Annotated in this window: 45 protein-coding genes and 1 tRNA gene (2 of these 46 cut by a window edge); 7 read left to right on the top strand and 39 right to left on the bottom strand. The window is 35.6% G+C overall.

Annotated features, from left to right (window positions below; translation table 11 throughout):
* The 13 genes from AAC084_RS06985 to cyoE all read right to left on the bottom strand — a co-directional run.
* Positions 1–358 carry the start of an ABC transporter permease gene (locus AAC084_RS06985; RefSeq protein WP_339838745.1) on the bottom strand. 872 nt of this gene lie to the left of the window's left edge, so the window shows 358 of its 1,230 coding nt (coding positions 1–358); the start codon lies at positions 356–358; its stop codon lies off the left edge, out of view.
* Positions 351–1,052 carry an ABC transporter ATP-binding protein gene (locus AAC084_RS06980; protein ID WP_339838743.1) on the bottom strand — a complete coding sequence of 234 codons (702 nt, stop codon included), beginning with the start codon at positions 1,050–1,052 and terminating at the stop codon, positions 351–353. Before AAC084_RS06980 ends, AAC084_RS06985 begins: the two co-directional genes overlap by 8 nt.
* Positions 1,053–1,147: 95 nt before the next feature.
* Positions 1,148–2,263 (bottom strand): efflux RND transporter periplasmic adaptor subunit, encoded by a 1,116-nt coding sequence (locus tag AAC084_RS06975; RefSeq protein ID WP_339838741.1) that lies wholly within the window; start codon positions 2,261–2,263, stop codon positions 1,148–1,150.
* Positions 2,264–2,296: 33 nt separating this feature from the next.
* Positions 2,297–3,556, bottom strand: coding sequence for an ABC transporter permease (locus AAC084_RS06970; RefSeq protein ID WP_339838739.1), 1,260 nt, complete (start codon positions 3,554–3,556; stop codon positions 2,297–2,299).
* Between the two features lie 74 nt (positions 3,557–3,630).
* The gene (locus tag AAC084_RS06965; protein ID WP_339838736.1) at positions 3,631–4,878 is read right to left on the bottom strand and encodes an ABC transporter permease; all 1,248 of its coding nucleotides are present in this window, start codon (positions 4,876–4,878) and stop codon (positions 3,631–3,633) included.
* 107 nt (positions 4,879–4,985) lie between these two features.
* Positions 4,986–5,204: a hypothetical protein gene (locus tag AAC084_RS06960; RefSeq protein WP_339838733.1), complete on the bottom strand. Its 219-nt coding sequence runs from the start codon at positions 5,202–5,204 to the stop codon at positions 4,986–4,988.
* On the bottom strand, positions 5,194–5,727 hold the full coding sequence (locus tag AAC084_RS06955) for a DUF420 domain-containing protein (protein ID WP_339838731.1): 534 nt from the start codon (positions 5,725–5,727) through the stop codon (positions 5,194–5,196). The genes AAC084_RS06960 and AAC084_RS06955 overlap by 11 nt, the downstream gene beginning before the upstream one ends.
* A gap of 7 nt (positions 5,728–5,734) precedes the next feature.
* Positions 5,735–6,463, bottom strand: a complete 729-nt coding sequence (locus AAC084_RS06950) for an SCO family protein (RefSeq protein ID WP_339838729.1) — start codon at positions 6,461–6,463, stop codon at positions 5,735–5,737.
* Positions 6,463–7,092 carry a hypothetical protein gene (locus tag AAC084_RS06945; protein WP_339838726.1) on the bottom strand — a complete coding sequence of 210 codons (630 nt, stop codon included), beginning with the start codon at positions 7,090–7,092 and terminating at the stop codon, positions 6,463–6,465. The genes AAC084_RS06950 and AAC084_RS06945 overlap by 1 nt, the downstream gene beginning before the upstream one ends.
* Before the next feature lie 123 nt (positions 7,093–7,215).
* Positions 7,216–7,599 carry a cytochrome C oxidase subunit IV family protein gene (locus tag AAC084_RS06940; RefSeq protein ID WP_339838724.1) on the bottom strand — a complete coding sequence of 128 codons (384 nt, stop codon included), beginning with the start codon at positions 7,597–7,599 and terminating at the stop codon, positions 7,216–7,218.
* A gap of 53 nt (positions 7,600–7,652) precedes the next feature.
* A complete protein-coding gene (locus AAC084_RS06935) occupies positions 7,653–8,627 on the bottom strand; it encodes a cytochrome c oxidase subunit 3 (RefSeq protein WP_339838721.1) in 975 nt (324 codons plus the stop codon).
* Between the two features lie 96 nt (positions 8,628–8,723).
* Positions 8,724–9,305 (bottom strand): cytochrome c oxidase subunit 3, encoded by a 582-nt coding sequence (locus tag AAC084_RS06930; RefSeq protein WP_339838720.1) that lies wholly within the window; start codon positions 9,303–9,305, stop codon positions 8,724–8,726.
* A gap of 1 nt (position 9,306) precedes the next feature.
* Positions 9,307–10,209 (bottom strand): heme o synthase, encoded by a 903-nt coding sequence (gene cyoE, locus AAC084_RS06925; protein WP_339838719.1) that lies wholly within the window; start codon positions 10,207–10,209, stop codon positions 9,307–9,309.
* Between the two features lie 112 nt (positions 10,210–10,321).
* Between cyoE and AAC084_RS06920 the strand changes: the two genes are divergently transcribed.
* Positions 10,322–11,200: an MBL fold metallo-hydrolase gene (locus AAC084_RS06920; protein WP_339838716.1), complete on the top strand. Its 879-nt coding sequence runs from the start codon at positions 10,322–10,324 to the stop codon at positions 11,198–11,200.
* Between the two features lie 94 nt (positions 11,201–11,294).
* Here AAC084_RS06920 and AAC084_RS06915 read toward each other — a convergent pair whose 3' ends face one another.
* The 9 genes from AAC084_RS06915 to ruvB all read right to left on the bottom strand — a co-directional run bounded on the left by AAC084_RS06915 (position 11,295) and on the right by ruvB (position 26,651).
* Positions 11,295–11,999, bottom strand: coding sequence for an energy transducer TonB (locus AAC084_RS06915; RefSeq protein ID WP_339838714.1), 705 nt, complete (start codon positions 11,997–11,999; stop codon positions 11,295–11,297).
* A 62-nt stretch (positions 12,000–12,061) separates the two neighbouring features.
* Entirely contained in the window at positions 12,062–12,454 is a 393-nt protein-coding gene (locus tag AAC084_RS06910; RefSeq protein WP_339838711.1) for a VanZ family protein, read from the bottom strand.
* The gene (gcvH, locus tag AAC084_RS06905) at positions 12,447–12,827 is read right to left on the bottom strand and encodes a glycine cleavage system protein GcvH (RefSeq protein WP_339838706.1); all 381 of its coding nucleotides are present in this window, start codon (positions 12,825–12,827) and stop codon (positions 12,447–12,449) included. The genes AAC084_RS06910 and gcvH overlap by 8 nt, the downstream gene beginning before the upstream one ends.
* A gap of 134 nt (positions 12,828–12,961) precedes the next feature.
* Entirely contained in the window at positions 12,962–20,083 is a 7,122-nt protein-coding gene (sprA, locus tag AAC084_RS06900; protein ID WP_339838704.1) for a cell surface protein SprA, read from the bottom strand.
* 67 nt (positions 20,084–20,150) lie between these two features.
* On the bottom strand, positions 20,151–20,732 hold the full coding sequence (ruvA, locus tag AAC084_RS06895) for a Holliday junction branch migration protein RuvA (RefSeq protein WP_339838702.1): 582 nt from the start codon (positions 20,730–20,732) through the stop codon (positions 20,151–20,153).
* 73 nt (positions 20,733–20,805) lie between these two features.
* Complete coding sequence (locus tag AAC084_RS06890; protein ID WP_339838699.1) at positions 20,806–23,100, bottom strand: NADP-dependent malic enzyme; 2,295 nt, start codon at positions 23,098–23,100, stop codon at positions 20,806–20,808.
* A 117-nt stretch (positions 23,101–23,217) separates the two neighbouring features.
* Positions 23,218–24,537, bottom strand: coding sequence for an MFS transporter (locus tag AAC084_RS06885; RefSeq protein ID WP_339838697.1), 1,320 nt, complete (start codon positions 24,535–24,537; stop codon positions 23,218–23,220).
* A 168-nt stretch (positions 24,538–24,705) separates the two neighbouring features.
* Positions 24,706–25,626: a tRNA epoxyqueuosine(34) reductase QueG gene (gene queG / locus AAC084_RS06880; protein ID WP_339838946.1), complete on the bottom strand. Its 921-nt coding sequence runs from the start codon at positions 25,624–25,626 to the stop codon at positions 24,706–24,708.
* Between the two features lie 2 nt (positions 25,627–25,628).
* Positions 25,629–26,651, bottom strand: a complete 1,023-nt coding sequence (ruvB, locus tag AAC084_RS06875) for a Holliday junction branch migration DNA helicase RuvB (protein ID WP_339838694.1) — start codon at positions 26,649–26,651, stop codon at positions 25,629–25,631.
* Positions 26,652–26,781: 130 nt separating this feature from the next.
* Here ruvB and AAC084_RS06870 point away from each other — a divergent pair, with 130 nt between their 5' ends.
* The gene (locus AAC084_RS06870) at positions 26,782–29,046 is read left to right on the top strand and encodes an acyl-CoA dehydrogenase (protein ID WP_339838692.1); all 2,265 of its coding nucleotides are present in this window, start codon (positions 26,782–26,784) and stop codon (positions 29,044–29,046) included.
* Here AAC084_RS06870 and AAC084_RS06865 read toward each other — a convergent pair.
* The 9 genes from AAC084_RS06865 to AAC084_RS06825 all read right to left on the bottom strand — a co-directional run bounded on the left by AAC084_RS06865 (position 29,043) and on the right by AAC084_RS06825 (position 41,780).
* Positions 29,043–29,870, bottom strand: a complete 828-nt coding sequence (locus AAC084_RS06865) for a DUF2807 domain-containing protein (protein ID WP_339838690.1) — start codon at positions 29,868–29,870, stop codon at positions 29,043–29,045. The two genes, AAC084_RS06870 and AAC084_RS06865, sit on opposite strands and share 4 nt — an antisense overlap.
* Before the next feature lie 130 nt (positions 29,871–30,000).
* Positions 30,001–31,830 carry a cbb3-type cytochrome c oxidase subunit I gene (locus AAC084_RS06860; protein ID WP_339838687.1) on the bottom strand — a complete coding sequence of 610 codons (1,830 nt, stop codon included), beginning with the start codon at positions 31,828–31,830 and terminating at the stop codon, positions 30,001–30,003.
* 64 nt (positions 31,831–31,894) lie between these two features.
* The gene (locus AAC084_RS06855) at positions 31,895–32,998 is read right to left on the bottom strand and encodes a cytochrome c oxidase subunit II (RefSeq protein ID WP_339838683.1); all 1,104 of its coding nucleotides are present in this window, start codon (positions 32,996–32,998) and stop codon (positions 31,895–31,897) included.
* Between the two features lie 32 nt (positions 32,999–33,030).
* Positions 33,031–34,365 carry a quinol:cytochrome C oxidoreductase gene (locus AAC084_RS06850; protein WP_339838680.1) on the bottom strand — a complete coding sequence of 445 codons (1,335 nt, stop codon included), beginning with the start codon at positions 34,363–34,365 and terminating at the stop codon, positions 33,031–33,033.
* 15 nt (positions 34,366–34,380) lie between these two features.
* Positions 34,381–34,941 (bottom strand): cytochrome c, encoded by a 561-nt coding sequence (locus tag AAC084_RS06845; protein WP_339838677.1) that lies wholly within the window; start codon positions 34,939–34,941, stop codon positions 34,381–34,383.
* A gap of 2 nt (positions 34,942–34,943) precedes the next feature.
* The gene (locus AAC084_RS06840) at positions 34,944–35,474 is read right to left on the bottom strand and encodes a DUF3341 domain-containing protein (RefSeq protein WP_339838675.1); all 531 of its coding nucleotides are present in this window, start codon (positions 35,472–35,474) and stop codon (positions 34,944–34,946) included.
* A gap of 2 nt (positions 35,475–35,476) precedes the next feature.
* Positions 35,477–37,222, bottom strand: coding sequence for an NrfD/PsrC family molybdoenzyme membrane anchor subunit (nrfD, locus tag AAC084_RS06835; RefSeq protein ID WP_339838673.1), 1,746 nt, complete (start codon positions 37,220–37,222; stop codon positions 35,477–35,479).
* A gap of 32 nt (positions 37,223–37,254) precedes the next feature.
* The gene (locus AAC084_RS06830; protein WP_339838670.1) at positions 37,255–40,374 is read right to left on the bottom strand and encodes a TAT-variant-translocated molybdopterin oxidoreductase; all 3,120 of its coding nucleotides are present in this window, start codon (positions 40,372–40,374) and stop codon (positions 37,255–37,257) included.
* Between the two features lie 35 nt (positions 40,375–40,409).
* The gene (locus AAC084_RS06825) at positions 40,410–41,780 is read right to left on the bottom strand and encodes a c-type cytochrome (RefSeq protein ID WP_339838667.1); all 1,371 of its coding nucleotides are present in this window, start codon (positions 41,778–41,780) and stop codon (positions 40,410–40,412) included.
* Positions 41,781–42,011: 231 nt separating this feature from the next.
* Here AAC084_RS06825 and AAC084_RS06820 point away from each other — a divergent pair, with 231 nt between their 5' ends.
* Complete coding sequence (locus AAC084_RS06820; RefSeq protein WP_339838664.1) at positions 42,012–42,383, top strand: SPOR domain-containing protein; 372 nt, start codon at positions 42,012–42,014, stop codon at positions 42,381–42,383.
* A 55-nt stretch (positions 42,384–42,438) separates the two neighbouring features.
* Here AAC084_RS06820 and infB read toward each other — a convergent pair whose 3' ends face one another.
* Genes infB through rimP form a run of 3 tightly spaced genes read right to left on the bottom strand, consistent with a single transcriptional unit; the run spans position 42,439 to position 47,036 of the window.
* A complete protein-coding gene (gene infB / locus AAC084_RS06815) occupies positions 42,439–45,288 on the bottom strand; it encodes a translation initiation factor IF-2 (protein WP_339838662.1) in 2,850 nt (949 codons plus the stop codon).
* A 41-nt stretch (positions 45,289–45,329) separates the two neighbouring features.
* Positions 45,330–46,562, bottom strand: a complete 1,233-nt coding sequence (gene nusA / locus AAC084_RS06810; RefSeq protein WP_339838659.1) for a transcription termination factor NusA — start codon at positions 46,560–46,562, stop codon at positions 45,330–45,332.
* 12 nt (positions 46,563–46,574) lie between these two features.
* A complete protein-coding gene (gene rimP / locus AAC084_RS06805; protein WP_339838656.1) occupies positions 46,575–47,036 on the bottom strand; it encodes a ribosome assembly cofactor RimP in 462 nt (153 codons plus the stop codon).
* Positions 47,037–47,258: 222 nt separating this feature from the next.
* On the opposite strand from rimP, the gene AAC084_RS06800 reads away from it, so the two are divergent.
* Positions 47,259–48,587 carry a cation:proton antiporter gene (locus tag AAC084_RS06800; RefSeq protein ID WP_339838653.1) on the top strand — a complete coding sequence of 443 codons (1,329 nt, stop codon included), beginning with the start codon at positions 47,259–47,261 and terminating at the stop codon, positions 48,585–48,587.
* A gap of 66 nt (positions 48,588–48,653) precedes the next feature.
* Here the strand turns inward: AAC084_RS06800 and AAC084_RS06795 are convergent, their stop codons facing one another.
* Both AAC084_RS06795 and AAC084_RS06790 read right to left on the bottom strand, forming a co-directional pair.
* Positions 48,654–48,986, bottom strand: coding sequence for a hypothetical protein (locus tag AAC084_RS06795; RefSeq protein ID WP_339838651.1), 333 nt, complete (start codon positions 48,984–48,986; stop codon positions 48,654–48,656).
* 251 nt (positions 48,987–49,237) lie between these two features.
* Positions 49,238–49,308, bottom strand: a tRNA-Gln gene (locus tag AAC084_RS06790).
* 166 nt (positions 49,309–49,474) lie between these two features.
* On the opposite strand from AAC084_RS06790, the gene AAC084_RS06785 reads away from it, so the two are divergent.
* Positions 49,475–52,825: a DUF2723 domain-containing protein gene (locus AAC084_RS06785; RefSeq protein ID WP_339838648.1), complete on the top strand. Its 3,351-nt coding sequence runs from the start codon at positions 49,475–49,477 to the stop codon at positions 52,823–52,825.
* 64 nt (positions 52,826–52,889) lie between these two features.
* On the opposite strand, the gene AAC084_RS06780 is transcribed toward AAC084_RS06785, so the two are convergent.
* The 3 genes from AAC084_RS06780 to AAC084_RS06770 form a co-directional block, all read right to left on the bottom strand.
* Positions 52,890–53,186 carry a thioredoxin family protein gene (locus tag AAC084_RS06780; protein ID WP_091623614.1) on the bottom strand — a complete coding sequence of 99 codons (297 nt, stop codon included), beginning with the start codon at positions 53,184–53,186 and terminating at the stop codon, positions 52,890–52,892.
* 92 nt (positions 53,187–53,278) lie between these two features.
* Positions 53,279–54,508 carry a metallophosphoesterase gene (locus AAC084_RS06775; RefSeq protein WP_339838646.1) on the bottom strand — a complete coding sequence of 410 codons (1,230 nt, stop codon included), beginning with the start codon at positions 54,506–54,508 and terminating at the stop codon, positions 53,279–53,281.
* Between the two features lie 57 nt (positions 54,509–54,565).
* Complete coding sequence (locus AAC084_RS06770; RefSeq protein WP_339838643.1) at positions 54,566–55,288, bottom strand: copper homeostasis protein CutC; 723 nt, start codon at positions 55,286–55,288, stop codon at positions 54,566–54,568.
* Between the two features lie 41 nt (positions 55,289–55,329).
* Between AAC084_RS06770 and AAC084_RS06765 the strand changes: the two genes are divergently transcribed.
* Entirely contained in the window at positions 55,330–56,316 is a 987-nt protein-coding gene (locus tag AAC084_RS06765) for a N(4)-(beta-N-acetylglucosaminyl)-L-asparaginase (protein WP_339838640.1), read from the top strand.
* 63 nt (positions 56,317–56,379) lie between these two features.
* A protein-coding gene (gene polA / locus AAC084_RS06760) for a DNA polymerase I (RefSeq protein WP_339838637.1) crosses the window boundary here: on the top strand, positions 56,380–57,671 show its start. The gene runs 1,543 nt beyond the window's last position; 1,292 of the gene's 2,835 nt are visible here — the first part of the coding sequence; the start codon lies at positions 56,380–56,382; the stop codon falls past the right edge of the window.

Here is a 57,671-nt window from a genome sequence, read left to right as displayed (position 1 = left end):
TACCTGTTTCACTCTTATAACGTGCCGATGTATTTCGATATACTCTAGGGCTTATATACTCGACATCATTTGGAAAACTTCTTTTGATATATTCGATATCATCATTGGTAAGCTGAATTCTTCTACCAGCTTCAAAACCACCATAGGCCAAAGAAGTTGTTCCTGTTCTGATGAAAATAGAATTGGTAGCATCATCACTAAACTGCATGGTAAAGCCATTCTGCATTCCGTTTACAGACGCCAAAAGCAATACTAATATGAAGATTCCCCATCCTACTGAAAAACCCGTAAGAAAAGTTCTTAGCTTATTATTGCTAATACTATGATATATCTCTTGCCAAATGTCTCTATCAAACATATTGCTCGGCTCTTACTTGTTTTATCTTTTTATCTTCAATAATGACCCCATCTTTTAAATGCACGATTCGTTTACACATATCGGCAATATCAGGTTCGTGTGTAACAATTAAGATTGTATTGCCTTGATCATTAATTTTCTGAATTAAATCCATCACCTCATAAGATGTTTTACTATCCAAGGCACCCGTTGGCTCATCGGCCAACAACACCTTAGGTTCAGCGGCCATAGCCCTTGCGATGGCAACACGTTGTTTTTGACCACCAGAAAGTTCACTGGGCAAATGTGTCGCCCATTCCTTTAGTCCTACCTGTTCTAAATATTTAAGCGCTTTTTCCTGACGTTCTTTTCGAGGTACTTTTTGATAGTATAACGGAAGTGCTACATTTTCCACAGCACTTTTGTAATTTATAAGATTGAATGATTGAAAAACAAAACCTAAAAACTTATTTCTGTATCGTGCAGCCTTCGTTTCGTTGAGATCTTTTATCGGCACATTGTCCAAAATATACTCTCCAGAATCAGAACTATCTAACATACCTAGAATGTTAAGTAAAGTAGATTTACCCGAACCAGAAGAGCCCATGATAGCTACCAATTCACCTTCCTCAACATTGAAATTAATACCTTTAAGTACGTGAAGTGAATTCTTGCCCATTTTATAGGACTTATGAAGATCTTTAATTTGAATCATGTTGGTTGTTGTTTTGAACAATTTTTTACACTGTCTATCCATTAGACTAATCAGTGTTTAATTTGTTACATCAATTGATTTATTTTTTTGCTTTATTAATTTTCAGCCAATTCATCTGGCTTAACTTCATTCCAAACCTTAATTTTCTCGCCCTCTTTTATTCCTGAATTTATTTGAACATGTATACCATCGCTGATACCTAACTCAATTTCTCTACGCTCAAACTCTTGGTCACCAGTTTCTATTTCTACAAATGGTTTTTTGGTTTTATCATCAAACTGCACTAAAGCTTCTTTAACCGCCAATACACTGTCTACACGTGCCAGTATAATAGATGCATTTGCACTTAACCCCGCACGAATAAATACAGAATCTTGCTTTGTAAGCGTTCCTTTTATTTCAAACTGTATCGCACCATTTTCTTCCTTTCCCTTTGGTGCTATGTAATCTAACACTGCATCGAACACTCTGTTCTCAATGGCTCCTACAGTTATTTCTAAAGGAAGGTCTTCTTTAATTTTACCGACTTCAGACTCATCTACCTTACCTTCAAATATCATTTTATCAACGTCTGCAATGGCAGCAATTGTGGTTCCTTCGTTAAAGGTATTACTTTCAATTACTTGATTACCTACTTCAACAGGGACTTCTAAAACCATACCACTAACGGTTGCTCTAATTTGAGTATTCGACGCATTTCCATAACCAGCAGTTGTACCAGTTTTAACAATATCATATCTTTTATTAGCAGCCGCATACGATTGTTTCGCCTGATTATAAGTAACCTCTGCCCGTTCTAAATCTACTTTTGATATAACACCTTTATCGAACAATCCTTTTTGACGTCCCAAATTTCGCACCTGATCATCTAGATTAATTTTAGTCTCATCGATTGTATTTCTTGCATCATTTAAAGCATTCAGATTTGGCACCACTTTTATTGTACATAATAGGTCTCCCGATTTCACGAAATCACCGCCTTCGACAAATATCTCCTCTATTACTCCTGATATGTTCGGCTTAATTAAAACCTCCTCCAAAGGTAGTATGCTTCCAGTGGCCATTGTTTTCTTTATAATTGTCTGTCTCGATGGTTCTTCCGTTATATAAACCACTGGGTCTTCCGCATTCTTTTGATACAAATAATACATAGATCCACCAAAAAGTAATACTATGATGATGAGAATAATAATTGTTGTTGACTTTTTCATTTTTGATTGGTTATCTATTTTTTAATCGATTAATTATTCTGCTCTTAACGCCTCTATAGGTCTTATTTTTATAGCACTTTGTGCAGGTATAAAGCCTGCTAATAATCCTGAGAAAACTAAGATGACCAAAGCACTGATTACTACTCCTAAACTAACACTTGGGTTTACAAACATATCTACAGGCCCCACAGAATCGAGTACCGCATTTACACCATAAATAAAAGCTGCACCGAAAACTATACCGACCATACCTGATATTATTGTCAAGAATATAGATTCCATTAAAATTTGTTTTTTAATAGACCAAGGTGCTTCACCTAATGCCCTTCTAATACCTATCTCTTTTGTTCTCTCTTTTATTACTATCAGCATTATATTACTTACCCCGATAATACCCGATAACAATACCAGAATACCTACAAAATAAGCAACCCAACGTAGCGCCCCAAACAAGCTTTCTACTCTATTGAACTGTTCGTACAAGTCAAAATAACCTACGGCACGTTTATCATCTGGATGAATTTTTCTTTTCTCTTTTACAACACTTACTATTTTCTCCTTTAAGTCAGAAATTGAGTTTCCATCTTGCGCAGTTATAGCCATCCAACCTACATCGTTCCCCATATTAAATGCTTGGGAAAAAGCTGTAAAAGGCACAAATAATTCCTTTTGACCTTCCTCACCATTACCATCATTACTTTTCTTTTTATAGGTGCCGACCACCAAGAAGTTAACACCTTGAATCTTAAGGTAAGTTCCTAGAATGTCTTCCTCTTTATCATACAATTCATTCTTAACCCCCTCACCAATAACTGCTACCTTTCGTTTATCTTCAATATCATTTTGATTTATAAACCTACCAGATGTTATGGTCATAGGTTCTTGTCGGATAATCTGCGGATAATCGCCATACACATTAAAAGCTCCTGTTTTCAGGCCACGTATAACATTATTTCCGCCACCAAAACCACCTAGTTGATTTCGCGGAGAAATAAATCTTAGGTTTGGCACATTGTCTTTAATGGCTTGCACATCTTCCAACTTAAAATGAAAGCTTCGTCCCTTCGGCAGTCCTTTAAATGGGATTGTGGTATTCTGTGTCCAAATAAACATAGTATTAGTGGCGATATCACCAAAATCTGCCCTTATACCATTCTCCATACCTTTACCTGCAGCAAGTAGAATAATAAGAATAAAAACACCCCAACCTACACCAAATGAAGTAGCCAGCGTTCTAAAAACATTACTGGACAATACTTCCAATATTTCTTCCCAACGGTCTTTGTTGAACATGGTTATAGTTTATTATTTTAAAGTATTTTACTAGAAGTGACACAAATTATTGTCATTTCATTATACTTTAATTGTCACTCATCCTTTAATGCCTCAATCACATGTATTTTAGCTGCTCGCCATGCCGGAAAAAACCCTGCAACGGCCCCTGCAAAAATTAAAACAAAAACAGTTGTAAGGGCTACCTTAAAATTAACAGAAGGATTAAGAATATAATCAACCTCTACATGCGGACCAACAATCTCCAATAATCCCATACTCAAAATGAGTCCGCTGAAACCTGCAATTGCAGTAATAAAAATAGCCTCGTGCAAAATCATTCCCACAATTGACCAAGGTTTTGCTCCTAAAGCTTTTCTAATACCAATTTCTCTCGTTCTTTCTTTTACTACGATGAGCATAATATTACTTACACCAACAATACCTGCAATAATTGTACACACACCCACGAACCAAAAGAAGAATTTGATTCCGCCCATTAGGGAATAAAAGCGCTTAACCTCTTCCATTGGATTATAGATTTGAATGGCACTCGTATCATCTGGTGCAACGGTATGTACTTTTTGGAGATAAGATTTAAGGTCGTTCTTAAACTTAATGGATTGTGCCACTGAAGCCTCAAAATTCTCCGCTGGCGGCAGTGTATAAGATAAATTATTCAACTTATCTGCTCCATTAAAAACTTGCTGTGCAGTACTAATAGGGATATAAATTCGGTCTTCTTCGCGTTCACCGCCAATATCACCATATACCCCAACTATTTTAAAAGAGATTCCAGATATATCTAAAAACTCTCCGATCGGACTTTCCAGATCTTTAAATACCTCACGATTAATCTTGTTACTTATAATGACAACTTTTGCCTTGGAATCCTCATCTTGTTGATTCAAAAACCTGCCTTGAGATATAAATTCGTTTTCAATAAATTGAAATTGATGAGATACTCCTTGCACATAATATGCTAAAGTTTCATTTTTATAATTGACGAATGTATTTCGAACAAATAATCTTGGGGACTTATTTTCGATTTGGTCCTCCAATAAAGTAGCTACAAAGTCGTAGTTATCATTTCGTAATTGAATAGGTCTACCAGGATTCATTCCCTTATACTCAATTGTAGTAACACCAGGCCAAACCCAGACACTAGTAGCTGCATCTTGTTCAAATTCTTTGGCAATACCATTTTGCATGCCCTGCCCAAAACCCAATAAAATAACCAAAATAAAAATTCCCGAAGCAACGGAAAGCCCGGTAAGAAAAGTTCGCAATTTATTTTTGCGAATAGTATCGAAGATTTCTTGCCAACGTTCTAGATCGAACATAAGATTGATTGATTTGATTGATGAATGCAATCCAAGTATCACACAATCATAAGACTAACCAATTGCCAAAATGTTACACTATTTACGTAAAAATTATAAAAACCCGGTTATGCCCGCATCTTTCTATATATAAAATAAAACAAGCCGGCTACCAAGACGTAGGGTACTGCCATTAAATATACAATACCGTTATTAATACCTTCGGCTGCTTTACCTGATGATTCACTTTCTAGCACTGCTCTACACATGGCACATTGCGCATCAACTTCAAAAGGAATGAATACAACTACCGCTATAAGTAAAAATAATGTCCGTTTAGTATACATAGTAAGGAGATATCATTAAGTAAACCACAACACCTGTAACGGCAACATACAACCATACTGGAAAAGTATATCTTGCCAAAGCCCTATGGTTATCAAATTTCTTTAAATATGCCATTGCATAGGTACGCAGCACAAGAGGAATCAAAGCAATGGACAGTACAATGTGCGTTATTAAAATGAAAAAATACACATAACGTATAACTCCTTCACCACCATAAGAAGTAGAATCTGAAGTCATATGATATGCAATATACATCACCAGAAATAACAAGGATAAAATAATGCTCGTTGTCATTAATTGTTGATGTAGTTTTTGATTACCACTTTTAATAGCCCACACTGCTATCAATAACAAAACAGCCGTAATACCATTTATGGTTGCGTAAATTGGAGGTAAAAACGACAACGGTTCCACATTTGGAATTTTAATCCCAAAAAGTATTGCAACTACTAAAGGAATAACAATTGAAACTACTGCTATTAATCGATTAAATTTTCGTTCGTCTGTAACGTTCGCTTCCATAACTAAACTATGATTCCTCTAATAATTTTTGAATATCAATTTTCAAAATACTTATTTCTTCTGTTTCGCCTTGATCATTTGTACCATCTTTCTCTAAAATAGCACCTCTATAGTACACTATCGGATTACCAAATTCATCTTTTCTAGACCTTAAATAGCCTTCCTTATCAACTAGTGCAAATAAACCTGAATGCTCAAAGCCACCAGGAACATCTGGCATTTCAGCAGCAAAAATATTGAATCCTGCATTTGCCAATTCATACACTGCATCTTTATTTCCTGTCATCAAATTCCAACCGTTATTTTGAATTTTATATTTCTCAGCATAGGTTCTTAACACATCTGGAGTATCAAACTCTGGGGTAATACTAAATGAAGCTATACCAAAATTTTTATCTCCCTTAAAATGCCTTTGTACATCCACAAGGTTTGTGGTCATAATAGGACATATACTAGGACATCTTGTAAAAAAGAAATCTACCACATACACTTTACCTAAATAGTCCTTATCGTTTATTAGAACACTATCTTGATTGATAAATTCAAAAGAAGGAACTTTTCTTTTTTTACCGTCTAATAAAATATAACCTAATGTGCCATTTTGACCAGAACCATTTAGGCGATCATTCTCAACAACGGTATTAGATGACAATCTTTCTACAATACGCGGAATAACAATTATCCCAAAAATTAGCACTATCAACGAAACCCAAACATATGTATATTTCTTATTCATTATTTAGTTCTATCAGCGTTATTTTTTTTTAATGCGAGGCGGTATTCAGCCAATACTATTTTGACATCATCTACCATTTTATTATTCAAATCAGCAACTGAGTTTGAATTGAAACCATATTTGGTCCCTTCTTCCTCATCCTCATTTCTACCTCTTAAATTAAGATCTTTATCAATTATAAAAACATAGGGAGTTCCCAATAAATCATCTAATTGAATATCTGTATTAAGACTAGAATACAACGCCTTTATGTTTTCTGGATTAGTATAAACAAAGTACCATTTATCTATTTCAGACAAAGTAGCAAGTTCTTTTTCAATTTCTACAATTACATCTTCAGTACCAAATGGAACTACCATTACGAACTGAAAATCTGTAAACTCATTAAAGCGTTTATAAATTTTCTGATTTAAATTGAAAGCATTTCCTTTTCTAGATTCTACATTAGAACCTAAAAAGCCCAGTACAGTAATTTTATCTTTAAATTTTGCTTCCTTTGAAAAATCTAATTCATTTACGTTCTGAGTAAGTTCTGGTAATTTACCAAAGTTATTTACCCCAGAGGCAAAGAATAAATAGGCTACAATGGGAAGAATAAATAAAACAATTAGAACAAAGGTTTTTTTCATAAATCAAGAAGAAAAGTTATCGATCAAATTAATTAACCATGATTGAATAACTATTAAAATAGAAACTATACAAAAATAAAAAAGACGGTTATAAAACCGTCTTTTAATTCTGTTAATTCTAGCTTAGAAATTCCAACTAACGAAGCCATCTTTATAAACATTGTAGATATAATCTGCCTCAACGAGCAGAATAAACACTAAATACAATACCAAGAATATTGGTGTCCAAATTATAGCTCTCCTTAACGCAGATTTTTCGTCGCGCAAGTGCATAAAGTCCCAAGCAATATAATATGCTTTCACCAAAGTTAATATTATAAATATCCAGTTTATCAACTTCATTCCTAATACATGGGTATCAGTCAATGATTCGGGCTTTATAATACCTAATACTACTTCAACCGCAGTTATTAAGGTTAAGAAAGCCAAAACTCCCCAGATTTTTTGCGTGTTAGATTTAAACTTTACAAGTCCTCTAAAAATTTCTAATTTATGTCCGTCTGCCATTTTACTTTAATCTATAAATAAATTTACCGTAATACTGATAATTCTTAAAAGGTTTAAACCAGGTAGAAGAAGGTAAATACAAATACCCATACTAAATCTACAAAGTGCCAGTACAACCCAACTTTTTCAACCATTTCATAATGCCCTCTACGCTCATAAGTACCGAGAATAACATTAAAGAATATAATGATATTAATTACTACCCCAGAAAAAACGTGAAAACCGTGAAAACCTGTTATAAAAAAGAAGAAATCTGCAAATAATCTAGTACCATATTCATTGTGAATTAAATTGGCCCCTTCAACAACTTGTGTTGCATCAGCTAATTTATTTAATGAATTCTGTCTATCTAAAAGAGTTTTTTCACCTTCTTCATTGATTAATTCAGTTCTAATCAAAATATTAGGATCCGCCTTAAAGCCTTCAATAACTTCATCTAGTGAAAATGTTGTTAATGCAGATTCTTGAAAGAACCAAAGTCCATTTTTTCTTTCATGTATTATTCTATCACCTGGTAGAGACACTGCAAAATCAGACAATGAAGCTCTTTCTCCACTATCTGCCTTTACAAACTGTAAAATTCTACCACCTTTAGTTTCTACAGCACCGTGATCACCTTTGATAAAAGTACCCCATTCCCATGCTTGAGAACCAACGAAGATTGCACCACCAATAATAGTAGCGAACATATACCAAATAACTGCATTCTGCTTCATCTTATGACCTGCATCTACAGCTAAAACCATCGTAACCGATGACATAATCAAAATAAAGGTCATGAAGGCAACATAAATCATGGGATAATTACCATGAAAAAATGGAACGTGGGTAAATACCTCGTCGGCAATAGGCCATGTTTCTATAAATTTAAATCTTGAAAAGCCGTAAGCTGCTAAAAATCCTGAGAAAGTTAACGCATCCGACACAAGGAAAAACCACATCATTAATTTACCGTAGCTTGCTCCTAAGGGTTGATTGCCTCCACCCCATACGCTTGTTTCCGTTCCCGTTGTCACCGTAGAATCCATATACTGATTATCGTTTTAATAAAACTTTAGCAAATTTACATTTTTTTGAACTATATAAAAGAGCAATTTGAGTCAAAAAGTATTTTGAAACACTTTTTATTTAACAAAGGTCATAAATAACACTAAATAGACCCATAACAAATCTAAAAAATGCCAAAAAGTAGCCCCTAAGGTAACTCCTAAATAATTCTCAGCACTATATTTTCCTTTACTTTGGTTATATAACACCACTAATAGTGAAATCATCCCAGCCACAACGTGTACTATATGCACCATAGCGATAAGAAAAACATAAGACATTTTTATGCTACTTGTTGGACCAGTGAAGTAATATCCTTCAGCTACCATTTCTGAAAAACCAGAAAATTGAAGCCCAATAAAAACAACTCCGAGTGCGAAGGTTATCCACAACCAAAGTGTACCCTTACTAGAATCTCCATGTTTAATGGCATTTTTTGCCAACATATAGGAAAAGCTACTTATAATAATAATAATGGTACTATATATAAAAAACTGCGGCAAGGCAACATCACTCGCCCAATCTTCTCGTGAACTACTTACTATATAGGCACTCGTCCATCCTGCGAAACCCATTAACAAACTCACGATACCAAACCAAAGCATCATCTTTTTTGCCCTAGCATTTTTCTCCTGCTCCGTTCCTTGTGTCAAATCCATATTAAACTAAAAATTTATCTATTACATATACTATTTGCATCAGAGTTATATAACTGACGCTAGCTAACATTAACTTTCTTGCAGAGGCATTATCCCGCTTTGAATACAACTTAAAGGCAAAACCAAGCATTACCGCTCCCATTAAAAATACTATTATAGCAGCCACAATTGACAAATGCAACCTACCGGTTATACCAAAAACTGGTATTACCGAAACGACCATCATCCAAATTGTATACATGATTATTTGAAGCACAGTAGCACCATCTTTCTTGCCGGTAGGCAACATTTTGAATCCACCACTTCGATAGTCGTCATCTAACATCCATCCTAAAGCCCAAAAATGAGGAAACTGCCAAAAAAACTGAATCATAAATAATGTTCCCGGTTCAATCCCAAAGTCATCGGTGGCAGCTACCCAACCCAACATAAATGGAATTGCCCCTGGTATAGCGCCAACAAAAACCGCTAATGGTGTTATTGTTTTCAATGGCGTATAAACACTTGTGTATAGAAAGATAGAAATTGCCCCGAACATTGCAGTTTTAGGATTCAATAGATATAATGCCAATACGCCAAGTAATGTCAAAACAATTGCCATAGTCATAGCTGACTTGACAGAAATTCGACCAGTAGGAATAGGTCTGTTTTTAGTACGCTTCATTAAAGCATCTAAATCTCTTTCTATAACCTGATTGTACGCATTACTTGCGCCAACCATACAATAACCGCCAAATGCCAGTAGCAATACTTGCGTCCATTGAATTTCATAAGCACCTAAAAAATAACCAGCAATCGAAGAAAAAACGACACTAATTGCCAATCTAGCTTTGGTAATCTCCTTAAAATCGGCAAAAATCAATGCAAGTGCATTACTTTTTGTCGAACTAACGGCCGTTTTCATATTTCATTTAAATAGATCTGCAAAGATAACCCCCTAGTCATATTTCTGCAACCTTAAACTTTTATTTCTAGTATATTTGAAAGTAAACGAATTAACTTCTTACCCCTTAAAAATGAAACAATTAAAATCTATTTTCAATCTGACCACTCTTATGTTCATCTCTATGATTTCTTGGAGTCAAGAAGAAGAGGTAACAATTACCATAGACTCCCTAACTAATGAAGTTTTTATGCTTACTGGTCAAGGTGGTAATATAGGACTCTTTGTAAATGCTACCAATACATTTATGATTGATGATCAATTCGCTCGACTAAGTCCAAAAATAAAGCAAGCGATAGCAACCATTACCAATCAACCTATAACCTATTTATTCAACACACACATGCATGGTGACCATACAGGTGGCAATGCAGAATTTAATTCAAAAACGACCACCTTAATTGCCCAAGATAATGTTCGAAAAAGCCTTGAGCAGCGGATTATTGAAAAACCCGAACTTAACAACGATATACTACCTGAGATAAGTTTCTCTGAAGAACTTACATTGTATCAGGATGACGAAACTATAATGGCATTTCATGTTCATAATGCACATACTAATGGAGATGCCATGATTTATTTTATAAAAAATAATGTCATACACATGGGTGATACTTATTTTTCAGGACGATACCCTTATATCGACATAAATAATGGTGGTAGCGTTAATGGTTATATCAACGCACAAAAGAAGGCCTTAATGCTAATTGACGACAATACCATTATAATTCCAGGTCATGGACGACCATCAAATAAACAAGAACTAACAACTTATATCACCATGTTAGAGGACATTAAAGACAACACCTTAAAAGCAATTGAATTAGGAAGAACATTGGAACAAATTACAACAGACACCACTATTTCTGGCGCATACGATACTGATTACGGAACTGGATTTATCAATCCTGAACGATTGAGAAGTACATTTTATACAAGTTTAAAAAAATAGGTTTTATTTACCGAAACAAGATTGATTATAAATAAAAAATCCCGAGCTATTCGCTCGGGATTTTTTATTAAATACTATTAAGTATTTATATATACTATTGTAACTTAAAGTTAATTGGAATACTAAAAGGAACACGCACGGCTCTACCTCTTTGCTTACCAGGAGTCATCTTAGGAAGCTTATTGATAATTCTCGCAGCTTCTGCTTCTAAGTTTTTATCAGGTCCTCTCATTCTTACGTTACCGATGCTACCATCTTTTTGGATAACGAACATAACGCTTACTCTACCTTGAACACCCATTTCCTGAGCAATTTCTGGATAACGGAAGTTTTTACCAATATGCTTTTGAATCATTGAGTTAAAACAAGCTCTCTTGTCTTTTTCATTCTCACAACCTGGAAAAATCGGCACATCTTCAATAACTGCGAAAGGTACATCTACATCTTCTTCAATTTCATCAACGATTACATCGTCAACCTCAACGATTTCTTCTTCTTGACTAGTTTCAGTAGATTCGATAACAGTCTCTTCAACCTCTTCTTCATCTTCTACAACCTCAATAATTTCAGGTGCAGCTGGTGGCGGTGGAGGTGGTGGAGTCTTAATCTGTTCGGTCATAGGAACCTCTTCATCTAAAAGATCATCCACATTCATAGAAATATCATAATCATTGACTTCATCATAAGTCTTCCACTCAAATGCCACGTAAGTAAATAGCATTACCGCGAACAATCCGATAACAAAATAAAGACTACTGTTCTTCGTTAAATCCGCCTTAGGATTCTTTTTAGGTTCCATATATATTCAATTTAGTGATTGCTAATTTAACTAAATAATCCATAAAAATGCAATTAAAATTTTCATTTTAACGACCGCTTTCGAAAAAACAGAAAACGTAAGAGCAACATTCCGACAATAGCACCGGTAGTATTGGCCATTGCATCGAGTGGATCGCCGTGTCTATCTTCGGTAGCTACATGTTGTAATACCTCAATAAGTATGCCATATAAAACTGCTAATAAAACAATGTACCACAACAACTTAACTGTTCCATTTACAAGCCACTCGCCCTTGGTTTTTGCCAAAAAAGCTAACAGGACCATTACAAAATAAAAGGTAAAATGAACAGCCTTATCCATATGAGGAATATTGAACCGAGAAGTACCTACTTCTGAAAAAGAAAATAAGCTGAAAAATGTTACAAACATCATCCAGCTTATGAATAGTACTTTATAAACAAGGTTTTTAACCACCTATTATCTCTTTATAAGCTGCGTCGCTCAACAAATCATCTAATTGACTGGCATCACTAAACTTTATTTTTACCATCCAACCATCACCATAGGGGTCAGAATTAACTTTTTCTGGCTCATCTTCAAGAGCTTCATTAAACTCCACTATTTCACCAGATAATGGGGAAAACAAATCAGAAACTGTTTTTACAGCTTCAACAGTTCCAAAAATAGCTTCACGGTCTAAAGTTTCATCTAATGTGTCTACTTCTACATAAACAATATCACCTAGTTCACCTTGAGCAAAATCTGTGATTCCAACGGTTGCCATATCACCGTCAATCTTAATCCATTCATGGTCTTTTGTATATTTTAATTCTGCTGGTATATTCATTATAAACGTTTATTATTTTTTTACTTGGGCAAATGTATAGTATTCCAATTAGCTAATCAAAAAATTAGCACATGTTATAGTTTGAATTAAATTGTTGATAAATAGAATATTCCTAAAGTTTAATAGAAATCTTTTTAATTACCAAAATTATAGCGAATTGTAAATCCGGTATTGATTGTTGTTTGTGGAAATGCTGTTGATACCGCGAATTTCGAGAACGAATGATCGTAAAAGAACAAAGCATTTAAGTTTTTACTAAGGGCATAATCGGCTGTAAATTTAAGTGACATTAAATTCTGACCAGAGGTTATTTGGTTGTTATTAATATCAAGATTTCTAATAATTGTAATATTATCACGTAAAGTAACATCGGCCTTCAAGTTCAAATCACCTTTTAATCTCGTTTTATTACCTCCAATATTAGTTACGAATTTCACGTCTTTAAAACGGTAACCCATACCGACAGTATATTCTTTGCCATTAATTTCGGTCATAAGATTATTGTCGAAACTTAAAGACATAGCTCTGTCTGTTCTAACCTCGGCTAAAACACTAATAGAGTTTTTCATTTCAAAATCTACCCTAACTAACGGGTTAAACTGATCTGTAAGTACCACGTTGTTCAAAATAAGATCCGACAACAAATCTCCATTTTCAGCATCTACTTGAGGCAAACCATCATTACGCAACTGTACTTTTTCAAGATTGGTCTGATATGAGTTTATACTATATGCAGAACGATACCCGTGGCTTAAAGAAAAACGCTTAAATTTCTTTTTAAACCATTTGCTCTTCATCAACCCTGTATACTTGATACTCCAGTTCGGAATAGGAATATCTCTAAAGGTATCTAAGTTTACACGACCCGCATCTTGACCCGTATATGCCGCAAAAAAGGCAGGCAATAAAACTTCTTGTTGAGTTTTGCCATATAACTGCGGAAAACCATCATCATCTAAAGTACCAGCAGCTTGTCCTCTATCTGCAACCAATCTATTCGCTATCGTAATTCTATTTTCTTTGAATTGATTAAAAGTATCTGAATCGAATTCATCGCTTTTACCAAATGCGGTACCAATCATCATAGTAGAAATACTAAAGCTACCATAGTTGTTACCCAATTGAACATTATATTCTTGATCGGTAACACTGAAATTCTCTTGGTAACTATCTGAATACTGTCTGTCCGCAACTAAGTCTATTGTTATATCCCTTGTAGGTTGCGCTGTAGCTGTAATATTCAACTGCTTATTTGTTCTTTGGATGAATTGCTCATTAAATTCTGGGAAATTAGTCAACCATCCATTTTTAGCGGCCTCGAAACGAACATCGGCTTGACTACCGAAAACAAAACCTATAGTTGGTCTTGCAGTACCAATAAACCCAACTGATTGTGTATAACCTGGCAGTACCGTACCATTATTCTCACTATAGTTGAAGTTCAATCTTTTCACCATAGTCACAATATCTACTACGGTATTAAACATATCGCTGGTTTTACCCTTTATTTTTTCTTGCTCTTCTGCTGGTACTCCTGCTTTATCCCTTCTCACAGGTCCGGCATTAGATGCTTTTGGAGCTTCACGTTTTTTAAGCCCTATCATATCATAGAATTTCTGCAAAGTCAATGATGATGTTATGGTATGTGTATTTGCATTCTGTATGGTATTCACATCACTACCTACAACCGCTAAGATGGCATCTCCACCTCTTTGCCAATCAAAATTACTAGTGTAGGTATATTGCGTACTAATAAAATCTAAAGCAGGTATTTTCGCAAAAGGAACTTCATAATTTAATTGCATCTGTTGCGAATGCCTATTCGGCTCACCAATATCAAAGAAACCGTCCCATAAACCTAATGCATTATTAATTCTATCTGCCGACTCTAAGGGCTCACCTTCATTAAGATAATTACGAACTATATTATTGTTAGACGCCGTAAGGTTTAATCGTAATGATTTAGTTAGGTTATAATTAATAGCATACTGCCAATTAAATAGATAATTACGTTGTTGCAGTTCTGGCAGTTCAATTCTGTCCTCATTTTCTTGATACACATCTCTAAAACGTTGCGCATTAAATTGTCGATTTATATTGGAGTTAACGCCAATGGTAGACGGTAATAAATTCAAGTTTAAATCTTTTAACCATTGCCAATATTTACCAGTAAATAGAGAGTCTTTCTTAGCAAACGGCGCTACCTCTAAAGGTTCAAAACTATGGTTATACACAAAGCCGGTATTCACCGTCTGGTCTCTTAATTGTGCAATCTCAAAATCGCGATGATCCGTTTCGTTATAACTATAGTTAAATGTAAAATTCTCAATATCGTAAAAATTGGCGTCAGCCTCATCGCCACGATCCTTACGAACTCCTATTAAATTGATACTTGTTCTCTTTGTATAATCTTCCGCTTGTTCTAATACCTCATCTTTTCCCTCTTGTGTACTTTCAGCAGCTATTCTATCTTCAAGTTTTAAATCATCATATACAGGGTCGAACTCAGGAGTAATAACTTGCTCTGATATTCCGTAGTTGAAAGGCAACTGAATTCCCCATTGCTTAGGAAGCAATTGACCGACATTAACATTCGTAACAACATCGTAAGATATTGCATCTTCTCGTGCACGTTCATTTGGCATTTGGTCGATAGATCCAAAACCAGAAGTACTTTTACTACCCGTAGCACTAATATTTGCAAAATCAGCAATATTGGCATCAATGGCAGCAATAGCCGCCCAACCTCCGTTATTATCTAGACCAGCAAGACGAAGTTCATTGAACCAAACTTCTCCCCTAGCCGGTAGGTTATCTTGGTTTTTTACCCCAACCATTATAGTACGAATACTACCTAAAGAAGGGTTACCCTTTATTCCAATTCGTATTCTTCCTGGTGTGCGAACATCAAATTCATTTACAGGAATTACTTCACCGTTCTCTACTTCAAAAAATCTAACTTCACTTAAATCACCATCTGAAATCCAAAGAGACTTTACTTTATTTAAATCGCTAAGTGCAATATTCATCTCATTTGCCTCTGGCCATATTTCAGTATCTGAAACTGCATCAAAAGGTGTAAACTCTAAAGGAAGTTCTATTTGATAGAAGTTTTGCGAGAAATCTGTACCCATTCGCAAGAAACCAACCAAAGGTGTCGATGTATCTGCATAATCACTATCGACAATCTTCTCCGCATGCATGAACATCTTCAAGTTCTTGTACTGTCGAATATCGATATTTAAATTTTTGAACACCCCACGTGAATCACGAGGCTCTAAATTCTCTACCAATAAAGAAAGAGATTGTTCATTCTGACGAATGATTGTATTGTTATTATTTAATTGTTCTCTTATTACTCCAGGAGGTAACACATAAGGAATAGGTATTCTATTACTATTCTCCTCAATATTTACCGTATTCACATCTAAAGTGGTACCATCGTCTGCAGGGTCATTATCAATATCGGCATCTTGTAATGTTTTAGTATATGTACGCCAATCTCCCCGTACCAAATCTAACGTAGCAAAACGTAGCACAGTAGGATTATTAAAACCTGTCATATACATTCTCATGAAACTTATTGACCTAAAATCGGTAATACCACCGACCGCATCACTGAAATCACTTAACGGAATTTTATATTGAATCCATCTATAGTTAACATCATCACCATTCGGTATTCTAGTACCACTAGCCACCCCTTCTCTAATATCTGTTACATACTTATCATTAATAGAAGTATTAGGCTTAATTGCAATACGATATTCGTAATAACTATTTACCGTGTTCATGGTTAAATCACGATCAATATCTTCTACATCAGGTAACGTTGTAGACCCTCTATTGGTATTTGAAACAGCTACTGGTGAGTTTCCTTCAGGACTATTAAAATCAATATATCGTTCTAAAATACTTCCCTCTCTATTTAAATAGTACGTGTAGTTATCCAAGGCTGGATCATCACCACCGTTATTTGTAAAAATTGAGCCCTCATTTTCATCATTAAATCCGTCGAAACCAATATCCTGCAAGCTTCTGTTAGGCTCACTTGCATCAAACGCATATACCAAAGATTGTGTTGCGGGTACTTCACCCCATGAAGTAGGTGCTGTAAAATCGTTACTATCAACTCCAGGTAAACCGTTTTCGTATTGCTTTTTTCCATCACGAAGAATATCCTCTGAAATATTACCCAAATTCAATACTAACTCTCCAGAACCTGATGAGATACCATCTACATAAGGATCCATTACCCAAAACTGAATAAATTCAACATTACTTTGCTCAAAATCGGTACTACTTAACGAACGCATCATACCTCCCCATTTTTCATTGGTCGCCTCAACTTCAAAATCTGGGTTGTTATTATAAGGTCCTTTAACTGATGGATAATACACCATATCTAAAGTCGTTTGTACCTGAGTTTGGCCTTGAGCAACATCCGTCTGTGGAAAAACTTCATCTATGTAAATTCTACGGGTAGGGTTTGTAGAAACATCATCATCACTAATTTCTGAAGGTCTTTGGTTAGTATAAAATATAGGATCAATAGTATACCATGATAACTTAGCTCTGCCATAACCGTTCAACAAGTTGTCTGGATCATCTGGTGAACTACCATAAAGTTGATTTCCACCAATACCATACTCCAACGGCATACTCGAAATAGTCCAACCTAGGGATGCTCTAATATCAATTAAGGCTTGTGCTCCTTCAAAATCATCTAAGTAGGTTGTTGTTTCCCCATCAAAATCCGCGTTTTTCGGAGAACTTGGTTTCAACATAGCCATTTCTGCCCTAATAGATACATTTGATGGCACATCGGTATCGATATTTGGCAACTTATTCACCATACGTGTTAACCATGGTACTTCGGTAGAAAAATTACCGTTTAGTCCGAAAATAGTATTGTTAACAGGTTCTACCCCGTAATTAGATTTTTGTGTTAACGGGCGTTCATTTAAATTTAACAAGGTACCACCCAATACAAACTTCTCACTAATTTGATGTTCAACATTTACACCAGTAAATCGACGTGTTTGTTGTCCAAATACAGCATTATTCTCTACAGAAATATTAATAGGAACATTAGAAGCCTCTAAACTAGGATCTAAGATCTGTACCGTACCAGCTTGGTAATTTACCGTATAATCGACACCCTCTTGTAATTGTCGACCACCAGCAGTAACCCGCACCGACCCTCTCGGAACATTAAATGCACCAATAGGTATACCATTACTACCTTCAGATTTATAATTACCCTTTAATAAGAATTTATTTTTTTCTGGATCTTGTAATGCAGCAGCCTTCGTCAATTCATACATGTCTCTAAACACATATTGTTCTTGGTTGGCATTATACCCCGATGTATTATTATACTGACCACTATTCCCGTTTTCTAACTCTTCGTACAAAAATTGTCCGAATGGCTCAACTTTCGTAAAAATAATTCGACCACCTTGCACGTCTATGGTCTGCCCTGCTACAAAATCAAAGAAACCATCACCACCCGGTTGAATATCATTATAAACATTCAGTCTATCTAGGTTAAAGACGTTCAAAAGAATTCTTTCTTCTAAACCTTCGGGCCATCCTGTACCTGGTCCCTCTTCAATAGGAGTAATGTAATTTCTAGGTGTTGGATCTGAATATAAAATATTTAACTTAAAATCGTCTTGACTTAAACGAAATGCACCAGTAGCATATATATTCTTCATCATCAAATCCCAAATAGGATCATTGATGTTAGTAATATTACTTTTTAATAATTTAAGTATTAACGTGTTGTTTTCGATGATTGGATTAACACCTTGCGAAACAGTAGTTGCTTCTAACCCACCATTCGCAAACTCACCAACTTGGAAAACTTCACCTTGAAATGTATATTGATATGCAACACCTAAAACCTCGTCATTACTTAATCGTTGGTTCAAAGAGATATATCCTAATTGGGTATTGTACTCAAAATCTCTACCCTGCTCTAATTTTCTAGCATTTTCTAACAATGCATAATCAAATCCTTGGTTTGGATTATAAGAATTAACAAAGCTTGCTGCATTAAAACCACCTTCTACAGTCGCTATTTCTCTAATATTATCATTTAATGCACCACCATTACCAATTAATGCTGGGTCATAATCGTTGGCATTATTTCTAGGTCTTGTATCTGCAATGCCATTAAAGAATCCAGCTCCACTACCATTATTTTGACCTACTCTGGTTTTTGTAATGTTAGACTCTCCTAAATCTTGAATTGCTACAACATTACGAACGTTCAACGTTTGCTGACTTCTATTGGTTACCCAAACCTCTATACGTGTAATCTGTACCTGACTCTGCACATAGGGATACGTAGAAAGTGCACGGTCATAATTATCCCTAAAATATTGCGATAAGAAAAAGTGTCTGTTCTCATCATAATCTAGTGCAGTTAAAGAGAATTCATTTACTGTGCCACCGCCTTGAGCAACAACCGTATTATTTTGAGACTTTTGTTCAGAAAACACAGCAGTAACCGAAGTCTTACCAAATTGCAATTTTGTTTTCACCCCAAATAAACTTTGAGCACCTTGAATCAAAGAGCTATTTAATGGCATACTAACATTACCGACTTCAATAGATTGAATAATGTCATCTTCAGTTGGAGTATAATCAAGCTTTACAATATTCTGAAAATCGAATGTAGCTTCTGTATCATAATTTGCAGTTACTTGTAGGCGTTCTCCAATTTTACCCAACATACTAAGACTTATACGCTGATCAAAGTCAAACGAAAGGTTGGTTCTATTACGTGGTGAAAGTGACGGATTATCATTTTTTTGCCAAATAACACCTAAATCCATAGCTACCGAACCCTGTGGAATAATTTCTATAGTGTTTCCTCCAAAAATAGAAGTGAAAAAATTATTGTTAACATAAAAATTAGGAAGTAAGTTTTTACGCGCTTCTTCACTACCGGCTTTTTTACCAGAAAAAGCATCTGACTTTTCTTTAAAATAAGATTTAATACCTTCCTTTTCAATAAGGTCAAAATATTGATCAGGGGTAAGAATTATTGGATATCCTATATTGAAATCACCAACACTTTCATTATAAATATAACGGTCCAGATTAGGGTCATAAATATATTTTGAAACGATACTATCTGGATTTTCAAGAAGAATACGACCTAGATCAAACCCTGTCTTCACAGAATCGATTTCTTGTTCTTCTGTTTCTTGCGCCATAACAACCGCCATGGAACCAAAAAACATACAGAATAGAAAGATATACTTAAAAGAAGTTTTAAGATTTTTAATTGCCCCGATTTTTTAAACTTAATTACAAATTTTTGAGCGAGAGTTTAATAATATTCTCTACACTAATTGAAGAATCTTGACTAAGCACTTTATCGACAACCCTTTCTGCCTGTTTACGTGCGAAGCCTAGAACTTCTAAAGCAGATAACGCTTCATCTTTATTTGTATTGTTTGCAGTTAGCGAAAGTTCATCTATATCATAGACTTTTAATACCTTATCTCGAAGATCCAAAATTACAAGTTGGGCAGTTTTGGCTCCAATTCCTTTTACAGCTTGTATAGCGGGGACATCGCCATTAGCAATTGCATCTCTCACCTGAGAAGGTGACATTGAAGAAAGCATGGTTCTGGCTATACTTGAACCAATACCTGAAACCGACAATAACAATCTAAATATTTCACGCTCAGATTTCTCTACAAAACCATATAAAGTATGTGAATCTTCCTTTATTTGAAGATGGGTAAATAAGGAGATATTCTCCTGTTCTGGTAATTTTGAAAAAGTATTCAATGATATATTCACAAAATAGCCAACACCACCACATTCGATTATAATATGTGTTGGATTCTTTTCTACCAGTTTACCTCTTAAGTGATGTATCATATGAGCTTAAATTAAATAGGGAAATTAAGTGTACTTACTTATTTCCCTATTCTTAATTGTATTAAAATTTTAATTACTTAGTAACTTTTGCCTTCTTACGTTTTTCACGCTCTTGAACATCAATCACGGCAACCGCAGCCATGTTTACTATTTCATCTACACTTGCTCCTAATTGCATAATATGTACCGATTTTCGCAAACCTACCATAATTGGACCAATTGAATCAGCTTTATTTAACTCCTTAAGCAATTTATAGGTGATGTTCGCCGATTCTAAATTAGGAAAAATCAATGTGTTTACAGTCTTTCCTGCAAGTTTTGAAAATGGAAATTTACTTTGATGTAATTCTTTGTTTAAAGCAAAATCTGTCTGAATTTCACCATCAACTACCAGGTTAGGTTTATTTTCATGTAATATTCTAACTGCTTCCCTAACTTTTCTGGCATTAGGATGCGAGGAAGAACCGAAGTTAGCATAGCTTAACATCGCTAATACTGGATCAAACCCAAAATTAGAAGCAACATTTGCAGTCATTTGTGCAATATCTGCGAGCTCTTCAGCACTAGGTTCAATATTAATAGAGGTGTCTGCCAAAAACAAAGGACCTCTTTCAGTGATCATAATATTTACAGTAGCCACTTTCTTTACACCAGTTGCCCTACCAATAACTTCTAATATAGGTTTTACAACTGTCGGGTAAGCTCTTGAATAACCAGAAATCATACCATCTGCATCACCTTCAAGAACCATCATAGCACCAAAATAGTTACGCTCACGCATTTTTATTTTAGCACTGTAGAAAGTAACTCCGTTTCGTTTACGACTCTCCCAATACTTTGTTGCATAACGGATATGACGCTCATCAAATTCTTCGGACATAGGGTCAATTATTGGAATATCAGCATCGAACTCCAACTCCTTTTTCAGTTCTAATATAATATCCTTTCTACCTAAAAGTATAGGTATGGCAATACCTTCTTCATGTACAATTTGAGCTGCTTTTAACACATCTAAATGATCAGCCTCGGCAAAGACAATTTTCTTCGCATTAGTACGAGCTCTACCATGTAATAAACGTACAACCTTATTATCATTACCAGAACGTAACATTAATTCTTCCTTATACTTATCCCAATCGGTAATTGGTGCTTTAGAAACACCACTTTCTATTGCTGCTTTAGCAACTGCTGGGGGTATTACATATATTAAACGCTGATCATTAGGTTTTGGAATTATATATTCTTTACCGAAAGTCAACCTAGTTTCACCATATGCTATATTTACTTGTTCTGGCACTGGTTGCTTTGTTAAATCTGCCAACGCTTTTACTGCAGCCATTTTCATAGCTTCATTAATTGCCGTTGCCCTAACATCTAAAGCTCCCCTAAATATAAATGGAAAACCTAAAACATTATTCACTTGGTTAGGATGATCAGATCTACCTGTTGCCATTATGATATCCTTACGGGTAGCAATGGCTAAATTATAATCTATTTCAGGGTCTGGGTTTGCCATGGCAAATACAATCGGGTTTTCTGCCATAGATGTTAGCATCGCAGGTGATACAATATTCGCAATGGATAACCCCACGAATACATCAGCATCTACCATTGCCTCATCAAGTGTATCTATTTTTCTATCTGTAGCAAACTCCTTCTTAGATTCTGACAAATTTTCAGCATCTTTTCGAATAACGCCTTTACTATCAAGCATTACTATATTCTCGGCCTTAGCACCAAAAGCTTTATACAATTTAGTACATGAAACAGCCGCCGCACCAGCACCACTGATTACTATGCGAGCCTCTTCCATTTTTTTATTGGAGATCTCTAATGCATTAAGTAACGCAGCTGCAGAAATAATTGCGGTACCATGCTGATCATCATGCATTACCGGTATGTCGAGTTCTTCTTTTAATCGACGTTCTATTTCAAATGCCTCTGGAGCTTTTATATCCTCAAGATTAATACCTCCAAAAGTTGGGGCAATCATCTTAACGGTTTCTATAAATTTATCTACGTCTTCGGTATCTACTTCAATATCAATACCATCGATATCGGCAAAAATTTTAAATAAAAGACTTTTACCTTCCATGACTGGTTTAGAAGCCTCAGGACCAATATTTCCTAAACCTAAAACAGCTGTACCATTAGAGATAATGGCCACTAAATTTCCCTTAGAAGTATATTTATAAACGTTTTCTTTATCCTTTGCTATTTCCAAGCATGGTTCTGCAACACCTGGCGAATATGCCAAAGCAAGATCTCGTTGTGTTCTGTAAGGTTTTGTTGGTACAATTTTTATCTTTCCAGGTTGTGGCTTTGCGTGATAAATAAGTGCTTCCCTTCTTAGCTTTTCATTGCTCATGCTCATATATTTTAAAAAAACAAATTTAAAGGTAATCTTTAAAGAAGCGTGAAAAGAACCTAGTTTTATCTTAACAAAATGCAATACCCTTAGGAAAATTCAAAAACATCATAACAATTATAATTCCAAAGCCTCTTCTTTCTTATCTACGTTCAAACGCATAGCAAAAAAGGCTGCAAGAACAAAAAAGACACCCGCAAACAACATTGCATTAATGGCATTTCCACCCAATAAGTATTTGTAGATTGGACCGAATGTAAGAGTTTCAATCCCCATAGGAATTACAATCATCATATTCAGAATTCCCATATAAACCCCTCGCCTTTCTTGCGGAACTACTTTAGACACCATGGTATAAGGTATACCCATCATTGCTGCCCAACCAATTCCAAAAAGTACCATTGGTACTAATACCATTATTGGATCTTGAATGTATGGAATTGCAAATAAAGAGAGTGCAGTACCAAACAGACTTAAAGCATATACTTTTTTACCTCCATATTTTAAGGTCAAAGGCACTAAAGCCAAAGCGACCAGCATTGTTACAATATTGTAAGTCAAACTCATTTGTGCTGATTGAGATGCCGCCTCCCCTGTAGAATACCCCATGGTTAGTTTAAATAACGGCGTTGTATACTGCCAATAAATAAATAAAGCATACCATTGAAAAAGATAAACTGCACCAAGCTTCCACATGAATTTCGGCATTTTCTTAATCGATTCTGAAATTTCTATAAAAGGCAATGCAATACGCTCGGCCAAAGGCTTAGCTTTTGCTTGATTTATATCTGCTAGTTCATCAGAAGTTGGTGGAATTTCAGGTGTTTTTAAAACAGACCATAAAATCGTAGTAATTGATAGAATTGCACCTATATAGAACGAATAATACAACCAAGTAGGGATGGTTCCTGCGACTTCAACAGATTCCCCTCCAAATAAATATTGAAACAATACGATTGAACCATTAGCCAAAAGTATACCTGCACCAACAAACAAACTTTGCATTTGGTACCCTAAACTCAATTGCTTTTCTGGCAACTTATCTCCTACAAATGCTCGATACGGCTCCATGGCCATATTGTTACCTACATCTAGAATCCATAAAAGTCCAACAGCAAACCATAACACCGGACTCGTAGGAAATGCGAATAAGCATAAACTTCCTAAAATAGCACCAATTAAAAAATAGGGCTTACGTCGACCCCATTTTGTAGACCAAGTTTTATCTGACATTGCTCCGATTATTGGTTGAATTATCAAACCAGTTACGGGGCCTGCAATATTTAAAATTGGCAGCATATCTTCAGGTGCTCCTAAGTATAAAAAAATAGGGTTAATTGCTGTTTGCTGTAGTCCGAAACTATACTGAATTCCTAAGAATCCAACATTCATATTAAATATCTGCCAAAAACTAAGACTCGGTTTTTTTATTTTCATTTACGTTTATTAATCTTGAACTGGGAGTGACGATTACAGTATTCTTATTGGAAAGATGTAAAAAATTAGAAATACATAATATTAACCCTCTAGCAATATAATATAATTAAGTGTTAGCAACACTTTTCTGAGAAACAAATACTTTCGAAAACGTTTGAGGAAAATATTTTATTTTAAAAAATCGATATTTCTAGTCAGTCCTGCAAATTTCGTTCGCTTTACAGCTGATTTTTTAAAGACTTTTTGAAAAATATCTTCTGTAATTTCTTCCCAATCTTTTTTTGTCATTGAGAGCAAGTCTGCATTCGGATTGAACAATGGTTCCTTATGGGGTTTTGAAAACCGATTCCAAGGACAAACATCTTGACAAATATCACAACCAAACATCCAATCATCAAAACTACCTTTTACCTCTGCGGGCAGTTCATTCTTTAATTCGATTGTAAAATAAGAAATACACTTACTACCATCTACTACATAAGGTTCAACTATTGCTTGGGTAGGGCAAGCGTCTAAACACGCAGTACATGTACCACAATGGTCAGTAACCTTATAATCATATTCCAATTCAATATCGACAATAAGTTCAGCAATAAAATAAAAAGACCCTACCTGTTGGGTTAAAAGATTACTATTCTTCCCAATCCATCCTAAACCACTTTTTGCGGCCCAAGCCTTATCTAAAACTGGCGCTGAATCTACAAATGCACGCCCATTGACTTCACCTATCTCTTCGGTTATGAACTCTTGTAATTGTCTTAATTTTGATTTAATAATATGATGGTAATCTTGACCATACGCATACTTAGAAATTTTATAAGAATCTTCCACTTGAGTTTCTTCCGGAAAATAATTGAGTAGTAGCGATATTACAGATTTAGAACCTTCTACCAACAAACGCGGATCTAAGCGTTTGTCAAAATGGTTTTCCATATACCCCATCTCACCATTCATGTTTTTGTTGAGCCATTTCTCCAATCTTGGCGCTTCCTCTTCCAAGAAATCTGATTTGGATATACCGCATGATAAAAAACCGAGGCGTTTGGCTTCGGTTTTAATACTATTTGTCCATTTAGATTTTATATCAATACTCAAAACAATCCTGTTTGAATTTCACCCTTTACCCTACCTAGATGCTTATAAGCAAGTTCAGTTACTTCACGACCACGAGGAGTTCGCATAATAAAACCCTGTTGAATTAAAAAAGGCTCATATACCTCTTCAATGGTTTCTGAACTTTCAGAAACCGCAGTAGCTAATGTTGAAATACCAACTGGTCCACCTTTAAATTTATCGATAATTGTGGTTAAAATTTTATTATCCATTTCATCTAAACCGTGAGCATCAACATTTAATGCCTTAAGGCTAAACTTAGATATTTCCATATCTATTGAACCATTCCCTTTAATTTCAGCGAAATCTCGTACTCTTCTTAATAACGCGTTACAAATTCGAGGTGTACCTCTACTTCTACCAGCAATCTCAATTGCTGCATCCTGGGTAATAGGAACACGCAATATTTCGGCACTTCGTTCAACTATCGTAGAAAGTAATTCGGTTGAATAATACTGTAACCTACTTTGTATACCAAACCTAGCTCGCATTGGCGCTGTTAGTAATCCGGAGCGAGTAGTTGCTCCAATCAATGTAAAAGGATTTAAATTAATTTGAACAGAGCGCGCATTAGGCCCAGTTTCAATCATTATATCAATTCTAAAATCTTCCATTGCAGAATACAAGTACTCTTCGACTATGGGACTTAATCTGTGAATTTCGTCAATGAATAAGACATCACGTTCATCTAAATTAGTTAGTAGCCCGGCTAAATCACCTGGCTTATCCAAAACAGGTCCTGAAGTAATTTTTATACCTACCCCTAATTCATTAGCCAAAATATTGGCCAATGTGGTTTTCCCCAAACCTGGAGGGCCGTGAAACAAAGTATGGTCAAGAGCCTCTCCCCTTCTATTCGCTGCCTCTACAAAAACCTTAAGATTTTCGAGCACCTGCTCTTGACCTGTAAAATCGTCAAAATTAATAGGTCGCAATGCTCTTTCAATATCCAGTTCCTCATTTGAGAAACCTTCAGAAGATGGGTCTAAATGCTCGTTCATATACTAACAAAGATATACAAACACCCGATAACTTCATTGTTAAGTGATTTTCTAAATTCATTTTAATCAATACAAAGACCAAGCATCAAATACTAATTAGAATTATGTATAAAAATTGTAATTTCATATTATGACAAAAGAAAATTACACTGCAGAAATTCTACAATATATCACTGTATTTTATATCATTTGGTCTGATGACCTATTATCGGCTTCGGAAATTAATGTGGTTGAAAATGCCATTTCTGAAGACAGTTCTTTAACCCAAAAAGATAAAAAACAACTTCGCGCTTGGTTAGATGTAAAAAACCCGCCTAAAAATCAATTGTTTAAATCTTGGAAACAACTTATTACGAATAGCGGTGTTAAGCTAGTAGAGCACGAAACCTATCCTTTAACAGCATTTAGCCAGAAGGTAGCATCACATTATCATAAAGATATCGCCTTTAATGATCATATTAAAAAAATAGAAATCAACCTTGGCATTCAACCAAATCACTATAATCACTTATTCGATGTACATATTGATGTGGATAAAATTTCTACCCAGTATTCTGCAATAGAAATTGATAGCATTTTGAAAGGTAATCATGCGGAGGTAGTCGATAGATTTAGAACAGTTTTGAATGACCCAATATTTTCATGGGAGGTTCGCAGAAATAAAGAAGAGTTTAGAAATCATGTTTTAAAGCAGGTAGAGTTTTTAGCCGATAAAGGGTATGGCGCTATGGCATATCCAGAAGCCTATGGCGGTACCAACGATATGGAAGGCTATGCCTCAATTTTTGAAAACATGATGTATGTTGATGGAAGTTTAGCTATTAAATTTGGTGTACAATTCGGCCTTTTTGGCGGTAGCATTCAAAAACTAGGAACAAAAAAACATCACGACAAGTACCTGACAGATGCAGGTTCTGCAAATCTTTTAGGGTGCTTTGCCATGACTGAGACAGGGCATGGTTCTAACGTACGTGGTATAAAGACTACGGCAACGTATAACCAAAGCACAGAAACACTAGTTATTCATACTCCTGGAAAAAATGACAATAAAGAATATATAGGCAATGCTATTCATTCAAAAATGGCATCAGTTTTCGCCCAGCTAATCGTTAATGGAAAAAATGAAGGAGTTCATGCTATTTTAGTTCCATTAAGAAATGAGAACCATGATTTATTACCCGGAATTGAAGTTGAAGACAACGGCTATAAGCTAGGTTTAAATGGTGTAGATAATGGCAAAATATGGTTCAATCAAGTTTCAGTGCCTAAAATAAATTTGCTTAATAAATACGGAACCATTCTGGGTAATGGAGATTATTATTCTGAAATTAAAAATCCGAATAAAAGATTTTTCACCATGCTAGGCACCTTGGTAGGTGGCAGAATTTGCGTTGCTAGAGCTGGTCTTGGTGGAGCAAAATTTGCACTTACAGTCGCCATCAAACATGCATTAAAAAGAAGACAATTTAATGATAGTGTGAAAATTCAGGAAGATTTACTGATGGACTATCCTTCACATCAATTACGTTTAACACCATTAGTGGCAAGTGCATATGTCTACCATATCACCCTCGACAAAATGATGAGAATTTATTGTGATGAATCGCAACCAGACAAAAGACAAGTTGAAACTCAAGTTGCCGGACTTAAATCTATTATTACATGGTATGCAAATAACACGATTCAAGAATGTAGGGAAGCTTGTGGTGGTAAAGGATACCTTTTAGAGAATCGCATTGCTGATTTAAAAGGTGATGTTGACATTTTTACCACATTTGAAGGGGATAACAATGTATTACTACAATTAGCCGCTAAGGGCGTTCTTTCTGATTTTAAAGCGGAATTTAATAGTGCAGGCTTTTCTACTGTTTTAAAATTACTGAGTTCCCAATTAGGCGATAGGCTTTCAAACATAAATCCACTTTACACCAACAAAACTGATAAAGACCATTTATATAACCCTAAGTTTCATGTACATGCTTTTGAGCATAGAACTCGGCGATTGACCTATACTATTGCAATGCGAATAAGAGGCTACATTAAAAAAGGGATTCCTTCTTATCAAGCCTTCCTTAAAGTTCAAACACATCTATTAACATTAGGAAAAGCATATAGCGTAGAACTTGCGTATAAATCATTTTTAGAGCACAATAGGACTATAACGGATCCAGATTACAAAGCTCTTTTTGAAAAATTAGGAACACTATACGCATTAAACGAAATAAGAAAAGATGCTTCTTGGTATTTAGAACAAGGTTATATAGGAAGTACAAAATCAAAAGCTATACGACAACGTGTAGAAAGACTATGTACAGAACTGAGACCACATTTGGGTAGTTTAGTAGATGGCTTTGGTATTCCAGACCATTGCCTAACAGCACCAATAGCAAATTAGTCTTTTTCCTTTTCCAATCTCGACGTATCTAAGAAATCCAAAATTGTAATCTTAGGATCACCATAAAGCTTAGTTCTAGAACCGCCTTTAGAACTAAGTTGAAAATTACTTAAAGCTCTAATTTCCGCATCAGGGGAATCTTCTATCAATAGAAGTACATCACTTGCTTGCAAATCAGACGCTTTCAAGGAACTGTTCCCATATAATTTAGCCATTAAGAAATCGGCAGTACCTTCAACTTTAGCTGAGGCATTCTCATACATGTAAATACTATTATTGGCACCTGTAGTATAAAGTTTTACATCAATTCTGTCCTTTAGCGTAATATTTAATGAATCACTTGCCAAATTAAAATCACCTGAACTGATTTCTTCCATTGTGATATCAATAATATCAGCTGTAGCATTTAATTCTAACCTAGAAGTACCTGCAGTATAAACATTTAAACGATTTGTCGAAATAACATCTTGCATACTAATCTTTCCATTCAACATTTTAACAGAGCTCAATTCTTGAAAGAAAATAGTGATTTCTAGTTTTCTCTTAGAAGTAATATTATAGAAGGATGATATTTTCAAAGTACCGTTATCAACTTTGAATCTAAGAACATCTACTAGGTTATCATCTAGTTCTAATGCATAACCTTCTCGAGAAGATTTTTGAAGTACAATATCCAAATCATCAGCAAGCTCAATTGCAGTAAATGGCTCTAAATCCTCCCGAACCTCAATTACATTTTTATTACCCTTTATTTTTGGCTTTCTTTGTGAATAAAGCTGGACAGAAATAAGTGAAACAATTAAAAGAAGGGCGAACTTTTTCATAATCTATAGTTTTTTATAAATGAAGGTATTCATTTTTATGTGATCAACGAACAACTTAGCAATATCTTAAGAGCTTAACAAAAAAAAGCCCAACTATCACTAGTTGAGCTTTTTACTAATTTTTAATTATCTAGTGACTCATTTCTTCTTCATCCTTCTGTAGTGGAATGTTTTGGGGAATGAAGTCTTGACCTGGAATAAAATATTCACCATTTTCATCAACTTTACTATAATCATAAGACCATCTATGAACCTCAGGTATAGCACCAACCCAGTTACCATGAACATGTTTCTGTTCAGCAGTCCATTCTAATGTATTAGATCTCCAAGGGTTTTTAGGACCAACCTTACCATAGAAAACACTATAGATAAAGTTTGCAACGAAAACTAATTGAGCGGCCCCTGCAATGATTGCGAACACTGTCATTAACACTTGTATATCTGTAAGCTCATCAAACATTGGGAATGCCGTATTTTCATAATATCTTCTTGGTACACCTGCCATACCGACAAAGTGCATAGGAAAGAATACACCATAAGCACATATTGCAGTCACCCAAAAGTGTACATAACCCAAATTCTTATTTAGAAGCTTTCCTTCAAACATTACAGGAAACCAATGGTACACACCTGCAAATAAACCATATAGTGCAGAGATTCCCATTACTAAGTGAAAGTGAGCAATTACAAAATAGGTATCATGAACATTTATATCTAATGTACTATCTCCCAAAATAATACCTGTTAAACCACCAGTAATAAATGTGGATACAAAACCAATAGAAAATAGCATTGCTGGATTTAACTGCAAATTACCTTTCCAGAGTGTTGTAATCCAATTAAAAGCCTTTACCGCAGAAGGTATCGCAATTAATAAGGTTGTAAACGTAAAGACAGATCCTAAAAATGGATTCATTCCAGAAATAAACATATGGTGACCCCAAACAATTGTTGAAAGAAAGGCAATTGCAAGTATTGAAGCAACCATTGCGCGGTAACCAAATATAGGTTTACGCGAACTAGTTGCCATAATTTCAGATACCAATCCCATTGCTGGTAAAATCACAATATATACTTCAGGGTGCCCTAAGAACCAAAACAAATGTTCAAATAATACTGGTGAACCACCTTGATAATGTAAAACCTCACCTTGAATAAATATATCGGATAAGAAGAAAGAAGTACCAAAACCTCTATCCATAATCAACAATAACGCTGCAGATAATAATACTGGAAACGATATTACACCAATAATAGCCGTAACAAAGAAAGCCCAAATTGTCAATGGCAATCTAGTCATTGACATTCCTTTTGTTCTTAAGTTAATAACCGTTACGATATAGTTCAAAGAACCTAATAATGAAGAAGCAATAAAAATAGCCATGGATGTTAACCAAAGAGTCATACCCATACCAGAACCCGGTTGAGCCATAGGCAAAGCGCTTAAAGGCGGATAGATAGTCCAACCCGCTGCTGCAGGCCCAGCTTCAACAAATAATGAAATAACCATTATAACAGCAGAAACAAAAAACAACCAAAATGAAACCATGTTAAGGAAACCAGATGCCATATCTCGTGCCCCTATTTGTAATGGAATCAATAGGTTACTAAATGTACCACTTAGACCAGCTGTTAAAACAAAAAAGACCATTATGGTTCCGTGCATGGTAACCAAAGCCAAATAAATATCTGCGTCCATTACACCACTTGGAGCCCATTTCCCTAAAAGAGCTTCAAAAATTGGAAATGATTCCCCCGGCCATGCCAACTGCATTCTAAACAATAATGACATTGCTATACCAATAAAACCCATTACCAATACACCTGTTACTAAGTATTGTTTGGCAATCATTTTATGGTCTTGACTAAAAATATATTTAGTCACAAAAGTTTCTTTGTGATGATGTCCATGATCGTCATGTGCGTGATCATCTACATGTGCATGTGCTGTTGCTGACATAATCGTAATCTTTAATTTTATTAATTTTCTTGTTATAGCCTTTTTCTATTCGAGGAATACTGAATTACTCTCCTACTGGCGTAGAATCTACTGTATTAAAAGCAGGTTCTGAATCATCTTTCATTACGGTTTCAGCAAAAGTCGATTGACCCTTCATCCACTTATTATAATCCTCTTCAGATTCAACTATGATTTTCATCTGCATATTGTAGTGAGATTTTCCACAAATCTTATTACAAAGCAAGATGTAATCAAATTCCCATGGATCAAGAACTTCTCCAGTGCTTGCAGATTTTTCTGCACGAATTTTGTTTGTTCTTTTCACCTTATCTACAACATCAGGATTTGCTCTCATCTCTTCTGTAGTGTATATCGGAGTAAAAGAAAATTCTGTAATCATACCAGGAACACAATTCATTTGTGCTCTAAAATGAGGCATATAAGCAGAATGCAAAACATCTTGAGAACGCATTTTAAAATTAACCTTTCTACCTACTGGTAAATGTAATTCCTTAACAATAACATCGTCATGAGCGTATGTATCAGCTTCATCTAAACCGAGTACATTTGCCTTATCAATATCTATCATTCTAACGTTAGCACCACCTAGAACATTATCTCCACCACCATATCTTGCGGTCCAGTTAAACTGTTGAGCATAAAGTTCTACTATTAATGGATCGTCTTCGTCGTTAACATCCATAATGTTTGTCCACGTATACAGACCCCATAAAATAAGACCTGCTAAAACAATAACGGGTATGATGGTCCAAATGAATTCTAAACGATCATTATCAGCATAAAACAATGCCTTTTGACCTTTTTTACCACTATACTTATATCCGAAATAATGTAATAATGCTTGTGTTAATGTTTGAACAATAAAGATGATAACCATGGAAACTAACATCAAGCTATCATACTCCTCACCATGAGCAGAACCAGCTTCAGGTAATAAGAATTTACCATATTGCCAAAAACTAAAAATGGTTATTCCGTATATGAATACTAAAAATGCGAATAACATATAACCGTTATTCTTATTGTCGCTATCTGTAGCTATCTGATACTTTTCAGTTTTAAGCTGTGATAATTCAAATATTTTAGTCAACTGCCAAATGGCAATCGCTACAAGTACAAGAACAGCTAAAGTCAATAATGTCGTCATCGTATATATAAATGTTATACTTTACTTATGAATTAATAATGAAAGTGTCTGCTTTCTTCAATAAATGGATTTCTTTTAGGCTGTAAAGGAGCTGTTGAAAGTGATCTAAAAACCCAAAAAATAAATAACCCTGCAAAAAATAATACAGAGCCGATTTCTGGAATTCCAATATACCAGTTCTCACCTACAGTAGATGGCATTATGGCATTGAATATATCCATATAATGTCCCGCAAGTATTACAATACCAGTTAATATTACGAACCAATTAATTCTTTTATAGTCACTATTCATCAACAATAAAACCGGAAATAAGAAATTCATGGCTACCATACCAAAGAATGGTAATCTATAATCTGCTATTCTAGTTACATAATATGTTACCTCCTCAGGAATGTTAGCATACCATATTAACATGAATTGAGAGAACCATAGATATGTCCAGAAAATACTAATACCGAACATAAATTTTGCTAAATCATGAATATGACTATTGTTAACATCAGGTAAATGACCTTTTGACTTTAAGTAAATAGTAACCATTGCGATAACAGTAATACCAGATACGAACATACTTGCAAAAATGTACCAACCAAATAATGTACTAAACCAATGTGGTTCAACACTCATTAACCAATCCCAAGACATTATTGATTCTGATATCAAATAAAACACCAAGAAACCAGCAGATATTTTGAAGTTCAATTTAAAATTAGAATTGTCATCAGACTCATCCTGAGCCAAGGATAGTTTTCTTGAATATTCTCTATATCCAATCCATCCAGCTAAAAATATCGCCGCTCTAATTAAAAAGAAAGTAGGATTCAAGTATCCTGATTTACCTTGCAATAAAGCATCATGTGCAACTACATCTGCATCCATCCAGATGAATAAATGATTCATATGTAACACTGAAAGTAGAAGTATAACAAAAACAATAATTCCGCCTGGAACAAGATATGACGTTATTCCTTCCATAACTCTAAACAACAATGGAGACCACCCTGCTTGCGCAGCACGCTGAATTGCGTAAAAGGCTAAAACACCTAATGATATCATCATAAAAAAGAATGCAGCAACATATAATGCTGCCCATGGTCTATTTTGTAATTGATCCAACAAATGCTGATCGTGTGAAGAATCATGTTCTTCACCATGAGCATCTGCAACAGCATGATCATCTTCCTTAGGTGCATGCGCAGCTTCAGCTTCATGTGCATCACCATGACCTTCGTCATGACTAGCCACCATGGCCTTTGCCTCTGCTATAGTTCCAGGAGCCATAACAAATCCACCTATAATTCCTAATGCACCTACAATCATTAGAATAATGGAAGCTATTTTAAGTCTATTTGAAAACGTATACATAGTATTGTTTACCTATTATTTGGTTAAATCTTGTTTCAATTGCATTACATATTCCGATACTTGCCACATCTCTTCTGTATTCATTTGAGAAGCGTAAGACCCCATAGAATTCAATCCATAATGAATTGTATAATATGTAGTACCTACTGTTAGATTCCTAACAGGATCAGCATAACTTGGAACACCCAATATCTTTTCTCTCTTTACCAAGGTTCCTTTACCATCACCTTTATCACCGTGACATATCGCACAATAAATTGTATACAATTGACCACCTTTTGCTAAATTATCATCAACATTAATTGAATCTAATGGACTTCCTTGCAATCTAGCCAATTCTTTTCCTTCAGGTGAATTTTCAATTTCATAAGGCAACCACCCTCTGTTAATAGTATTCGCAGGAGGTAATAAGGCTTCAGATTGATTTGGCAAAAAACCTGCCTCACCATAAGTCTCATAACCAACTGACTCGTACATATTAGGCATATATTGATAATTACGTGACTTATCATTTTGACAAGATGTAACCAATACGACTAAAGCAAATAGTATTGCTATGTTTTTAAAACTGTTCATATTTAATGACTGTTTTTTTCTGATACATTAATTTCAACAGCTCCTGTATCCATTAATAAATCTTTTAATTCCTGCTCATTATCATGGATCTCAATTTCCATTAAAAAATGGTCATCCGTTGTTCTTACATCCGGATTTTCCGCATCTTTAAAAGGCCACAATCTACTTCTAAGATAAAAGGTAATCACCATTAAGTGAGCTGCAAAAAACACCGTTAATTCAAACATAATCGGAACAAATGCCGGCATGTTCTCTATATAGCTAAAACTTGGTTTACCACCAATATCTTGAGGCCAATCTTCTATCATGATGTAGTTCATCATTAATACCGAAACCGCAAGACCAACACAACCGTATAAGAATGAAGTTATAGCTATTCTTGTCGGTGCCAATCCCATTGCTTTGTCCAATCCATGTACTGGAAAAGGACAATATACCTCTTCAATATGATGTTTTGCTGCTTTCACCTTCTTAACGGCAAGCATAAGCACATCATCATCGTCGTAAAAAGCATGTATAACTTTAGATGCCATAATTATCTCTTGTTATTTAATAAAATAGTTGCCTGACCTGCCCAATCATCTCTCTGTGCTCTCCCGGGGAACGAACCTGTAATAGAATCCAACAAGTTATATTCACGTTCTGTCATTCTAGCCACTTGAGCAAATGTGTAAATTCCTATTTGATTCAAGGTTGCTTCCATTTGCGGACCTATACCTTTCACCTTTTTCAAGTTATCTGCTTGTTGCGTTGTTGCATCAAAAGTACCAACTGCACTTAACAAATCAGAAACACCAACTTTATCATCAACAGCAGGTTTAACTTCACCCATTAACACATCATCAGTAATAGACTCCTTTACTTCTACTTTAGTTTTTTTAATCGTATATAATGGCTTACCAGCATCCCTTAGTTTCTTATATTTCTCTCCTGAGGCTTTCAAAATAGATTTAACCTCGGCCTGAGCAATAACAGGGAATGTTCTAGCATATAAAAGGAATAGAACAAAGAAGAATCCTATTGTACCTATGAATATACCTATATCTACAAATGTTGGCGAGAACATTGTCCAAGATGATGGTAAATAATCTCTATGTAATGAAGTTACGATAATTACGAATCTTTCAAACCACATACCAATGTTCACCACAATCGAAATAAAGAAAGAGAACATTATACTCGTTCTAAGTTTCTTGAACCACATAAACTGAGGCGAGAACACATTACATGTCATCATTGACCAGTATGCCCACCAGTAAGGACCGGTAGCTCTATTCAAGAACGCGTATTGTTCATATTCAACCCCAGAATACCATGCCATAAACAACTCGGTAATATAGGCACAACCTACAATAGAACCGGTAAGCATGATAACGATATTCATTAATTCTATATGCTGAATGGTAATGTAATTTTCTAAATGACATACCTTTCTCATTATAATCAACAATGTATTCACCATCGCAAAACCAGAGAAAATAGCTCCAGCAACAAAGTATGGTGGAAAAATAGTTGTATGCCAACCCGGTATTACCGAAGTAGCAAAGTCAAAAGATACAATGGTATGTACAGATAGAACTAAAGGAGTTGCAAGACCCGCAAGCACCAATGACACTTCTTCAAATCGTTGCCAATCTTTAGCACGACCACTCCATCCAAAACTTAACAAGCTGTATATTTTCTTCTGAAAAGGCAAAACAGCTCTATCTCTAATCATTGCGAAATCAGGAAGTAAACCTGTCCACCAGAATACTAAAGAAACAGATAGATACGTTGAAATAGCAAATACATCCCAAAGTAATGGTGAATTAAAATTAACCCATAATGAACCAAATTGATTTGGAATTGGAAGAACCCAATATGCCAACCAAGGACGACCCATGTGAATTATTGGAAAAAGACCAGCCTGAATTACAGAGAAAATGGTCATAGCTTCCGCAGAACGGTTAATTGCCATTCTCCATTTCTGACGGAATAATAAAAGTACCGCTGAAATCAATGTACCAGCATGACCAATACCTACCCACCAAACAAAGTTGGTTATATCCCAAGCCCAATTCACGGTCTTGTTAAGACCCCATGTACCGATACCGGTAGAGACCGTATAAATAATACAACCTACTCCCCAAAGAAATGCCACTAAGGCAATGGAAAAAACTATCCACCAATGCTTATTTGCTCTTCCTTCTACTGGAGCGGCAATATCCACAGTTACATCGTGGTAGCCTTTGTCTCCAATTACTAGGGGTTTACGTATAGGTGCTTCGTAATGCGACGCCATAGACTTTTGTTATAATTACTTTCTACTATTGATTATGCTTCGTTGGTGTTTCTAACCTTAACATGATAGAAAACATTTGGCTGAGTTCCTACATGCTCCAATAAATGATACATACGGTCACTCTCCTTTAATTCTGCCACTTTACTCTTCTCATCATTAACATCACCAAATACAATGGCTCCATTACTACAAGCTGAAGAACACGCGGTTTGAAACTCTCCATCTTCAATTACTCGTCCATCTCGTTTGGCATCTAAAATGGTCTTTTGTGTTTTTTGCATACACAATGAACACTTTTCAATAACCCCTCTAGAACGAACATTAACATCTGGGTTCAAAACCATTTTACCCAAATCATTATTCATATGAAAATCAAACTCATCATTATTATTATACAAAAACCAGTTGAATCTACGTACTTTATAAGGACAGTTGTTTGCACAATACCTTGTACCTACGCATCTGTTGTATATCATTTGACTTTGACCCTGTCTTCCATGTACTGGAGCACCTACAGGACAAACAGTTTCACATGGCGCATGATTACAATGCTGGCACATTACCGGTTGGAAGGCAACTTGCGGGTTTTCAGATGGATCTTCTAATTCCCCAAAACCACTCAATGATCCTTTATCGCCAGTTAAGCCATCAAATTCATCTTTCTTAGTATCATCTTGCTCAAAAGTCTCTTCAGAAGAATAATATCTATCAATACGCAACCAGTGCATATCTCTTGACTTTCTTACTTCTGCCTTACCAACAACAGGAACGTTATTTTCAGCATGACATGCTATAACACAAGAACCACATCCTGTACATGCATTCAAATCAATTGACATGTTGAAATGATGACCGATTGTACGATCAAAACTATCCCATAAATCAACTGATGTTGCAGGAACTTCTTGATGATCCAAAGAAACCATAGGAACTTCATTCCATTCTGAGTGATCCTTCGTATTGAATATTTCTAAAGTTGTTTCCTTTATAATATCCCCTCTACCCATTAGGGTTTTATGTAATTGAATACAGGCAAACTCGTGATTACCTGAAACTTTCTCTACACTTACAGATTGATTGGCACTAAAACCATCATATAACATAAAGGCATTTACACCTGTCTGCATATCCTCTTTCAACCCTACTTTCTTACCGTAACCAAAAGAAAGACCCACAGAACCTTTCGCTTGACCAGGTTGAACAACTACAGGAATTTGCTCTAGACTTACACCATTTACTGTAAGCTTAACATAATTACCATCCATACCGCCATTAGCGACATTCACATTCTCAACACCTAACTCAGCAGCATCAGCTTTTGAAATAGTAACATAGTTATCCCATGAAACTCTTGTTATAGGGTCAGGAAATTCTTGAAGCCAAGGATTACTAGCTTGCTGTCCATCACCCATACCTACTTTCGAATACAAAGTAAGCTCCATACCATCGCTTGTTGTATTGGCCAAACTACGAATTGCAGAAGCAATTGGCACCACACCTACAACTTCAGAAACTTCTTCAGACGAAATAGCATTTTGAGTGGAACCATCAGCAACAACCATCATGGTTTCAGCACTAAAAACACCGTCTTGCAATGCTTGATTCCAGTTTGCACCGTTCAATACATTATCGTTCCATGTTTGTTTTATATAATCATAATACGATTGATCACTTCCTAACAATTCTAAAACAACTGTTTGAAACTGCTTCGTATCAAATAATTCTTTAATAGTAGGTTGCATTAAACTGTAATGCCCCTTTTTAATTTGAATATCTCCCCAAGATTCTAAATAGTGATTTGTTGCTGCCACATATTGCACAGCTTCGGTAGTTTCATTCCAATTTGTTGAAAAAGCAACAGTAAGATCAACTTTGGAAAGACCTTCTTTAAAATCTACTGCATTTGGCAAAGAATACAATGGGTTTACACCATCAATCATTAACGCTCCAATTCTTCCTGCTTTCATATCAGAAATCAAAGAATTCACAGCCTTTACATTACCTTTTCTGATATATTTAGGAGCCGTAACATCAAACGCTTTACTCGACAACATTTCGTTAATCGCCAAAACAACAGTTTGAGCATTAACATCATCCAAACCAGTTACTACAACAGCATCTGAGCCGGCTTTCTTAATTTCGGCAGCCAACATATCAACAGCTGCATCAAATTCTGAAGTGTTACCACCAACAGTAGTACCATTCAATTTACCGTACAACTTAGCCAATACCACTTTTTGCGCACTTGGCTTCATTGCTATACGCTTATCTGCATTAGCACCCGTTAAAGACATATTCGCCTCTAACTGCACATGCCTAGACATTTTTCCTTTCTTAGGAACACGACCTCTTGAATAACCGGCATCGTATCCTCCACCTTGCCAATCAGAAATAAAATCAGCACCAAAAGAAACAATTAAACCTGCATTTTCGAAATCATAATCCGCTAAAGCACGCTCACCATACCTATTCTCAAAGGCAGTTAAAGCAGCATCCTGAGAAATCGCATCATAAGTAACATGAACTACATTTTCATTTGCCAACATCAAATCAGCCAACAAACGATCAGTAGATGGACTAGCGTAGGTTTGAGTAAGCAAAGCAATCTTTTTAGAAGAACCCTTAAGTCCGCCCATTTTAGATTTAACCGCAGCTTTCAACACATCCCATTCAACTGGCTCGCCATTTGCTAATGGACCTTGCAATCTAGTACTATCATACAAAGAAAGAACAGAACCCTGAACTCTTGCATTAGCAGAACCGCCAACTTTAGCCAAAGTATTGTTTTCTACTTTGATTGGTCGACCTTCTCGTGTTTTTATTAAAATACTCGCAAAGTCAAAACCATTGGCAATTGTAGTTGCATAAAAATTTGCAACACCAGGAACTATATTTTCTGGAAGCACAACATAAGGTATCGATTTTATAACCGGACCTTCACATGCAGCCAAAGAAGCCGCAGCTGTACTAAAACCAACATACTTCAAGAAATCCCTTCGATTTGTGTTTGTGGCAGACAAAGTTTCCTTGTCACCCAAGAAATCATCAACAGGAATCTGCTCTACAAATTCGTTCTGCTTTAGTGCCTCAACAATGGAATCGTTAGGATTTAACTCCGCTTCGTTTTTCCAATATTTTTTGTTTGATGCCATACGTATTATCTGTAATTAGCTTCTTTAATTTATTATTAATAATGACACTTTCCACATTCCAGACCACCCAATTGAGCAGCTGTCAAGTTATCTACACCATACTTCTTAGAAAGTTCAGCATGTATTTTTTCGTAATACTCATTACCCTCAACCTTAACATTGGTTTGTCGGTGACAATCTATACACCAACCCATTGTTAATGGAGAATATTGATACATTATTTCCATTTCCTCTACTGGACCGTGACATGTTTGACATTCAACACCAGCCACTGAAACATGCTGTGAGTGATTAAAATATGCAAAATCAGGAAGATTGTGAATTCGAACCCATTCTACAGGTTGACTTTCCCCTGTGTATTTTTGATTCTCTTCATCCCAACCAACAGCTTTATACAATTTCTTTATTTCACCTGTATAAAACTCGTTTGTATAACCATTCTCTATATCTTCTTTAGAAGGACCTTCTGGATTACCAGCATACTCATAAATAGATTTATGACAATTCATACAAACATTTAATGAAGGAATTCCAGAAGTTTTAGAAACCCTAGCAGATGAGTGACAATACTTACACTCAATTTTATTATCACCAGCATGTATTTTATGAGAATAATGAATAGGCTGAATTGGCGCATAACCTTGATCAATACCCACCTGCATCATCCATCCGTATGCGAAGTAAGCACTACCCAACAATAAAAATATTGTAGTCACTAAGACCAAAAATTGATTTTGAGCGAAAGCTTTCCAAATTGGAGTTCTTTTTTCAGCGTTTTCTTTTTCAACAACAATACCATTTGCTTGAGCAATACGTTGCAATGTTTTATTAACAAGCAACAACATAATTACTAAAAGCCCAAAAACCAGCACTAACGCACCTAAGATTATTTCATTAGACACTCCAGAAGAACCACCAGAACCATTTACACCAGATTGACCATCAACAGCAGCAGATGCGGGTGCTGTAGGTGGCGGAGCAGCCGTATACGCTAAAATATCATCAATATCACCATCGGATAATGTTGGGAAAGCAGTCATAGCAGCCTGATTGTATTCTGCATAAACCTTATTAGCATATGCATCACCGGACTTAATCATACTTGGACTATTTTTAATCCAACTATACAACCATTCTTTAGCTAAACCTTCATCTTCGCTTAACCTACCTTCTACATTCGCCAAAGCAGGGCCAGTCATCTTACGATTTAATGCGTGACACGCAGCACAGTTCTGATTGAACAAAGCCTTACCATTCGCAGCGTCACCGCCACCAGCGGCAGCTTCCGTCACTGAACTATCAACTGTAGCATCTTGAGCCGTCAATGGACTAGCAAAAAGTAAAAAAAGTATTAGGGATAATCCTAAAATTTTAGAAAACTGATTTCGGTATGGAACCTTTTTCATATATCGAATATTTCTATCGGAATCTTGGCATGATTTTGGTCACAGATAAAACCTATTAATATCTATCAAATGCCTAAATCGGAGACAAAAATACAACATAGACTTTATTTGAAAAATGTTAATGTATTTATAATTTACAATTTAGAAATATTCTAAATAAACTCTGATTTATTTGTTTGATCCTTAATAATTTACTTTTGTAACGATTCAAAATAAAACGACATAAAGGTTATGAAAATACTTAGTTCAGTGGTGCTTTTTGCATGTTTAACTCATTTTAGCTACTCACAAGGTGCTAAAGTCAACATTCAACAAGACCAAAAAATAGATCAACTACTAGAAATATATAAATCTTCATTAAGCAATAATGAATACTATAGAATACAAGTAGGTTTTGGTGATTACGCGAAAGCACAACGAATAAAAGCGAATGTTGAAGAAGATTTTCCAGATCTTTCCTCAAAAATAGATTTTGACTCACCAACATACCGAGTACGTGTTGGCCGATTCACTTCTAAGCTTGACGCCGAACGAAAGTTCAACGAAGTACGAATTAAATATCCTGATGCAATGTTATTAAAACCAAAAAAATCGACCAATTAGGTCGATTTTTTTGGTTTATACTTTAGTCTAGCTAAACTAGGAATTCGTATATCTCCTATTTAGACTTCAACTTCTTCTTAACTGCTACTTCTTGGAATGCTTCAACAATATCACCTTCGATGATATCATTGTAATTCTTAACCTGAAGTCCACAATCATATCCTTTAGCAACTTCTCTAACATCGTCTTTAAATCGTTTTAACGAAGACAGTGTTCCAGTATAAATTACCACACCATCACGTATTAATCGGATATTAGAATTTCTAAATATCTTACCACTAGTTACCATACAACCAGCAATAGTACCAATTTTAGAAATCTTAAATGTCTCTCTGATTTCAGCTGTTCCAGAAATCTCTTCTTTCATTTCAGGAGATAACATACCTTCCATCGCATCTTTAAGATCATTGATGGCTGCATATATAATAGAATACATACGGATATCTATTTCCTCTTTTTCAGCAATTGCCTTAGCATTACCCATTGGTCTAACATTAAAACCAATAATTACTGCATCTGAAGCAGATGCCAATAACACGTCTGATTCCGTAATAGGACCAACCGCCTTATGTATGATATTTACTTGAATTTCATCAGTAGATAATTTTTGGAAAGAATCTGTAAGTGCTTCAACTGAACCATCAACATCACCTTTAAGAATAATGTTAAGTTCTTTAAACTCACCTAACGCAATTCTACGTCCGATTTCATCTAGTGTAATATGACGTTGTGTTCTTACTGATTGCTCACGTTGTAATTGAGATCTTCGAGAAGCTATTTGTTTAGCCTCACGCTCATCTTCTAACACATAGAACTTATCACCAGCTTGCGAAGCACCATCAAGACCTAATATAGATATTGGTCTAGAAGGACCTACTTCCTTAACACTGTTTCCTCTTTCATCTTGCATTGCCTTAATCTTACCACTAGTGGTACCTGCCAATACATAATCACCTATCTTAAGTGTACCTGACTGAACTAATACAGTAGAAACATAACCCTTTCCTTTATCTAAAAAGGCTTCTACAACTGTACCAGTTGCATGTTTATCCGGATTCGCTTTAAGCTCTAAAATTTCAGCCTCTAACAATACTTTCTCTAATAACTCTTTAACACCTAAACCAGTTTTAGCAGAGATATCATGAGATTGAATTTTACCACCCCAATCTTCTACTAATAAATTCATTTGTGCTAAACCTTCTTTAATCTTATCAGGATTAGCTGTCGATTTATCAATCTTATTAATAGCAAAAACGATTGGCACACCAGCTGCTTGCGCATGACTAATAGCTTCCTTCGTTTGTGGCATGATATCATCATCAGCCGCTACAACAATAATTGCAATATCGGTGACTTGAGCACCTCTAGCACGCATAGCGGTAAACGCTTCGTGACCAGGAGTATCTAAGAACGCTATTCGCTCTCCATTTTCTAAAGTAACACCATACGCACCAATATGCTGAGTAATTCCTCCACTTTCACCAGCGATAACATTTTCCTTACGGATATAATCCAATAAAGACGTTTTACCGTGATCCACGTGACCCATTACAGTAACAATAGGAGCTCTTGGTTTTAAATCCTCAGGAGCATCAACTTCCTCAACTATACTTTCTTCTATATCTGCCGTTACGAAATCAACTTCATAACCAAATTCTTCAGCTACAATAGACAAAGTTTCAGCATCTAAACGCTGATTCATTGTCACCATTAAACCTAAAGACATACAAGCAGAAATAATTTCGGTCGTAGAAACACCCATCATAGTTGCAACCTCGGTTGCCGTAACGAACTCCGTAACTTTAAGTACTTTGTTTTCTAATTCTTGTTGTTCAAGATCTTTCTCTGTCTGCTCACGATGCTGATCTCTTTTACTTCTTCTATATTTAGCCCCTTTACCCTTCTTAGATTTACCTTGAAGTTTTTCTAGGGTTTCACGTACTTGTTTTTGTACATCTTCTTCTGTTGGCTCAACCTTAGCAGCTGCGACAAACCTACCTCTACCTCTACTACGATCCGCTGTACTTGGAGCCGTTCTAGTTTGACCTGGACCAGAAGGATTTTTTGTTACAATTCTTCTTCGTCTCTTTTTACGATCAACACCAGCTCTATCGACTGGTTTTTTCTCCTCTTTCTTTTTCTTCGGCTTCTCGAACTTACTTAGGTCAATTTTCTCACCTGCAATTTTAGGTCCAGATAACTTTTGATATTGAGTCTCAATAGTTTTAGGCTCATCAGATTCTGCCTTAACCTCAACTTCAGGTTCTTTTGGCGTCACTTTTTTCACCTCTTCTTTTTTGACGACTTCAGCTTTAGGTTCCTGAGCTTTCGGCTCATCTTTCTTCACTTCCGCTTTTTGAACCACAGGCACTTCTTTAGGTTTTTCTTCAACAACCTTAGGGGTTTCTTTAACCTCTACTTTTGCTTCAACAACCTTTTCTTCCGCCTTCTTTTCAACCTTCGGAGCTTCCTCTACCTTTGGGGCTAATTCTACCTTTGGAGCTTCTTTAGCAGGTTCTTCCTTTTTCTTTTTAGGATTAAGGTCAATTTTTCCTACCATTTTCGGTCCTGCAAGTTCTACTTTGCCAACCAAAATATTTTGCTCAGCTTCAGTATTTCTACGCTCACGAGCCAAGCGACGATCATCTTGTTCTTTTTCTAATTGAACCCGAATTGCCTCTTTCTCCTTACGCTTCTCCTCGCCAACTTCCTTAGATGCAACCTTTTTACTTTTGTCCGTTTGGAACTCGTCAAGTAAAACCTGATAAACATCATCGGAAATTTTTGTGGTAGGCCTCGCTTCCACATCATGTCCTTTTCCATTCAGAAAGTCCACTGCCCTGTCCAAGGAAATATTAAGTTCACGAAGAACTTTATTAAGCCTTATTTTCGCATTGTCTGCCATAAATACTGATTCCCGTTCTTTATTTAAGTGCTAATATATAGCTAATCTTCTAATTCTTCTTTTAGGATACGCACAACTTCTACAATTGTCTCCTCTTCTAAATCTGTACGCTTCACCAAATCCGCAACATCTTGCTCTAAGACGCTACGCGCTGTATCCATTCCAATCTTCTTGAATTCTTCAATAATCCAAGCATCGATTTCATCTGAAAACTCTGTTAATTCAACATCTTCCTCAACACCTTCACGGAACACATCAATCTCATAACCAGTTAACTGACCTGCCAATCTAATATTGTGACCTCCTCTACCTATTGCCTTCGAAACCTCTTCTGGCTTCAAATACACCTGAGCAGTCATTTTCTCGTCGTTCAATTTAACGGAAGAAACTCTAGCAGGGCTCAACGCCCTAGTAACCAACAATTGTGGGTTAGCTGTCCAGTTTATTACATCGATATTTTCATTACCCAATTCACGAACAATTCCGTGAATTCTAGAACCCTTCATACCTACACAGGCTCCAACGGGATCAATACGATCATCATAAGAATCAACAGCAACTTTTGCTTTTTCACCTGGTATACGAACAACTTTCTTCACCGTAATTAAACCATCAAAAACTTCTGGTATTTCTTGGAAGAATAATTGCTCCAAGAATTTAGGTGAACTTCTTGACATTATTATAGTAGGTTTCGCACCTTTCAATTCAACACTTTCGATAACACCTCTAACATTATCTCCTTTGCGGAAAAAGTCAGATGGTATTTGCCTGTCTTTAGGTAGAATTATTTCATTTCCTTCGTCATCTAACAAAATTATAGCCTTGTGTCGAATATGATGTACTTCTGCGGTATAAATCTCGCCCTCTAAATCCTTAAAGTGCTTATAAATAGTTGTATTATCGTGTTCGTGGATTTTTGAGATAAGATTTTGACGTAATGCCAAAATAGCTCTTCTTCCTAAATCAATTAATTTAACCTCCTCAGATACATCTTCACCAACTTCAAAATCTGGCTCTATCTTTCGAGCTTCAGATAATGAAATTTCCTCATTTGGCTCTTCAACCTCGCCATCATTAACTACGATACGGTTACGCCAAATTTCTAAATCCCCCTTATCCGGGTTTATAATGATATCAAAGTTATCATCTGAACCAAACTTCTTTTTAAGCGCATTTCTGAAAACATCTTCCAAAATGGCCATCAACGTTACCCTGTCTATGAACTTGTCGTCCTTAAACTCTGAGAAAGATTCAATTAACGCAATATTTTCCATTGGTAATTACAATTAAAATTTTAATACAACTTTTGCTTTAATAATATCTGAAAAACTTACTTCTTCTTTTTTCTGAACCGTCACCTTTCCTTTTCCAATAGGCTTAGGCTCTCTTGCTTTCCACTCCAAAACAATAGAATCATCATTAACGGCAGTTAAATTACCTTCAAGTTTCTGATCATTTGTTTGAACTTCAAGTTTTCTTCCAATATTCTTTAAATATTGACGCGGCATTACTAACGGAGCCGCAGCTCCTGACGAAGCAACTTCTAGCGAAAAATCATGCTCATCTCTATCTAAATTATGCTCGATAGCCCTGCTGATTTTTATACAATCACTCACCGTAACCCCTTGATCACCGTCTATTACCACGTGAATGCTATTATCAGCACCCATGGTGAAATCAATCAAAAATAGAGATGGATCTTCTTCAAGACCTTGTTCCAATAACTCTTTTACTTTTTCCTTTAGCATAAATAATAAGTAATAAAAGAGGGGACTAATTGTCCCCTCATGAATACTTTTATATCCTTTCAGCACTGCAAAGATACAATAATTTTAATTTCCTACAATACCGTTTTCTTTCCTTATTTATTTGACAGCAAAACAATCAAATGAAATTTTTATACTTTATCTAAAGACCGTTAGCTAATAATTATGCTACTTTTAGCTAAATGTCAACCAAAAAGCAACCAAATGGAAATTCTTTCCTCATATAATCTAATTATCGGCGCGTCATTAATAGTAGTACTATCGTTCTTTTTTAATGGTATTTCAAAAAAAACCAATATACCCGCAGTTCTGATGCTTATCGTATTAGGAATTCTCATCAAAATCGGCTTAGAATTCTTTATCCCGGAGATTCCTGATTTCAAAGGTTCTTTAGAAATTCTAGGAACAGTAGGTTTGATCATGATTGTTCTTGAAGCAGCTTTAGAGTTAGAATTAAAAAAAGAAAAGTTATGGCCTATTCTAAAATCAATGGCTATTGCTTTAATAGGCTTAATTGGCTCTGCATATATAGCAGCCCTTATTCTCTATCAATTCATACCAAATATGACCATGCAATCTGCCTGGCTATATGCGACTCCCCTATCCATTCTTTCAAGCGCTATAATTATACCTAGTGTTGGCGGACTCGCAGAAGCTAAAAAAGAATTTCATATTTACGAAAGTACCTTTTCTGACATTATGGGTATTATGATGTTTTATTTCTTGACAGGTAAATTAAATCCTGCAGAAGATGCAGGAGTCGCTGGGTTTGCCGGAAACTTAGTTTTAACTATAATCATTGCGATTGTTGCTAGTTACGCTATTATATTAATATTTCAACGCATTAAAAGTCAGGCAAAACTATTTTTACTCATTGCTGTTTTACTACTGCTATATGCAATTGGCAAAAAAATGCACTTATCCTCTTTAATCATTATTCTCGTATTCGGTTTAATTGTTAAGAATGTCAATTTATTTTTCCCTGGTAAAACAAAAATTTTCTTGGAAACCGAACGGATGCAACAAATTTATCACGAACTACATATCATTACACTAGAGACGGCATTTGTTGTTCGCACCTTCTTTTTCGTAATATTTGGCATCACTATAGTACTAGCAACATTATTAAGTGTTAATGTAGCCATAGTTAGTCTACTTATTATAGCGTCAATTTACGCCATACGTTTTATTGTTCTTATAGTTTTCGTTGGAAAAGATATGCTACCTCAGCTTTTTATTGCCCCTAGAGGACTGATAACCGTACTACTATTCTACGCCATACCTATGGAAGCACAAATAGAAGGATTTGAATCGGGAATTTTACTATTTGTAATAATTGCAACGAGCTTAGTTATGACTTGGGCAATGATTCGCGATAAAAGTAAAATGGGCACAATGCTAGACGAGATAGATGAAGAAATTTTGGAACGTAATTTAGCCGAAGACGCTTTGCGAAATTCAGAAATTGAGCTATCAGAAGAAAATGATATCAAAAAACAGCAACAATCTTCCACAGAGGATATTAATCCATAGCATACAAAATATAAGGGGAATATTTAGAGAAGAAATCGACCTATAACGGTAACTAATTCTTCAAAACTACTGAGGACCATATGAGGCATGTACCTCTACTTGATCACTGTGAGCCTCAAGCTGCTCGCTATTCATACTATCAACCTCTTTCCGAAATCGAAGAATCATAAGGGTATCTAATTCCTGGTCGATACTATCACGTAAAACTTTCCAGTTCGTAGAATTCATTTTTTGATTATACTTCATAATTTTATTAAATCGGTCTAAATTATAACGGTTAGCCTTCCATGCATGTGCGGTACTTTCTTCGTGCTTTACATCTTGCAAATAAAAACCGATGCCAAAGCCAAGCACCACAACAATCAATAAAATTTTTAAGACTTTTGGAGAAAGATTCATAAGGTTAAGTTATTTAGGGTACTAAATTATGACATAACAACATCGAAACGGTTTCTTTTCCGATGAATTAGTAACGTTATCAGATTAAATGTACAAAAATACTGACATATAGATAACCATTTCTTCACATTAGCAACTAGAACAAACCTTATTCAAAAGCTTATTTAACCAAAGTGCTACCAAACACTTAGACGGGTAAAAACAAAAAACCCGATATCAAATGATATCGGGTTTTTCTTAATTCTCATTAGTTGGCCCACAAGGATTCGAACCTTGAATGACGGTACCAAAAACCGAAGTGTTACCATTACACCATGGGCCAATACCTTCTAAGAGGGTGCAAATTTAAAACAAAGTTTGGTTTCACCAAACATTTTTTACTGTAATAATAAAAAATACTCCTTTCACCCTGTTAAAGGTTTATAAAAATAGTGTAAAATTCTCTATATTAATTAGTAAATTCGCCACTTAGGTTTAACCCAAGTTTCATGTTTTCAAAGAACTACCACAAGTGGGACACCATATTAGGATGGTCCGTATTTTTCATAGCCCTTATTACGTACTATATCACTGTCGAGCCCACCAATAGTTTTTGGGATGCCGGCGAGTATATAGCTACAGCTGCAAAACTACAAGTAGGCCACCCACCAGGTGCCCCTTTACTACAAATGATAGGCGCATTTTTCTCTATGTTCGCCTTTGAACCTAGTAAAGTTGCCATGATGGTGAATTTAGTTTCAGGAGTATCAAGTGCATTTACTATTTTGTTTATGTTTTGGACCATTACCAACATAACAAGAAAATTAATTGATAACGACGGCCCTTTCACCAATAGCAAAGCTATCGCTGTTTTCGGTAGTGCTTTAGTAGGTTCTCTTGCTTTCACGTATTCAGATAGTTTTTGGTTTAACGCCGTTGAAACTGAAGTATATGCTACTGCTAGTTTTATAATGGCTCTACTCCTGTGGCTAGGTTTAAAATGGACAGATAATCTCGAAGATCCTCGTGGTAATCGATGGATTATTTTAATCTCTTTCGTTGTAGGTCTTACTTTCGGTATTCAATTCATGGGCTTCTTAGCTATACCATCTATAGGTTTATTGTATTACTTTAAAACGTATAAAGAGACTACGGTTAAAAATTTCTTGTTAGCCAATATTATTGTGATAGGCATTTTAATGTTGGTTTATAAGTTCTCTCTTACCTACGTACTTCAACTTTTTGGATGGGGAGAAGTGTTCTTCATAAATAGTATTGGATTACCGTTCAATTCAGGATCCATTATTATAGGATTACTATTTATTTCCGTTTTCTATTTCGGCTTAAATTACACTCGTAAAAACAATTATAAAACAGGTAACACCATCGTACTGTGTATGATGTTTTTATTCTTAGGATTTTCTTCATGGCTAATGCTACCAATTAGAGCAAATGCCAAAGTAGTTATCAATGAAAATAATCCAGAAGATGCAAGAGCTCTTTTAGCATATTATAACAGAGAGCAATACCCTGGTGTAGATAGCCCTGTCTACGGTACTTATTATTCAGATATGTTTGCTGCAGCTGGTGAAGATCAAGATGGCAAACCGAAATATGAAAAAGATTACACTTTAGGCAAATATATAGTAGTCAACAAATTCAAAGATGCCGTTCAAGGCCCTAACCCTAAACATCAAGGTCTATTACCTAGAATGTGGAGTTCACAGAATGCCGAGAATTACATGCGTTATTTTGGAGCATTAGATTTTAGAATCACACAACCGAATCAAGAATTAAGACAAGCAGCAGAACAGGTTAAAGTAGGTTTTGCGAATGGCGAAATTGGTGCTGACCAATATATTAGTTTTCTAAAACGTTTTGATGAATATATCGAAGTTCAGCCACCTACTGTTTGGGAAAATGTTAGATACATGATCGAATTTCAATTCAATTATATGTATTTACGTTATTTCATGTGGAACTTTGTAGGGAAGCAAAATGATGTTCAAGGTCGCTATAACGATAATGGAAATTGGTTAAGCGGAATAAACTTCCTAGATAGCTGGCGATTAGGTAGTCAAGACAATTTACCAAGCGACATTAAAAACAACCCTGGAAGAAACACATACTTCTTTTTACCACTGTTACTCGGTATTATTGGTATTGTTTTTCAAGTGTCGAAAGACAAAAAACAGTTTTGGGTCTTATTAATTTTCTTCCTCTTTACAGGCTTGGCAATTCAATTTTATACCAATCCTGGTATATTTCAACCAAGGGAACGTGATTATTCATTAGTAGGATCATTCTATATTTTTGCGCTTTGGATTGGCTTAGGTGTTTATGGACTTTACGACAGTTTTAAAGATTGGATTACTCCAAAAATACTAGCGCCCGTAGTTGTAGTTGTCACTCTACTAGCGGTACCAACTGTGATGGCGGTACAAAACTGGGATGATCATGACCGTTCTAATCGATTTACAGCAAACTCATCTGCAAAAGCATATTTAGATTCATGTCAAGAAGATGTTGGCGCTATTCTATTTACGATTGGAGATAATGATACTTTTCCAATTTGGTATGCACAAGAAATTGAACATTATAGAACAGATGTTCGTATTGTATGTACTAGCCTTTTTGAAACAGATTGGTATGTAGACCAAATGAAGGTCGCGGCATATGAAAGTGCGCCTATACCTTCTCAAATTTCACATGATAAATACCGCTGGGGCTCACGAGATGTATTATATCACCAGGGAATCACTGAAAACAGATGGCCAATTAAAGACTTCATCAACTGGATAGACAGTGACAAACCAAGAACTAAGCTTAAATATCTTTTTGAACAAAATGGAGCTGATTTAAGTCAATATTCAGAGGACACTCAAAATATGGTGTACTACCCTACTAACAAAATTAGGGTTCCTGTTAACAAGCAAAATGTTTTGAATAGCGGACTTGTTAAAGAAAAAGATGCAGACTTAATTGTTGAATTCATCGATATCGATTTACCAGGCGCTATCACCAAAAAGAGCATGATGATGTTAGATATTTTAGCTAACAACGACTGGAAACGACCTTTATATTTCTCTGGAGGAAGCTTTGATGACGCTGAATATCTTTGGATGAAAGATTACTTACAGTTAGATGGCCTAGCCTACAAATTAGTCCCTATTCGAACCGAACGACCAAACTCTTTTGAATTAGGACGTATCGATACTGATTTAATGTATGACATAGTCAAAAAATGGGATTGGGGTAACGCAGGTGGCGATATTTACCACGACACACAAACACGTATACAAAGTGTATCTTTTAGAGGCAATTTAGCTCGATTAATGGAAGCATTAATCAACGAGAACAAAATAGACAAGGCAAAGGATATTATTGAGATATCAATAACGAATATGCCTGTTGAGAAATTCGGATACTATACGCTAATAGAACCATTTATCGATGGGTATTATAAAGTCGGCGAAAGCCAAAAAGCACGAGCGCTTTTCGAAATCCTAAAGACAAAGTATCAAGAACGATTAGAGTATTATGCCTCTGTAAGCTTAGATGAGCAATACAGTAGCATTGATGATATCATTTCCGACATGGAGGCTTACAGACGTAATATAGATATCATTATCGCTAACGATACTGAAGAAACAGCTGAGAAAGAGACATTAATATTCAATGAATATATCGACAAGTTCCAACATTTCTATAAAGATGAAGATAGTATGGAATTGCCTGATGATGCACTCCAATCTGATCCGGATATGATAGATACGCTACCAATGTCTGATACAATTACCCCAGACAATACGAGAACAGATATATTACAAGATACCGTGGGTCTTTCTGCACAACAGTAAATAATAAAAGCTTTGAGCCTAGGCTCAAAGCTTTTATTATTATATAGAATATTTTAATTGAAATCTAAACGTATTCTTTCAGAATACCAATAAGGGTATTAGCATCTTGCTCGCCGCTTTGACGCCATACCATTTCTCCTTTTTTATAAATCATTAAAGTAGGTAAACCTTTAACACGTAAAGCTTGAGAGAGCTCTTTATTCTTATCCACATCAATTTTAATCACCTTGCCCCTATCACCTAAGGCTGCAGCAACATCTCGTAAAACAGGATGCATCGCGGTAGACTGTTCATTCCACTCAGCGTAAAAATCGAGAAGAACGGGTACCTGTAAATCTATAAGCTCACCAAATTTGGACATATAAAATGCTTTACTATATTAGCCAAATGTAATAAAAAATGTTAAAATACTAACCTTGACAACGTATTAGTAGACCTGTAAAAGGGTTAAAATCATGTTAATGCCTTTTTTCGCAATGTAATAACAGTAATTTCTGGCCATATTCCGACTCTACCAGGATACCCTAGAAATCCGAAACCTCTATTTACATTAATGAATTGACCCATTTCCTTGTAAATACCTGCCCAATAAGGGTATCTCCATTTTACAGGGCTCCACTTTATCCATCCTGGTATTTCAATACCAAATTGCATTCCATGAGTATGACCGCTTAAAGTCAAGTGATAGTGATAAGGATCATTAATTACCTCCATTTCCCAATGCGAGGGATCATGGCTCATAAGTATCTTAAAATCATTTTCATCGATTTGAGAAGCTGCTTTTTTAAGATCACCGGCCTTTTTAAATCCGCCCTTACCCCAATTTTCTACTCCCACTAAAGCTATTCTATCATCTCCTTTTCGCAAATATCTATGTTCATTAAGTAAAAGGTCGAAACCCATCTGCTTTTGCAAAGTCTTTAAATCTTCTAGATTTTGTTTTTTAAGCTCTTCTGTTTCCCAAGGAATATAATCTCCATAATCATGATTACCCAATACGGAAAACACACCATCTTTTGCGTGTAAAGTACCAAACAAGTCTGCCCAAGGCAGCATTTCAGAGGTCATGTTATTAACCATATCACCCGTAAACAAAAGTACATCGCTCTTTTGCTTATTGATTAAATCAACACCATACTCAATCATCTTTCTATCATCAAAACTACCGCTATGTATATCAGAGATTTGGGTAATCTTATATCCATCAAAATTATCTGGCAAATCATCAAACTCTAAATCATATTTCAATACCTTAAAATTGTACTTACCCTTATACATACCGTATAACAAAGCTCCAAATGGAATAGATGCTATACCAATAGCAATTAAACTTAAAAATCGCCTTCGTGCCGGTAACCCGAATTCTTTATCAACCCCATATACTTTCTGATAAAGCCCTGTCGTAATTCGGTATAAATCTTCTGAGAACAAAAAAATAATGGTAATAATATTGAAAGTAAGTATGGTCAATAAAAACCCAAATGCATAACTTTTCGGTATACTTAAAACTCGACCAACTTCTTCACCTACAGTAAATTGATATATAAAATTGACTATTACCGCCAATGAAATAATAATATATATATAAGACCACCACGGTTGTTTAGCTATCGTTTTCAATGCTTGTAACACATAAAACCCAAGCGCTACATAAACTATGGTAAAAATAATCCAACGTATCATGTTTATTTTTTACACAAAGATATCTGTATATCACAGGTATAGGCATTCATTTGCATTTTATTTAACCTTAGTCACTACAGACTTAATATTTTCTAATTGCGTAACAGCTAGATAATCATCACTTAAAAAGTTACTTGAATTCATAGAAATCAATGGTGATTTTGGTAAACTTTTAATCATTGACGTCCCTGATAAATGAACAGCATTAAATCCATTTTCCTTAAACATAGCAACATTTTCAGAGTTAATTCCTGAGCCAGGCATAATTTGAACTGTAACAGACTGATTGTTTAAGCTAGCCAATAAATCAATTCCTAAATAGGCAGATTTTTGCTGTCCTGAAGACAAAATATAATTTACATGTATATGTTCTAATTGCTTAAGTGTTTTGAATGGGTCTACTACCCAATCAAAAGCCCTATGAAACGTAAACTTCAAATCGTCAGCAGCTAATTTCAACTTACGAGTACGCTCTACATCCAAAGTAAAATCTTTCATCAGCACTCCAGATACGATTCCATCAAACCCGAGTTCTTTGCATAGCGCTATATCAGTCATCATTATAGTAAACTCATCATCCGAATACGTAAAATCACTACTTCTAGGGCGAATCAACACATGTACCGGTATAGACACCTGTTCTTTAACTGCCTTCAACAAACCGTAAGATGGCGTTAAACCACCCACTGCCAACTCAGAACATAACTCAATGCGGTCTGCACCAGCATGTTCAGCGACCAAGGCAGATTCTAAAGAATTAGCACAAACTTCTACTAGCATATACTTATATTTAGGGTCTTTAAAAGTAAAGAATCCAACCCATGAAAAGAAGAAAGTTCCTTAGAAATTCGAGCACCGTAGCTGCAGGCATAATATCAGCACCTTTATTAGCATCGTGCTCTGAAAAGACAATTGCAAATGAAACGGATTCTATAGGAGTTATACCTATCGCCATTTGCACATGGGATTTCGATAACGCAACTGCAAAAGCATGGGAAGTTTTAAAAGATGGCGGCAGTTCTTTAGATGCCGTTCACCAAGGCGTTATGATTGAAGAAAACGATTTAAACAATAGTACAGTAGGTAATGGCGGCAGACCAGATAGAGATGGCAATGTTACATTAGATGCCTGTATTATGGACAAAGATGGTAATTGTGGCGCTGTATTGGCGATGCAAAATATTGCTAATCCAATTTCCGTAGCTAGAAAGGTTATGGAAGAAACACCCCATGTAATGCTAGCGGGTAAAGGTGCCGAACAATTTGCTTATGAGCAAGGTTTCGAAAAGACCGACTTACTTACCGAAGAATCAAAAGAAGCATGGCTAGAGTGGAAAAAAACATCGCAGTATAAACCTATCATAAATATTGAAAATCACGATACTATTGGCATGCTTGCCATTGATGCCGATGGAGATATTGCTGGTGCTTGCACCACTAGTGGCATGGCTTATAAAATGGCTGGTAGAGTTGGAGACTCCCCTATTATAGGTGCCGGACTTTTTGTTGATAATGAAGTAGGTGGCGCAACTGCTACCGGAGTAGGAGAAGAAGTGGTTAGAACCGTAGGAAGTTTTCTTATCGTTGAACTGATGCGACAAGGAAAATCGCCACAGGAAGCTTGCGAAGAAGGCGTGAAACGTATAATCGCGAAAAATAAGGAGAAACAAGATTTTCAAATAGGCTTTATCGCTATAAACAAAAAAGGCGAAACAGGTGGTTATTGTATACACCCAGGGTTCACCTATAGAACATATACCAAAGATGGTCATGTAAATAATCCATCGGGGAGTTATTTAGAAAGCTAATTCAGCTTCTAATGTTTTTAATTCAATTTGTACTTTTAACCCTTACACTTATATTACTATAAAATGGCTGACCAAAAAAGACTCTTTTTATTAGATGCTTATGCACTGATATTCCGTGGTTATTACGCACTCATAAAAAACCCTAGAATCAATTCACAAGGTATGGACACCTCTGCTATTATGGGGTTCATGAATTCTTTATTTGATGTGATACGCCGTGAAAAACCTGACCATTTAGCTGTCTGTTTTGATAAAGGAGGTAGTGCAGAACGTACCGATTTGTTCCCAGAATATAAAGCTAATAGATCAGAGACACCAGATGCCATTCGTATTGCCGTACCTTATATTCAAGAGATATTAAAGGCGATGCATATTCCTGTAGTAGTAAAAGAAGGATGGGAAGCAGATGACATCATTGGGACTTTAGCAAAACAAGCAGAAAAAGAAGAGTACAAAGTTTTTATGGTTACGCCAGATAAAGATTTTGGGCAGTTAGTTTCTGAAAATATCTTTATGTATCGCCCAGCAAGAATGGGTAACGGAATTGAAATTTGGGGTATTCCTGAAATTCAAAAGCGTTTTGGAGTCGAGAGACCTGAACAAGTTATTGACTATTTAGGAATGATGGGTGACGCAAGTGACAATATTCCCGGCCTACCCGGTGTTGGTGATAAAACAGCAAAAAAGTTTATTGCTGATTTTGACTCCATGGAAAACCTTTTTGAAAATACCGATAAACTTAAAGGTAAGATGAGAGAAAAGGTAGAAGCCAATAAGGAATTGGGACTTTTATCTAAAAAATTAGCTACCATTTGTTTAGATGTCGATGTTACTTTTAATGCTAGCGATTATGAAATGTCTGAACCAAATGCCGAAGAAGTTCAGAAAATATTCGAGGAACTTGAGTTTAGAAGATTAAAAGATCAGTTTATAAAATTATTTTCTTCAGAAACCGAAGAAACCCCAGTACAAACTTCAAATGCCCCAGTAACTAAAAAGGAAAATCAGGATGCTGGTTCTGGACAGTTCTCATTATTTGGAAGTCCAGCAGATTCTGGAGCTACCGTTAAAGATTACTCAAGTAGACAAACCATTGCAGATGTTGCACATTCTTACCAAAGTGTTGCTTCTGGCATGGCTATGAAGTTATTTCTTAAAAATTTAATGCAACAATCATCAGTTTGTTTTGATACAGAAACCACCGGTTTAGACCCATTAACAGCAGAATTGGTCGGTATTGCTTTCTCCTGGGAAGCAACAAAAGGATTCTACATTCCCTTCACGGATAACAAAGAGGAAGTACAAACACTTTTAGAAGAATTGCGCCCTTTCTTTGAAGCAGAAACTATAGAAAA

It is taken from the genome of uncultured Maribacter sp. (assembly GCF_963977385.1).
In the GTDB taxonomy this organism is placed as follows: Bacteria; Bacteroidota; Bacteroidia; order Flavobacteriales; family Flavobacteriaceae; genus Maribacter.
This window is presented reverse-complemented; position numbering and strand designations above follow the sequence as displayed.

What these genes read in the sequence shown, in the direction of transcription:
- ruvB (WP_339838694.1), bottom strand. Translation starts at nt 26,651, where the DNA reads ATGAACGAGCATTTAGACCCATCTTCTGAAGGTTTCTCAAATGAGGAA.
- nusA (WP_339838659.1), bottom strand. Translation starts at nt 46,562, where the DNA reads ATGGAAAATATTGCGTTAATTGAATCTTTCTCAGAGTTTAAGGACGAC.
- AAC084_RS06885 (WP_339838697.1), bottom strand. Translation starts at nt 24,537, where the DNA reads ATGAAAATAAAAAAACCGAGTCTTAGTTTTTGGCAGATATTTAATATG.
- AAC084_RS06935 (WP_339838721.1), bottom strand. Translation starts at nt 8,627, where the DNA reads ATGGATTCTACGGTGACAACGGGAACGGAAACAAGCGTATGGGGTGGA.
- sprA (WP_339838704.1), bottom strand. Translation starts at nt 20,083, where the DNA reads ATGTTTTTTGGTTCCATGGCGGTTGTTATGGCGCAAGAAACAGAAGAA.
- AAC084_RS06945 (WP_339838726.1), bottom strand. Translation starts at nt 7,092, where the DNA reads ATGAAAAAAACCTTTGTTCTAATTGTTTTATTTATTCTTCCCATTGTA.
- AAC084_RS06960 (WP_339838733.1), bottom strand. Translation starts at nt 5,204, where the DNA reads ATGTATACTAAACGGACATTATTTTTACTTATAGCGGTAGTTGTATTC.
- AAC084_RS06840 (WP_339838675.1), bottom strand. Translation starts at nt 35,474, where the DNA reads ATGGCATCTAAAGTTATACATGCTTTTTACGACGATGATGATGTGCTT.
- AAC084_RS06770 (WP_339838643.1), bottom strand. Translation starts at nt 55,288, where the DNA reads ATGCTAGTAGAAGTTTGTGCTAATTCTTTAGAATCTGCCTTGGTCGCT.
- AAC084_RS06930 (WP_339838720.1), bottom strand. Translation starts at nt 9,305, where the DNA reads ATGGATTTGACACAAGGAACGGAGCAGGAGAAAAATGCTAGGGCAAAA.
- AAC084_RS06950 (WP_339838729.1), bottom strand. Translation starts at nt 6,463, where the DNA reads ATGAATAAGAAATATACATATGTTTGGGTTTCGTTGATAGTGCTAATT.
- AAC084_RS06850 (WP_339838680.1), bottom strand. Translation starts at nt 34,365, where the DNA reads ATGTATACGTTTTCAAATAGACTTAAAATAGCTTCCATTATTCTAATG.
- AAC084_RS06890 (WP_339838699.1), bottom strand. Translation starts at nt 23,100, where the DNA reads ATGAGCAATGAAAAGCTAAGAAGGGAAGCACTTATTTATCACGCAAAG.
- AAC084_RS06975 (WP_339838741.1), bottom strand. Translation starts at nt 2,263, where the DNA reads ATGAAAAAGTCAACAACAATTATTATTCTCATCATCATAGTATTACTT.
- AAC084_RS06860 (WP_339838687.1), bottom strand. Translation starts at nt 31,830, where the DNA reads ATGTCAGCAACAGCACATGCACATGTAGATGATCACGCACATGACGAT.
- AAC084_RS06955 (WP_339838731.1), bottom strand. Translation starts at nt 5,727, where the DNA reads ATGGAAGCGAACGTTACAGACGAACGAAAATTTAATCGATTAATAGCA.
- AAC084_RS06780 (WP_091623614.1), bottom strand. Translation starts at nt 53,186, where the DNA reads ATGTCCAAATTTGGTGAGCTTATAGATTTACAGGTACCCGTTCTTCTC.
- cyoE (WP_339838719.1), bottom strand. Translation starts at nt 10,209, where the DNA reads ATGAAAACGGCCGTTAGTTCGACAAAAAGTAATGCACTTGCATTGATT.
- gcvH (WP_339838706.1), bottom strand. Translation starts at nt 12,827, where the DNA reads ATGAATATACCAGCAGAATTAAAATATACAAAAGACCATGAATGGATT.
- AAC084_RS06870 (WP_339838692.1), top strand. Translation starts at nt 26,782, where the DNA reads ATGACAAAAGAAAATTACACTGCAGAAATTCTACAATATATCACTGTA.
- ruvA (WP_339838702.1), bottom strand. Translation starts at nt 20,732, where the DNA reads ATGATACATCACTTAAGAGGTAAACTGGTAGAAAAGAATCCAACACAT.
- AAC084_RS06855 (WP_339838683.1), bottom strand. Translation starts at nt 32,998, where the DNA reads ATGACGACATTATTGACTTTAGCTGTTCTTGTACTTGTAGCGATTGCC.
- AAC084_RS06785 (WP_339838648.1), top strand. Translation starts at nt 49,475, where the DNA reads ATGTTTTCAAAGAACTACCACAAGTGGGACACCATATTAGGATGGTCC.
- AAC084_RS06920 (WP_339838716.1), top strand. Translation starts at nt 10,322, where the DNA reads ATGAAACAATTAAAATCTATTTTCAATCTGACCACTCTTATGTTCATC.
- AAC084_RS06865 (WP_339838690.1), bottom strand. Translation starts at nt 29,870, where the DNA reads ATGAAAAAGTTCGCCCTTCTTTTAATTGTTTCACTTATTTCTGTCCAG.
- AAC084_RS06825 (WP_339838667.1), bottom strand. Translation starts at nt 41,780, where the DNA reads ATGAAAAAGGTTCCATACCGAAATCAGTTTTCTAAAATTTTAGGATTA.
- AAC084_RS06845 (WP_339838677.1), bottom strand. Translation starts at nt 34,941, where the DNA reads ATGAACAGTTTTAAAAACATAGCAATACTATTTGCTTTAGTCGTATTG.
- AAC084_RS06830 (WP_339838670.1), bottom strand. Translation starts at nt 40,374, where the DNA reads ATGGCATCAAACAAAAAATATTGGAAAAACGAAGCGGAGTTAAATCCT.
- AAC084_RS06800 (WP_339838653.1), top strand. Translation starts at nt 47,259, where the DNA reads ATGGAAATTCTTTCCTCATATAATCTAATTATCGGCGCGTCATTAATA.
- AAC084_RS06765 (WP_339838640.1), top strand. Translation starts at nt 55,330, where the DNA reads ATGAAAAGAAGAAAGTTCCTTAGAAATTCGAGCACCGTAGCTGCAGGC.
- AAC084_RS06970 (WP_339838739.1), bottom strand. Translation starts at nt 3,556, where the DNA reads ATGTTCAACAAAGACCGTTGGGAAGAAATATTGGAAGTATTGTCCAGT.
- AAC084_RS06965 (WP_339838736.1), bottom strand. Translation starts at nt 4,878, where the DNA reads ATGTTCGATCTAGAACGTTGGCAAGAAATCTTCGATACTATTCGCAAA.
- infB (WP_339838662.1), bottom strand. Translation starts at nt 45,288, where the DNA reads ATGGCAGACAATGCGAAAATAAGGCTTAATAAAGTTCTTCGTGAACTT.
- AAC084_RS06820 (WP_339838664.1), top strand. Translation starts at nt 42,012, where the DNA reads ATGAAAATACTTAGTTCAGTGGTGCTTTTTGCATGTTTAACTCATTTT.
- AAC084_RS06775 (WP_339838646.1), bottom strand. Translation starts at nt 54,508, where the DNA reads ATGATACGTTGGATTATTTTTACCATAGTTTATGTAGCGCTTGGGTTT.
- nrfD (WP_339838673.1), bottom strand. Translation starts at nt 37,222, where the DNA reads ATGGCGTCGCATTACGAAGCACCTATACGTAAACCCCTAGTAATTGGA.
- AAC084_RS06915 (WP_339838714.1), bottom strand. Translation starts at nt 11,999, where the DNA reads ATGGAACCTAAAAAGAATCCTAAGGCGGATTTAACGAAGAACAGTAGT.
- rimP (WP_339838656.1), bottom strand. Translation starts at nt 47,036, where the DNA reads ATGCTAAAGGAAAAAGTAAAAGAGTTATTGGAACAAGGTCTTGAAGAA.
- AAC084_RS06980 (WP_339838743.1), bottom strand. Translation starts at nt 1,052, where the DNA reads ATGATTCAAATTAAAGATCTTCATAAGTCCTATAAAATGGGCAAGAAT.
- AAC084_RS06795 (WP_339838651.1), bottom strand. Translation starts at nt 48,986, where the DNA reads ATGAATCTTTCTCCAAAAGTCTTAAAAATTTTATTGATTGTTGTGGTG.
- AAC084_RS06940 (WP_339838724.1), bottom strand. Translation starts at nt 7,599, where the DNA reads ATGGCAGACGGACATAAATTAGAAATTTTTAGAGGACTTGTAAAGTTT.